The organism is Stieleria varia (assembly GCF_038443385.1).
Taxonomy (GTDB): domain Bacteria; phylum Planctomycetota; class Planctomycetia; order Pirellulales; family Pirellulaceae; genus Stieleria; species Stieleria varia.
On sequence record NZ_CP151726.1, the window covers coordinates 4,440,396 to 4,498,066 of the forward strand.

The following is a 57,671-nucleotide window of genomic DNA, read 5'->3' on the forward strand; positions in this document are numbered from 1 at the left end:
TGCACCGACAACCATCTTACAACGGATCGCATCGGCTTGATCACCAACGCAGCACACATGCCACGAGCAATCCGATTGGCAAAACAGCTTGGACTGTCATTTGTTCCACTGCCTTGTGCCAGCCATGACGGCCTGGGGGATTGGGCGGCGATCAACCTGATCCCCTCCTACGTGGGCGTCAACGCGAACTCGAATGCCTGCTACGAGTTGATCGCCCGGTTGGCTGGGCAGTGAGTCAGTTAATGAGTCATTTGCCCAATCCATCGAGTCAGAATCCAGCAACGATTCGCCAACGACTCTGGATGTTGTGTGCTGTCGCGGTGGTATTATTGGTTTACGCCTCGCTCGTGCCTCTTCAGTTCCGTTCCATTCCATGGGACGAGGCATTGACAAGATTTCGCCAAACGCCCTGGCTGAACTTGAACGTCTATCAGCGTGCCGACTGGATTGCTAACGCCTTGGTAGTCATGCCGATTGGCTTCTTCGCGGCCGGTGCCCTCTTTTTCGACGCCCGCATCCGAATGGGTTCGATGCTCCTGATGCTGGGCGTCTTGGTGGGCGTGGGATTTCTAGTGATTGCCATCGAGTTTTTACAAATTTGGTTTCCGCCACGAACCGTCTCGCAAAACGACATTTTCGCTGGCTGGATGGGAGCAATCGCAGGACCCATCGCGTGGCCAATTCTTGGTGGACCTCTTCTTGCCACTGGATCGCGTATCGGCCGTGCACGCGTCACGCCGAACAACGCGTCGATCATTTCACAATGGATACTCGTCGGTTATGTCGTTGTCCTGGCGTTGTACTCCATGTTGCCATTCGACCTGATGCTGACGCGGTCGGAATGGCAGCTCAAATGGGACGCGGGAAAGCTTGTGATTTTGCCAGGAGCGGAGCTGCTTCGCCTGGACTCATGGCGAGCGTCAATCGGTACTGGACTGGGGTTGACAATGTCGGCCGTTCGCATCATTCCGGTTGGGTTCCTGCTCTTTTTCTGCCGCAACAACAGCCTCACTCGCTGGGGGCTGCTCGCCATACCGCTCTTGATTGAGGTCTTTCAGGCGCCGGTGTTTACGCGATTCAGCTCCATGACCGAAGTCGTCTTGGGTTGGGGAGGAGGACTTTTGGGGCTGGTTGCCGCTGGGCAACTGGGCATCCTGTTCCGGCTCAATCAACACCAGTGGCTCAGGGCGCTGATCGCTCTGGTGCTGGCTGCCGGAATCGCCGCCGGATTCTTGCTTCGGTTCGACCAGTTCGCGAACCGGGCCGAAGTTCAATCTCGGCTGGGGGAAATGTTTTCCCCGCCATTGGTTCGATACTACTGGGGGACAGAGTTTGGAGCTGGTTCCAATTTACTGGGCAAGCTCTTGGCCTTCGGGCTCCTGGGAGCGGCGGCAGCAAATGCTATCTCCGGATGTGAGGGAGCGACCACTAGGAGAGTTTGCTCTGTGACGGGCATTTTCGCGATCATTCTTCTCGGAATTGCTATCGAATCCGCTCAGTTGTTTCTGAAACCACTTGTACCAGATGCGTCAGACGTGCTGATCTACCTCGCGGGTGCTTGGCTGGGCTACAAGATGTGGGGGACGGGGCAATTGCTGCTCGCCCCCTGTCTTTCGGGCCTTGGGGCCAGTTGTAGACACATCGCTGAGTGAGAATTCACGCTAGTGCATCGACCAGTGAGGATTGGTTGGCCGGGTGGTGAGATGTTTCTGATTTTTCTGGGATTTGCCGAAAATGTCGATGGATTCAGCCACCTAGGGTTGCAATTGCATTCCTGAGAGGTGAAACTAGCGTCATGGTACACATCTCCCCCCCACTCCGAAAATCTCTCCAAGTCGCATTTGCGGCTTTGCTGTTGACGTTTGGACTGTGCTCAACCGCAGACGCTGCGTTTGAACTGGGGATTCATCAGCAGACGGCAAGTGCTGCATCGGTGGAAATGGGCAGTGACAGCCTTCCTCAACAACCCGTAGCCGAACAAGGATCAGATGACCTTCGGTCGATACAGGCATCAGAATTTGGTACCAGTGCTCCGTCAGGCGTTTGTTCAGATAATCTGATACTCACCCCCTTAGAGGTGGTTTGGCTGCACAAGTTTGAGGAAAAGGTGAAGCCAATTAGGATCCCAAAATATCTTGAAATGGTTCCTCGACGTTGCGCTTGATCGCTGACGTTTATTTCGGAAACAGAAAACCATTTTTTACAAAGTCTCTACACATGACAAACTTTAGAATCCTTTTTGTATTGCTCGTCGCGGCCGTTGCCGCGCCTGTGAATGCAGCATCTTTGTTGCCAACACTCGGTCGCGTTCTCGATGGTGGCGAATTCGATGCTCAGATCGATTTCGTTCGAACCGGTGTATCAGGCACCGCTACATTGGCCAATGCGGGGATTACGACAGCAGGCGACGACTTGATCGGTATTCTCTCTTTTGCCTCAGTCGGCAGTAACATCCCCTCGTCGACCGGCCCGCTTGGATCTGGTGGCTACGTAGCTGTTTTGTTTTCGGCTGACGTGAAAACGGCCACAAATTTCGGACCGTCCACATCGGGTTTTCTGCAGGCCGAGGGTAACCTTGGAACGCTGCTTTCGAACGTTGCGGGAGTAGGACCAACTGGAGCATTTGCTGCGTTGCTTACGAGTACTTCGGTTGACTTTGCGACTGCAGGTCTGGCTGGTATTAACTCATCTGCGGTAACTCTTGAAGCTTTGCTCGACATTACATCGCCAAGTGGAGAAATCGGCTATGGAGCCTTGCAAAACGGCTCAGACTTAGATTTTTTCTTCCAGGCAGCACTTACAGCCCAGCCAGCTAGCTTGCCAACTGGCCTCGGTTTCTTTGATGTCGCTGGCGGAAACGATTTGGTTTTTGGAAACAACAACAGCGTCGGCAATATTGCAGCAATCAATGGAGTCACCACCGCTGGAACCAAGTCGCTGGGCGGCTCGATTTTGGCTCAGTTGAACCCCGTGCCAGAGCCTAGCTCGATGCTTGCTGTTTTGGGTTGCTTGGCTGGGGTTGGGTTTGTTCGTCGTCGACGTTCGGAATCCGCTGCTGCTTAGTTGATCTTCTTGATTGACTCTTAGAACACTTTGGCGAGGCAGGTTGTTTGACCTGCCTCGCTTTTTTTGTTGATCATCCCCCACTCACAGAGACGGCTAATTTATTCCTGTTACGATTTCACCGTGAACCGATGGCGCTTCCCACGGGACTCAAAGGGTTGGGGCAGTAGCATTTGGCCCGCGGCTAGCGCCTTGCGGCTCACTAGATCAGTAGTCTCTCACACACTCCCTGTTTCGTTGGCTTGATTTCGGTGAACAATCTTTCTGTTGATGTTCGTGAACTGGATGGCCAATCGCCTACTCAGGTCTCCGGCGAATGTGACTTCCCGAAGCTGGCCGCTCATCATCCTGCTTGGGCTCCTGCCATCTGTCGGGGACTGTCGCATACAGGGTTCGTGATCACCGTTCGTGATGCCAGTGATGTCGTTGGGGTGCTGACGGTGGTGTTGGTCAAGGGGCCGATCTTTGGACGGTTTTTGGTTTCGTTACCGTACATCAATACCGGTGGAGTTTGGGCGCGAGATGAGCAGGTGGCGTCTCTGTTGGTCGATCGTGCTTGTGATCTGGCGGATAAATTGGATGTGAAGTACCTGGAGCTGCGGCACGAGGTGCCGGTGGAACATCCTCGGTTGAATTTTCGCAAGACCGAGAAGGTGCACATGCGGTTGCCACTGCCGGCCACCGACGAGGAACTCGACGCGTCGTTCAAGTCCAAGCTTCGAAGCCAAGTTCGCAAGGCGGATCAGTTTGATCACTCGGTTGCCTGGGGCGGCAAGGAGTTGCTCAATGAGTTCTATCACGTCTTTGCCATCAACATGCGAGATTTGGGCACCCCGGTTTTTTCTCGTCGATTGTTCGCCAGTGTGTTGGATGGTTTTGAGGGGGATGCCGAGCTGTGCGTCGTTCGCGGAGATGGACAGCCGCAGGCTGCGGCTTTGCTGGTGCACGCCGGCGGTGTGACCGAGGTCCCCAGCGCCAGTTGCTTGCGGTCGCAAAACCACACCGGTGCCAACATGTGGATGTATCGACATCTGCTCAGGCGTGCGATCGAGCGTGGGAGCACCCAGTTTGACTTCGGACGCAGCAGCGTCGGCAGCGGGACGTACAAGTTCAAGGCACAATGGGGCGCGGAGCCGGATCCGGCCGTTTGGCAGTACTATGTCCGCAAAGGATCGGTCGAAGCGATGCGACCCGACAACGCGGGGAATCAGAGGTTGATCAAGATCTGGCAGAAGCTGCCTGTTTGGTTGACGCGTTTGATGGGGCCGACAATCGTTCGCGGGATCCCATGATGGAGTTTGTACGTCAGCCTTTCCAGGCTGACATTTGATTGGGGTAGGTCAGGCTAGAAAGCCTGACGTACTTGGGGTAGGTCAGGCTGGAAAGCCTGACGTACTTGGGGGGGGAATTCTGGCGAATCCCATTACTGGACTCATTGTGATGACGGATGATGAAATGGCTTGCCGATGGTAGACTGCGTGATTCACTCCCGGGGGCATCATCGTGAATCTTGGTTATGATGCATTCTTCCACTTCGTTATCATCCGGGTTCGACTGACGTTCGCAGAAGATCGATTGCCAATAATTGCCCCGTGACACGACGAAAAAAACGAACGAGCACGACGACAACCGCCATTTTGTGGGATGCGCCTCGATGGTCGATCGTGGTCCAAAAGGACGGGCTGGAAAGCCGATTCGAGTTGACTCAGCCCTACGCGCGTGTGGGGTCACATCCGGGATGCGAGGTCACGCTGGAGAATACCCGTTTGCCCGACGTGGCGTATCTACTGTGCGCCTACGGACGACATGTCGAAGCTTGGCCGGTCGCTCCGATCTCGTTCCCCGAGTGGGGAAAGTTGCGACCAGGTGAGCCACTTCATTTGGGCGGCTACAGTGTCAGCGTGGACTTTGACCCGGAGTCTGGCATGCGAAAAACGTCCGCAGAACGCGTTTTCCCACAGCTGCAGATGGCGACCCAGCGAAAACGCGTGACGCTGAATCTGCATCGACCGGTCACGGTCATTGGTGCGGATCACCCAAGCGTGCTGAGACTTCGCGATGTTGGCATGCAAGTCTGCCACGGTGCCTTGATCGCCGACTCTCAGTCACTTTGGTATCTGCCGCTCTGCCCGGTGACACATCCATCCGCATCGGGCGAAACCATCGCGCAGCCGATCGCGTCCGGCCAGTATGCAAGTTTGGGGGACGTCTACATCGGTCTGGATGATGACGTGACCGTGCCATTTCCTGCGACTCGTTCCGCTTCATCCGAGCGTGATTCCGACGAAGATTCCGTGGACTTGGTCGAGCCGGTGAAGACGCCTGAAATGCTCGCGACGAAAGCCGATCTGGCGAGCAAAACCACTTCGTCGGACCATCTCGTGGATGGCGTGTCAACCGACACGGTGGTCACATCCCACCGACATCGTCGCCAAGCGGACTCGGGCACCGCGGTACCGATGAAAAGCGGTACGTCGCCATCACCACGCCCCGGCATGGACTTCGAAGCGGACGTGTTCGTGACCGATGTGACGCGACGAATGGTTCAAATCAAACGCAAGCAGACGACGAAGTATTGGTTGATCATGGGTGCCGCGTTTTGTCTGAGCGCGGCGATCGCAGTCGTCGTCATTCTCAAGATCTGGAGCACGATCCAAGCGACGCTGGACCCCGGGGTGCTGATCGGACGGTGAAACACGTAGCCGTGTCTCTCCGAGACACGAAATGCATGGCAAACGGATTTCGCATGGAACAACCGTTTGCATTGGCGGGCGAAACGGTTCCGCCGGCTTTCGACGTGGAACGTCGCTCGATCTTCCAGATCGATAGCGTGCGATGCATTCCGACCGGCTATCGTCCGAGACTTACTGCCACAATTTGTTCAACACCGTTGGCGTTGATGGATCGTGCTGATTGCGGTCCCCGGGGTGCGCTGCGCGACCCCGGGCTTTGTTGTTGAACGCCTTCGGCGTGATATGTAAATCAACGCCGTTTGAGTTGATCGATGGTTCCTTGGGCTCACGCCCAAGGCTTTAGGCCGGATTATTCACTCGACTCCCCACGGTCTTCGCAATAAGTTTGCACGAAACGGTCTACGCGGATTGGCACGAAAACAGTCTGCCCAGATCAGCCGCCACACGATAGAGAGCGTCCGGTTCTCACACCTGTAATCGGGAACCGGACGCTATCGCGTGCCGGCTGATGAATCATCCGGAATTCCTCCTGCGCCTTCGGCTGCGGGTCAAACACGTAGCCGTGTCTCTCCGAGACACGAAATGCATGGCAAACGGATTTCGCATGGAACAACCGTTTGCATTGGTGGGCGAAACAGTTCCGCCGGCTTTCGACGTGGAACGTCGCTCGATCTTCCAGATCGTTGGCGTGCGATGCATTCCGACCGGCGGTCGTCCGAGACTTACTGCCACAATTTGTTCAACACCGTTGGCGTTGATGGATCGTGCTGATTGCGGTCCCCGGGGTGCGCTGCGCGACCCCGGGCTTTGTTGTTGAACGCCTTCGGCGTGATTTGCAAATCAACGCCGTTTGAGTTGGTCGACGTTTCCCTGGGCTCACGCCCAAGGCTTTAGGCCGGATTATTCACTCGACTCCCCACGGTCTTCGCAATACGTTTGCACGAAACGGTCTACGCGGATTGGCACGAAAACAGTCTGCGCAGATCAGCCGCCACGCGATAGCGTCCGGTTCTCACGCCTGTAAGCGGGAACCGGACGCTATCGCGTGCCGGCTGATGAATCATCCGGAATTCCTCCTGCGCCTTCGGCTGCGGGTCAAACACGTAGCCGTGTCTCTCCGAGACACGAAATGCATGGCAAACGGATTTCGCATGGAACAACCGTTTGCATTGGCGGGCGAAACGGTTCCGCCGGCTTTCGACGTGGAACGTCGCTCGATCTTCCAGATCGTTGGCGTGCGATGAATTCATACCGGCGGTCGTCCGAGACTTACTGCCACAATTTGTTCAACACCGTTGGCGTTGATGGATCGTGCTGATTGCGGTCCCCGGGGTGCGCTGCGCGACCCCGGGCTTTGTTGTTGAACGCCTTCGGCGTGATTTGCAAATCAACGCCGTTTGAGTTGATCGATGGTTCCTTGGGCTCACGCCCAAGGCTTTAGGCCGGATTATTCACTCGACTCCCTACAGTCTTCGCAATAAGTTTGCACGAAACGGTTTACGCGGATTCGCACGAAAACAGTCTGCGCAGATCAGCCGGCACGCGATAGCGTCCGGTTCTGACGCCTGTAATCGGGAACCGGACGCTATCGCGTGCCGGCTGATGAATCATCCGGGCTAGGCAGTCGTCGCTTCGGGACTGTCGATTCCTCCTGCGCCTTTGGCTGCGGGTCAAACGGTGGGGGACGTATTCCTCCTGCGCCTTTGGCTGCGGGTCAAACGGTGGGGGACGTACTTGGGGGGTAGGTCAGGCTGGAAAGCCTGGCGTACTTGGCGGTAGGTCAGCCTGGAAAGGCTGACCTACGTTAGGGGTTGCCGAGTGTTGTTTGGATGGCGTTTTGCAGGGCTTTGTTGTCGAGCTTGGGGATGGCTGATGCGATGACGGACCGTGTTGTGTTGGGGAGGAATGCCGTGAAAGTGCGGTCCTTTTCTGACGGTACGCCTAGGGCATAGCTGCCGATCAACTCTCCTTGTCCATTGAACGTGTATCCGATCGGCGCGGGTGTGGTGGGGCATTCGATTTCCAAACAATTCGGCCCGTTGATCGCACCGTATCGATTTTGTCCAACAGACACGACGACTTGCGATTGCCAAAATGTTTTAGGTGTGTGGTATCGCAGCGGGGGTAGATGGGGCTCGACGTTGCAGGAACCCGTCAATACCCGATCCCCGGCCGAGATTTCTTTCTCCGTCGGCGCCAAACGGACCACCGGCAACTTTGGCAATCCTTTCACGAGGTAAATCGCTGTCTTGCAATCCACTTTGCCGCCACTCTCCACCACTTCGACCGGTCCCGAACTGAGCACGTCAAAGGGATAGTGGGTCCGTTTGCCTGTGTCATCGCGGCTGGCGATCAAGCACGCGTAGCCATCGTCCATGTATTGGGCGATGGAATCAGGTCCCATCACCAGCGTTTCATCCGCGTGTTGAGCGACAACGACCCCCGTCAACACATAGACGCCTCCCTGCTGGCTGCCGATGTTGTCTTTCCCAGGATTGATGTAGCAATCAAAACGCACCAGCGAGGACGGATCGGTTCCGCTGCAATGCGGAGTGAGCCAATCAGCGGCCGTGTCGACGAACGCCGCCAAACGAGACTCGGTCAATAGTCCTGTTCGTGTACCAACCACCTGCCGGTCTTTCATCAATACAAAATGCGTTGCCGGCGGCGCGATGATTCGCGACCAAGCCGATTGTTCAAGCTCTATCAACGAAACATTGGCCGACTCCGCAACCGCTTGTGCGACCGGCAGCATTCGCTTGCTGTTTTCTGATCCGTCATTGAACATCACCATCGCGGTACCGGTCTCCGGAACCTCGTCCAGAAAGTCACTCCAGTTGCGAGTCGGTTGCGGCGGAGCCAATTGGATTGGTGATGATGGTCCGTCAAAGCTCGGCGATGAGGCTTGAGGCATATCCATCGGGTACGGTGATGGCGGATAGGCGGCCGATGGACCAGCAGGCGGCAATACCGGTGCGGGTGGTGAGGAACTTGATGTGGGGTTCAGGCTAGGACCCGCGGCAAATTTCATCAGGTCTGATTCCGACGCAAAGAGACTGATTTTCCAGCGTCCATTTTCGACTTTGAGTTTAATCGTATCGGTGGCACAAACCGTCAGGTGGATCGGGCGGGCTTTCTGAGTCGCGACCGCTTCGGTGCCAACAATCTTGATCGACCAATCGGAGTCCACGTTTAACTTGGGCGTACTCTCATCTTCCATCGCACTGGCTGCCGACAACATGACGGAACTGAATTGCCGCGTGTCGGTCAACATGCCACTGGATTTTCGCAGCAGTGTCATGTACTCCTCTGCGGAGAATTTCGGGGGTTGCAACGGCTGACCATCCGGTCGAGTTGCTCCGAGTGTGACCAGGAATGGCGGTGTCATGCTGCTCAAGGTACTCATGGCAGCGACGGCTTCGGGTGGCGGATTGGGACGCATGAACCGGTTCATCGTTTCCACAATCGATCGAATTTGTTGGCTGTCATCCATTGGTTGTTGGGTGGCTTCCATCAGCCCTAACATCGTTCTCATCATGGACATGGATTGCATCATCATGCCGGCAAACAACTCGGCACCGTCATCGGTCAGCAATTGCACGTAGGCCTCGTAGTCTTTGGCCTGTAACACTCGCTCCCATTCACTAATGAGCGTCTCAGGAGTACGAAAGGGTTTCGGGACATCCAGAATCGACTTGATCCGAATAGCAACGATTTGTTCGCCAAGTCCCCGTCTTGCTTGGACCCGCCGCCGGCTCTTCGCGATCTTCGTTTCCGCTTCGGCAAGTTGGGCCAACTGCAGTTGGGTCTGTAGCTCAAAGGCGGCCTTTACGGTTTCGGAGAGTTTTCCGACCAAACGTTCCATTTCCGCGAGATCCACCGTGTCATCAGAATGGCACAACAGGATTTGGACGCTGAGCTTGTTCGTTTTTTCTTCAAGCTCCGCGATTTGTTTCTGCAGTTCCGCGATGCTGTTATGATTGGATTCGATGTTGGTCGCGTGCTCGGCCGGTGATTGGGCGTGGCACAGTTGAGCGAACAGGCCGCAACAAAGGGCCATCATGATGACTCGTTTCATTCGTTTGACTCCGTGATGGCATCGATTTCTTGTGACAATTGTTGGACGGCAGAGCTGATCTCTGCGGGAGAAAGGTCGGATTCGCTGGGCCAGTTCCAGTTCAGCAGTGACTCACGTTCTGCATCCGTCAGCGCTTCAAGCTGTTCCAGAGGGACCGTGGCTGACTCGATTGTCGGGCTGGACTCGCGTGTGATGGAGAGCGGATTGAGCTTGGAATCGGTGGATGCCGTGTTGTCGGAAGTAGCGTTCAATGCTTCGTTGCCGAGTTTCCAATAGTGTTGCAACTCCGGCGGCAGGGATTCGCCATCGTGACTTGTCCCGTAGCGCGAAATCACCCGATAGTGAAACCACTGTCCTTTCTGCCAGATCTCAACGACGACAGGCGGATTGCTTTTGTGCCAACCGAGCACCGACGGAAAGGCTTTGGAGCGTCCTCCGGCAGTCATTGGCCAGGCATCGTCCCCGTTTCCGTCACCGCGTTGGGTCGACAGGGCATGCAGGTTGGCCCGGGATCGACCGTCGACGAGCTCATCCAAACGCACCCAAAACTCGTTGTCGAGCTGAAGCTGGATCTCGGGGAACGGACGAATCGTTGCTTTCAAGTGACCATCGTCGGTCACTGAATAGTCCGTGTGTTCACGTTCCGCGTCGATGTACTTTCGCCAAGTTTCGGTCAGCAAGTCATCCACTCGCGAGAGAGTGAAACTGTCGGTGTGGATGCGAAGTGTTTTTGCAAACCAGTCTGTCAAGCGAACCGTCTCGTCGGCTTCCCACACGAGATACTGATTCTTGTTCGCCACCGTGGTCGCCGCCGCTTGGGCGTGCTCGTCGTGACTGTGTTCACTTTCGCTGTGTTCACTAAGAATGGGGCCACCTTGAGCGGGATCATTGGCGACGCCGGGAATTTGACGAACGTTGGCGGTTCCATCAGGCGTGTCGTCGGGTTCAACCACAATGATCGTCTTGCCGGATTCGATGTAGATCGTGATCGCTGCCCAAGTGCAGATCCCGAATGTCGCTAGGCCGATGGCAGTCAGCCCGATGAAGAATGAACTCCGTGGACGACGCTGTTCGCCATCAGCACTGGTTGCCGGCTGATCTGCCCGTGCGTCATCACTCCACTCGGGCTGTGGCACCGCATTGGGCTGTTGCAAGTGCGCGTGCCAGCGTTGCAGCAACTCCGCGACTTCGCCGGCCGTTTGAAATCGATCGTTTGGTGATTTCGCCAACAGCTTCGTCACAATCTGATCCAGCCATTGCGGCACGTCCGCGTTCACCGCGCGAATGCTGCGCGGTTGATCGTTGACGATCCGGTTCAACACGCCCATCGTCGTTTCGGCGCGAAACGGAGAGCGTCCCGCGAGCATGAAGTAGATCAGGCTGCCCAAACTGAACAGATCACTGCGATGGTCGATCGGGTCTCCGTGAGCTTGCTCGGGCGACATGTATTGCGGTGTCCCCGCGATCACGCCGCTGCGGGTCATCGACGCGTCATCGATGGCTCGTGCCAAACCAAAGTCGGTGATCTGAACGCGCTCGACGCCGTTTTCCAACAGCACGTTGGCGGGTTTGATGTCTCGGTGCACGAGGCCTTGCTCGTGTGCGGCCGAAAGTCCGTCAGCGACTTGAGCAGCGATCCGAACGGTTTCGATGACAGTCAGCGGCCCGGATTCCCGCACACGCACTTCCACGCTTTGTCCCTCCACCACCGGCATCACCAAATACGGCATGCCGTCGTGTTCATCGACGGTTTGGATCGGCACCACATGTGGGTGAACGACCGCCGCGGCGCTCTTTGCCTCTCGTGAGAATCGTTTTCGGGCCGCAGCGCTGCAGGCGAGTTCTGGCGCGAGCACTTTGATCGCGGAATGGCGATTGAGCGAAGTGTCGTAGCCTCGCATGACGATGCCCATGCCGCCGCGACCGAGCAGCTGCATGATCTCATAGCGTGCGAATCGGCCGAGTGAATCGGGGTGCTCCGACGGCTGCAGAAATCGATCGGGCAAATACATACGCGATGGCTGCTCGTCTCCTGCATCGATCCCATCCGCTTCGACGCCGCCAACAATTGCATCGTTCGCGACGTCGTACTCGCCCGTCAACATCTCTGAGACTTCGTCCCAAGTCATCCCGCTGGTGGACAGGGCTTCCAACCGTGATTGGCAAGTTTCGCAGAACTCGACATGTTGGGTCACAGCGGCTTCGTCATCGCCGAGTCCGTCAAAGAGAAGTCGGCTGAGCGTTGTATCGTCGCAGTGTTTTCGTGCGATCATCTCATTCCCCTTCGTTCATGGTTTGTACTTCGCCGCGAATCCTTGCCAACACGCGGCATCTCGCCATCCGGATTGCTCCGGGCGTTCTGGCGAGTTGCTCGGCGACATCGCTGATCGATTGGCCATCAACGCTGGTTCGCCAGAACGCTTGCCATGTCTCCTCGTTGAACTGTGATTTGAGTTTGCGAGCGGCTTGCTGGAACCGGCCACGTCGATACTCCAGTTGGAACAGGGTGGCCGTGTGGCTCTCGTCGCTGGGGTGCTGCATCAGCATCTGCTGGACTTTGCTATCACCGCTGCCGATCGGCCCGTGCTTTCGCGAGTGCGGGCCGCGGGTCAGGTGATTCACCACCAGATTACGGGTGATGGTGAACAGCCAGCCGCGAAAGGAGCCGTCGGCATCGGGGTCAAAAGAGTCGATGGCTCCGTTGACGACGGCGAGCACCTGCTGCGCGAGATCTTCGGCATCTGCATGCTGGAGGCCTTTACCGCGAGCGACGCGGTAGACCAGCGGCCTGTACAAGCCATCGAACTCGGCCCATGCGTCCGACGCAGAGGGATCGTTCAAGCTGGCCAGCAGCGACAATCGTGTTTCTGGACCTTGCAAAATGTTTCTCCTACCAACAACACACAGCTCAACGCTGTTTGTCACAGACATTCTTGCATAAAACAGCAAACCCGTTGTTTTGTGTCGCATTTGATCCGCAGTCGCTCAACGTACCTGAGCGAATGACGCTACCCAACGCCGCAACGCGTTTTCGACCGTGATGGCGATTGAATGACCGTCGGATGCGCACTTTTGCTCGTCTGAGTGTTGTGTGTCGGCCAAGAGTGGGGCGCATAGTGGTGTTCGTTTTCGACTCTGAGAGTCGAACGACAATGTCGCTCGACTTTCCAAGTCGAAAGCGTGCGCTGGTAAACGTATTGCCAATGTGAAACGTTTTCTTGTGCAGACCGGCCCCCTCCCTCGCATTCGCCTAAACGGCTAAGCTCGACCTCCCCCAAGTTCCTTGGTGGAGGTGTCATGCGTGGCACCTCCACCGGCGCAGGAGACTGCTGATTTAGTCGTGTTGCATTGTGTCTGTGAGCCGATGGCGCTAGCCACGGGCTTCGAAGGGTTCCGTCAACACCATTAGGCCCGCGGCTAGCCCGGATTATTCATCAGCCGGCACGCGATAGCGTCTGGTTCCCGAGTATAGGCGTGAGAACCGGACGCTATCGCGTGGCGGCTCATATGCGCAGACTGTTTTCGTACCAATACGCGCAAACCGTTTTGTGCAAACGCATTGCGAAAACCGCAGTGAGTTGGGTGAATAATCCGGGCTAGCGCCTTGCGGCTCACTAAATCAGCAGTCTCCGCAGCTGAGGGAGGTCGGATCGAGCGAAGCAAGATCCGGGAGGGGGCAGTTCGAGGAGCAAACCGTGTGGGTGCGTTCAACCGGCGCGCGAGCCCCCGAACGCTCGTTCCCACGCTCACGCCTGGGAACGCACTGCCATGGAGGCTCTGCCTCGCGAAAATCAGCGTGGCGTAGAAATTGTTAGCAGATCGGCAGGCAGGAGCCTGCTAGTCATTGGGTTCCCAGGCAGGAGCCTGGGAACCAGTGCTGGCGATCAGCGAGAAGTGTCATTTTTCAACTACTAAAAAACTGCACGACCTCTTCCTTGGGGGAGGTGACACTTGGAACAAAAACATTGACAAAAATAACAGTGTCGATGCCAACCTTTTGACAGCCCAGGCTATCGACGAACGTTTAGCGTGACGTGCTGACGCCTTTCGGGCCGCTTTCGCGATAGGTCGGGAAATCGATGTAGCCCTGAGCGCCGCGTGAGTACCAAACGCGTTGCGGCGCAACATCATTCAGCTCCCAGCCATTCGCGAATCGTTCGACTAAATCGGGATTGCTGAGGTAAGGTCTGCCAAAAGCAACGAAGTCTGCTAGACCGTCTTTGATCACCTTTTCTGCTTGCTCTCGATCATATCCACAGTTGGCCATCAAACGTCCACGGTAGACTCCCCGGATGTCAGACAGCGTGATCGGCTCTCCGAGCTCGTGGAAGCCAAACGCGAGACCATCCAAGACATCGAGCCAAGCAAGCGGCACCTTGTTCAGCTGTTCGGCTGCGTACAAGAACGTTTCGCGAAAGTCAGGCGAGCCCATATCGTTGAATGAACCGTTGGGCGAAATGCGGACACCGATACGAGAGGCATCAAATACCTTTTGGCACGCATCGAGGATTTCTCGCAGCAATCGGAAGCGATTCTCAACACTGCCGCCATACTGGTCGGTTCGATGATTGGTTTTGGACTGCAGAAATTCATCCAGCAGGTACCCATTGGCAGAGTGGATCTCGACTCCGTCGAACCCGGCGAATTTTGCTCGCTCTGCCGCCTTTCGATAATCCTCGACCAACCGTGGAATTTCATCGGTTTTCAATGCACGCGGGATCTCGTGTGGTTTCTTGTGGCCCGACGGCGTATGGATGGCGTCGCCTTCGTGACGAATCGGCGATGGAGCAACGGGCAATGATCCATTGTGAAAATCACTGTGAGAAGCGCGTCCCGTGTGCCAAAGTTGCAAGAAGATTGGTGTTCCTTCTTTTTCATGCACGGCGTGGACGACTTGTTTCCAAGCGTCACCTTGTTGATCCGTCCATATTCCTGGTGCATGATTCCACCCGACGGCTTCTTGGGAGACAAAGGTTCCCTCGGTGATGATGACGCCTGCCGAAGCACGTTGTGCGTAGTACTGAGCCATCATCGAGTTTGCCGTCATGGTCGCACCCGCACGCCCGCGGGTCATGGGCGACATCACCACGCGGTTCTTTGCGGTCAGACCGCCCCATTGAAATTCAGAGAGTAAGTGGGGTGCAGGTTGCTTCATGCTTTTCTTCTTTGTAGTCAAGACGTCAAAGTGGAGTGGAGACGTTGGGGTGGAAACTCATCTGGTTTGGCATTCGGTTGATCGACGACGATGCCCTCAGCGTCGGTTGCCGAGGTGAATAAGTTTCTTATTGACAAACTCCAAAATTCCCAAGTGCGACAACTCCCGACCGTAGCCCGAATTTTTGATTCCTCCGAATGGAAGCTCCGCTTGCGATTTCGTCGGTTGGTTGATGAACATCATTCCAGTCTCAACTTGCTCTGCGACTCGTCGACCGCGTTCAATGTCGCTCGTGAAAACACTGCCACCAAGGCCGTAAGACGAGTTGTTCGCCAGCTTGATCGCCGCAGCTTCGTCGTCCACAACGTAGACAGTAGCGACAGGTCCGAACAGTTCTTGGTCAAACGTCGGATTGTCAGGTGTGACGTCGGTCAGAATGGTCGGGTTAAAGAATGCACCGTCACGATCAGGTCGATCGCCACCCAGCAATACAGCCGCACCTGCATTGATTGATGCCTGAACCTGCTCCATCAGATCGACTGCCGCCTTTTCGGATGAAAGTGGAGCCAGCGTCGTTTCTTCATCCATCGGATCACCCATCTTCAAAGCCGCCATCTGCTTTTTCAATCCTGCAATGAACTGCTCCGCCACTTCTTTGACGACGATAAACCGTTTGGACGCCACACATGATTGCCCGGCGTTCACGACACGTCCTTTCACGGCATGTTCGATGGTCTGATCGAGATCCGCATCGTCCAGCACGATAAAGGGATCATTTCCACCGAGTTCCAAAACGCTCCGCTTGAGGTTCTTTCCTGCAAGTGAAGCGACTGCTGCTCCTGCGGGTTCACTGCCTGTCAAGGAAACACCCTGAACACGCTTGTCCGAAATGATGGACTCAACGAAGTCGGTCGGTATGAACAAATTGTTGTAGACGCCACGGGGTAAACCGCATTCAGTGAAAAGCTCTTCGATGACAGCTGCACACTGAGGAACGTTACTCGCGTGCTTTACCATCACCGTGTTTCCAGCCATGATGTTGGGAGCAGCGAAACGAACCACTTGATAAAAGGGGAAGTTCCACGGCATGACACCGAGCAAGACACCGATGGGCTCGTAATGAAGATACGCATCGATCTTCTCCACATCCATTGATTGATCCGCAAGGAATCCTTCAGCGCCGTTCGCGTAGAAGTCGGCGATGTTCGCACAGTACTCGATCTCGTACTTGCTTTCCGAGATCCTTTTTCCCATGTCGAGAGTGATGGTGCGGGCGTACTCATCTGCATCCGCTCTCAACAGGTCAGCAAACTTCAAGAGACATTTCTTGCGATCAGCCAACGGCGTTCGACGCCAGTGCTGAAAAGCATCATGGGCCGTTGACACAATCTTCTCGATCTCGTCCTTATCAAGAGCGTCGAATTCACGAAGGGTTTCATTATTTGACGGGTTGATGCTTGCGATTGTCATGATGGTATTGTCCTTGTCGGTTAGGTAAACGGTATTGGTCGGCGAAGTTAGTCGGCGGGCTAGACGGACTGCAGCTTCCCGACGATCTTTCTCGTTGCGATTCGTGGTAGAAATCCGACCGATGTTACCATCAATCGATTCTTCCATCCTGGAATGACAATGTCGTCATCGGCGAGATAGCCTTTGTAACCCGCCTTCGCCACTGCAGCGGCACTCATCGTGGACGAAGAGAACATGTCGAGTTTTCCCATGCCGGAATCTTCTCCAAAGCTTGATTGCGTCGGTCCGGGCTCCAAACAGGTCACGTGAAGCCCGGTGCCTGCCAGTTCCTCTCGCAAGCCTTCCGTGAACGACAATACGTACGCTTTCGACGCATAGTACACCGACATGTTCGGGCCGGCTTGATACGCTGCGATCGATCCCACATTGAGAACTCCACCGCGTTTGCGATGGATCATGTCTGGGATCAATAGTCGAGTCAACCGCGTGAGTGCGACGATGTTCAGCATCAGCATGTCGGTTTGTCGGTCGACGGATAGCTCCGCAAATCTCCCCAGTGCGCCGAAGCCGGCGTTGTTCACAAGCGTGTCCACCGCGATCGACCGCTCTTTCATGCTGCGGCAAAGCTGATCCACGTTTTCCGAGCGAGACAAGTCCGCCGGGATGACGGTCGCAGCAACACCCTGTTCGTTGCGAATCTGCTCCGCGAGTTCTTGCAGTTTGTCTTCGCTGCGGGCGACCAGCACGACGTCGTCGCCTCCTGAGGCAAAGCATTTGGCGAGTTCCCAACCGATTCCGGACGAAGAACCCGTGATCAACGTAGTTGCCATGAACATCCCAATGCATTGAAGGTTTCGACTTGCCGAATCCGTGTGATCCTGCCGAACTGGTCAGCAACGCATTTACTGCGCCATAGTTGCTCGGACGCTGTTGCCCAGCCGATTCCCCGCAACGGTTGCTCTGGATTGGTGGTTGAGCAGCCAGTAAGGTCGCGAATCAAGCAGTCGTGCAGCAGTGCGTTAGTCTGGGATTGTGGCGCTGCGGCATTTTTCGACTCGGAGAGTCGAGCGACAATTGTCGCTCGACTTTCCAAGTCGATAGCGTGCCCTGGAGAACGTATTGCCAGTCTCAAAAGTTTTCGCGCGCAGACCGGCCCCCCTACATTGTTTAACGACAAGCCGCAGGCGTAATCGCCACCACCAACCGGATTGCACAGCAGAGTCAATCGCCGCTTCCGCCTTCGCCTTCGGCTACGGGTCAAACAGTTCTGGAACACGTATGGTTCGTGTTTGAACGTATGGTGGTGTTCGTTTTCGACTCGGAGAGTCGAGCGACAATGTCGCTCGACTTTCCAAGTCGATAGCGTGCCCTGGAGAACGTATTGCCAGTCTCAAAAGTTTTCTCGCGCAGACCGGCCCCCCTACATTGTTTAACGACAAGCGGCAGGCGTAATCGCCACCACCAACCGGATTGCACAGCAGAGTCAATCGCCGCTTCCGCCTTCGCCTTCGGCTACGGGTCAAACAGTTCTGGAACACGTATGGTTCGTGTTTGAACGTATGGTGGTGTTCGTTTTCGACTCGGAGAGTCGAGCGACAATGTCGCTCGACTTTCCAAGTCGATAGCGTGCCCTGGTAAACGTATTACCAGTCTCAAAAGTTTTCTCGCGCAGACCGGCCCCCCACCCTCGCATTCGCTTAGACGGCTAAGCTCGACCTCCCCCAAGTTCCTTGAGGGAGGTGACGGTGCCTGTTTAGGCTATGCGGGACGCGCTCTATCGCGCTGCGGCTGGTGAATCATCCCTTCAATTCGGCTGCATTGATTCTCGATACTCCGAAGGTGTTCTGCCAGTTTCTCTCTTGAAGGCAGCCGTCATGTACTCGTCGTACTCAAATCCTGTTCGCTCGGCAATCTCATGGATCGTCAACTCCGTCTCCGACAACAATTCTTTGATTCGATTCATTCGAACCTTTTGGATCTCTTCGTGCGGTGTATGTCCGACTTGCTTCTTGAATCGATGTTCCAACGCGCGGCGAGAAATCGAAACCTGGTTCAACACGTCTGTCACGCGAATGTTCGATGTCGCGTGGCGTCGTATGTAGTGAAGTGCCGTTGCCACCTCTGTGTCATCGATCGCCAAAGTGTCGGTTGATTCACGGATTTCGATGCCCAGTGGCTGCGTGATCAATGGCGTCTCGGTGGCAACCCATTCACCCGACATCATGCGATCCAGCAAGTCTGCGGCTTCGTATCCGGTCCTCTTGGTGTCGGGGATGACGCTGGAAAGTCTCGGCTCGGATAGTTCGCAGATCAGGCGGTCGTTATCGACCCCCAAAACGGCGACCTCCGTCGGCACCGCGATGTTTAACTGACGGCATGCGTCCAGGACCTGCTGCGCTTTGAAGTCGTAGCACCCCATGATGGCGACCGGCCTCGGCAGCTTCGATAGCCAGGACATGATGCGTCGATTTTCGGTGGCCAGATCGTAAGCGTCGTCATAGCGTGCGATCGAGTCGAGTTCAAAAACGCGGCAGCGGTTGGCTTCCGCGATCTTGCGAAAATGGTCTCGACGTTTCGCAGACCATTGGAAACCGGCGTCCCCACAATAGGCGAGATTGGTGAATCCGCGTTCGACGAAATGATCCACCGCCAGTTTTGCGATCGCACGGTCCTCGGTATCCGCCCATGGAACCCCGGTGACGTGCCTAGCAGCGCTGAGGTCGACAATCGGCACGCCGAACTTTTTGAGTTGGCGGCCGATCGCGTCTGTCTCGATCCGCGCGATGATTCCGTCTCCACCCCAGGTTTTTAGCCATGTCGGTGGCGGCGCGCCGCGTTCCTGCTCCGTCAAATGGACAGACCAATTCGCTCGCTCCTTGGTGTATGCAATCACGCCTTCCAACAGCCCACGACTGTAGCCATTGGAGGTTTCGATCAACAGGGCGACGGACTTGCGAGACATGTTCAGCGAGATCAATTCGTGCGTGTGATATTTCTACATCATTGTGCGCGATCTCTACTGGATAATCGAGGTTTCTCACAGAAAATGCTGCTCAATAACTCCGTTTCACTGACGCTCAGGCCGCCCGGCAAGAGCCTCATCGACTCACCATGAACAGGCTGGCGGTTTTCCTCCCTGCCAGAAACCCAATGACCGCGTTTCCAGAAGTCACCAAGGTTCAGTACGAAGGTCCTCAGTCGGACAACCCATTAGCGTTTCGCTGGTACAACCCTGAAGAGATGGTTGCTGGCAAGACGATGAAGGATCACTTGCGTTTTGCGGTGACCTATTGGCATACGTTTCGCGGAACGGGCGCCGACCCGTTCGGAGGCGGCACCATGGTTCGCCCTTGGGATGACGGCAGCGAATCGGTCGAAAATGCCTGCCAGCGAGCTCGCGCAGCCTTTGAGTTCTTTGAGAAACTCGATGTCCCCTACTACGCCTTTCACGATCGTGACGTGGCCCCCGAAGGTGCAACGCTGTCGGAGTCCAATGCGAATCTGGATGCGGTGGCTGAAGTCCTCAAGGCGGAGCAGCAGCGCACGGGGGTCAAGCTGTTGTGGGGCACTGCGAACATGTTCAGCAACCCACGTTTCATGCACGGCGCCGCAACGACTTGCAACGTAGAAGTCTACGCGTACGCGGCGGCACAGGTGAAAAAAGCGTTGGAAGTCACGATGGCGCTCGGTGGAGAAAACTACGTTTTCTGGGGCGGTCGCGAAGGCTATCAGTGTCTCTACAACACTGACATGAAACGAGAACTGGATCACCTGGGACGCTTCTTTCACATGGCGGTCGATTACGCGAAAGAAATCGGATTCACGGGGCAGTTTCTGATCGAGCCCAAGCCCAAAGAGCCCACCAAGCACCAGTATGACTCGGACGCGGCCGCGTGCTTGAATTTCTTGCGGACCTACGACTTGACCGACCACTTCAAGTTGAACATCGAAACCAACCATGCAACGCTGGCTGGGCACGAGATGATGCACGAGCTGGAGTACGCGGGAATGCAGGGAGCCCTCGGTTCGATCGATGCCAACACGGGTGACTTGCTGTTGGGGTGGGATACCGACCAATTCGCTACGAACTACTATCTGACGACACAAACCATGTTGGTGCTGTTGAAGTATGGATTGGGTTCCGGAGGCGTGAACTTTGACGCCAAAGTCCGCCGAGAAAGCTTCGAACCGATCGATCTGTTTCACGCCCACATCGGCAGCATGGACGCATTTGCCCGTGGCCTGAAAGTCGCTGCAAAGATCATCGAAGACAGAGCTATCGACAAGATCGTTGCGCAGCGCTACAGCAGTTGGGACAGCGACCTGGGCAAGAAGATCGAATCGGGAAACACGTCCTTTGCTGAGTTGGAGTCCTTGATGCTGGACAAAGGCGAAGCGGCTGCGAACACCAGCGGGCGACAGGAAATGTTAGAAAACATCGTCAATCGCTACTTGGACATCGCGTAACGTACGTCCCTGTCGTCAACGGGTCTGTCCTCAATGGGCCTGTCCTCAACGGGTCTGTCCGCAACGGGTCTGTCCGCAACGGTCGGGCGTAATCTGCCATGGGTGTGATCGAGTCTGTGTTTCCTGCTCGGCAAAGGACAAACAGGCGATTCACCCCGTGCGTTTATTCGATCAATCCTCGGTAAGGCAGTGGGCCCAACTGGCCGTTGTCGTAGGTCACCGGCGTGACCACTGTGCCCGATGCTGGCATCGACAGCGTTGTCAGGTCCACAGCCTTGGCTGCCGTCTGCGGCATGGTGAACAAGTTCGGGTCGCTGCTGAGCAATTGATTGATGGCGTAGCTGCCGACTTCGATTCGCATTGAGAGCGGCGGACCGGCGGCGGGCGTCAATGTCAGCTCAACCGTGTGTGGCAGCACGCACTGTTCGTTTTCATAGTATCTGGGCTGGGACGCTTGACTGGATGCCACCAGCGTGCCCATCGGTCCATAGAGAAACTGATCGGTCACGTAGCCCGCGTTTGCATCGATCATCAGAACACGTTGATAGTTTCCTGACGGCGATGCGACGAGACTGCGCAGCTCCAGCTTTCCGTCGGCGCGCATCGTGGGTCCCGAAACGACGGTGTTGGGATCGATTTGAATCAAACCCAACGCATCCATGATCCAAGTGGGATCGACCGGCAGAATCGCTCGATTGAGTTGCTGGCGATAGGCATCGTGTCCCGCGTAGTAGAGCACTTTGCTCATGCCTTCGGGCACTTCGAACCAAAACACTTGGTCGTTGCTGCCCATGTCCATTCCCGCACCGAGGACGACGGGCAAGTTGGCTCGCATGCGGAAGCGTCGATCTCGCTCCAAGGCCAGCGTTCCGCTGAGTTTGGGGATGCTGGGCATCGACAGCACGTCCACCACGACGGTGTTGCTGGACAACTGGCGAATCGATGCGGTTCGGTTGACCGCCGCCGCGACTTCCGCGATCCCCGGAGTTGCGTTCAGCACGGTCGGTGGTGGCGGATAACTCGGGGCGACTTGACGCTGGGCGCAACCCAGCGCCGTTGTCAAAGCTACCAGGGCGATGATGATCCACGTTGGTGTCCGCATCCGTGCGTCACTTTCTCTTTTGCTGGGTTCTCAGTTCGGTACAAAATGGGTACGAACAGGCACACTCTGATCCATGCTCATTCAGGTACAGCCAACTCACTGGCTTCGCAATACAACAGCTCGTTCAATGACTCCGTCAACGCTTCCGTTTCACTGCGTGCGATATCGCAAACCAGCACATCGATCGATGACCCATCATCGACGACTTCCACATGCATGATCTCTGGTTCGGCATTCTCCGACTCGGCATTCTCTGACTCGGGGGCGCTGCCGCTCGGCTGGGAGGTCAATGTTGCCGTGTCTGCCAAGCGGACGAAACGGCGTCGCAGCAACAAGAGAGCCAGCAAATAGCGGGTCTTCGCCTTTTCGGGAAACGATTCCATCTGACGCAACAGATCGATCAAGACTTCCCGCGGTGCAAGCACCATTTTCTTTTGATCGCTCAGCGGCATCCGGCACTTCCAGTGCCCGATCGCTCCTTCGGGAGGCCCGTCCCACGCGGCTGCTGAGTAGTCACGCCGTTCCAGGTCGTCGCCTGATTCCACGACAACGCTGTAGTACCATTCGCCATCGGCTAGCGGACGTTTCTCCACAAAGCATTGGCGGGTGCATCGACTGACTTTGAATTCACCGAGCATGAAACACGGGGTGTGAAACTGGGGCTAGCGAGCGACGATCCATTTACTGGCGCACCGGGTAGTGGGTTTCGCCAGAATTCCTTTCGGACGGGATTTCTGGCGAAATCCATCACGCCACCTATTGATGAGGCGTTCCTATACGGCAAGTTTACCAGCAAACTGACTACAAGCTTGATTCCTAACAAACACAGCCGGGTGACGGATAGATGTGTTTGCCCGATGTCGAGCGACAATAATCGAGTTGCGGACAGCTACCGATCAGTCGCGCAAATAGCTGTCGCAGACTTTGACTTCGGTCCAGTTTCCTTTCTGGCGTTCGATGAACTCCAAGTGTGGCGGCACGACTTGGTAGGCGTCGTGTGCGGCGCGGTCGGCAAAGATCACGTGAAGTGAAACGTCGAAATCATGGTTCACTGGTCGATTCAGCTCGGGATCACGGGTTCCCACGGAAAAATCGACGACGCCGTCGTGATCACGGAGATATTTTTCGCAATCGGCAACGAGGCTTTCGACCTTTTCGCTGCTATTGTCGTTGAGCCGAAAGAAAACGTGGTGGGCAAGTCTGGGCATGGTGAAGTAAGAATTCTTAGAAAGTGAAAATGGGGGGATCAACGTCAAAGGAACGTGGACGTTATTTTAGCCAACCGTTGTCTCGCATCCAGGACTCACACAACGCGGGCCAATGATCCTTGCTCTCTCCCGTGTCGCGGGCACCGAACCCGTGGCCGCCGTTGGCGAACACGTGCAGTTCCGCGGGAACCTTGTTGGCTCGCAGGGTCGTGAACAAGGTCACGCTGCTCATGCAACTGATGCGGTCGTTGCCCGCATGGGCGAAAAACATGGGAGGTGTTTCGGGGCTGACCGTCAAGTCCTCGATCAGTTTGGATTCGTCTTCTTTGTCGGCCAGCCAAGCAGGGTAGACGAGGACCGCGAAATCGGGCTTCGCAGACGCTTGGTCATGAGCATCAATTGGCTCATAGTGTCGCTGCGTGGCTGTCGCGGCTCGCGCGGACGCGTTGCCGCCAGCGGAGAAACCGAGCACGCCGATGCGTTTGGGCTGGAACCCATCGATCGCACCGCTTCTCAGCAAGCTGACGCTGCGTTGGATGTCCTGCACGGGCGGCAACCAGTTCTTTTCTTCGTTTCGCGTCGGCACGCGGTATTTGAGGACCACTGCACTGACGCCGATGCTTTGCAGCCACTGGGCGATCTCGGTTCCTTCCAGATCCCACGCCAAGATGGAGTAGCCACCGCCGGGGTTGACGATCACAGTGTTTTCGCTGCCGGGAAAGGGATACAGGTGCAACTCTGGTTTGCTGACGTTTCCCAATCGAATCACGGATTTCCCCGCAACATCTCGACCGTTGGGCCCACTCGTGTCTTGCTCGGGCTCTGTAGGTGCAGTCCAAGCAGGCATGTTGCCCGACCACACGGGAACGGTCTTGACGGCAGGGGCGGCTTCTTGTGCCAAGGCACCGTCACTGTGAAGAAGAACAACGGCGAGGATCAAAAGCCACTTGGTGCTGGAAATTGCTTTACGACGGAACGCGCTACGAGACATCACGGTGCAACTCATCTGTTTGGAGGGAGATTGTCAGGGAAGGCCACCATGATAGCCGAAGTTTCGGTAGGTCATGCTGTGCATGACGCGATCCGTGCAACGCAGCCCAGCCACGTTGGGCGTCACCAGAAGTTTTCCCCGAATCCAGGAACCGGTCGTGAAGGCGGGCGTGCCGTATTTCGTCATCGGAGCATGACCTGATGTAATATCCGCGATATTGGTCTGGGAAAGCTAGAAGATAGGGTTTGTCGTGGTGGATCTTGCAAAAGATCCCACCGCTATAGGATCTTTAACAAGATCCACTACCCTGAAGATAAGCTACAGGATCTTTAACAAGATCCACTACCCTAAAGATAAGTTGTCCCAGACCACGAGCCCGGATGATTCACGCGAGTCACTACAGTCTTCGCAACATGTTTGCGTGAAACGGCCTACGCGGATTGGCACGAAAACAGTCTGCACATATCAGCCGCCAGGCGATAGAGAGCGTCCCGCTTAGAAAGTAATCGGGAACCGGACGCTATCGCGTTCCGGCTGATGTATCAAACGGCAACGTCCTACTTTCAACTCAAACCAAGTCTCTACTATCACTTGCGTCGTAGTGACAGACGCCCATGCAATCTCCGCGTCTAGCGTCAGTGGATCAATAGCTAGCGTTCCCGGCAGGCGAGAGTTTGGGCAAACTCGCGACAGCCTATGGGTGGCGGGTGAAAATAGAAAGCATGAGGGCTGTGATGGTCGAAGTTGGAAAGAGTAGCGACTCAATCGCTTTGCCCTTTATTTCACGCAGCCCTTCTGTCGCGTTGCCCATCTTTCGCGATGCACCCCAGAGAAGTCGTCGCCCATCCTTGAACTCGCCTCCATGCGTTATTCCAGCTCGCCAGTTTGTCATCCAATGCAATCGCGAAACAGCGAGAGTGGCTGTCATTGCGGCGAAACGGCTGGTTTGCAACTGAGTGGACGCGTCAATCACCGGAAAATGGGTTGGCTGCGAATGATAGCCTTGGTGGTTTTCAGCGGCTTCGCGGGCTGTGCGAGCAAGGGTCCGATGCCGAGCTACTCGACGAGTTCTCTGCCGCCGATGTCGGAAAGCGGCCAAACGGAATCGCCTGATCGCTGGTGGACCACATTCAACGATCGTGAATTGGATAGTCAAGTCAACCGGGCATTGGGTGAGAACCTTGACTTGGCGATCGCGTTGCAGCGGTTGCGTGCGGCGCAAGCCGTCACGCGTCGCGAAGCATCCGACTTGTACCCGGACCTGAATGGATTCTTTGTCAATCAGAATTCCTTTGGTCCTGGCCCGACCGATTCGCGAATCGATTGGGGGTTGGACGCGGCCTACCAAGTAGACCTGTGGGGCCGCAATCGTACTCGAGTGGCTGCAGAGCAATTGCGTACGGAAGCGACCCGAGCGGATTATCACGCGGTGGCGCTGACGTTGTCGGCGGAGATAGCGCGGAATTGGTTTGCGTTGATCGAGGCGTCGGCTCAAATCGAACTGTTAGAAGAGCAGGTCGAAACAAACGTCAAGGGATTGAAGGCTGTTGAGCTGCGATACGCTGAGATCGGAGAGGGCGGCAGTCCCAACGTACTGCGTCAAAGGGGATTGGTGCAATCGACGCTTGAGCAGATCATTGTGGTGAAAGCTGACATGGAAGTACTGGAGCATCGTCTATCAGTGTTGACAGGTCAGCCGCCGCAGACGGCCAGTTATATCACGGGTAGCGACTTTCCAGAACTTCCACCGCTTCCCTACACGGGCTTGCCATCGGAGTTGCTGAGCCGAAGGCCGGATGTGCGGGCGGCATACCTAGCTTTGGAGGCGGCAGATCGCGACGTTGCTGTTGCGGTGCGAGATCAATATCCGCGGTTGGATCTGTCGGCTTCTTTAGTCAACTCGGCAGAGAATCCAGAGACATTGTTTCGCGACTGGTTTTTGTCGATTGGTGGGCAATTGTTGGGACCGATTCTGGACGGTGGTCAGCGGCGAGCGGAAGTCGATCGACGCAAAGCGTTGGTGTGCGAGCGTTTTGCGGCGTACCGGCAAGCGATCTTGATTGCTTTGCAGGAAGTCGAAGACGGCTTGGCCTTGGAACGCTACCAGATTGAGCGCATTGAAAAACTTGAAACCCAAGTGCAGCTGGCCCAGCTCGCATCCGAACAGCTCTTGCAGTTTTTCATCACGGGCGAAGCGACCTATCTGGACGTGTTGAGTTCCAACCAGACAGAGCAGCGTTTGCAGCGTTCGCTTCTGTCGGCCCGGCTGGACCTCATCCTAAACCGTATCCGATTGTATTTGGCTCTGGCTGGAGACTTCGACACGCGACCGGATCCAAGTCTTATTCTGCCGCCCAGTGGCCCACAGAATCTTTCCGAGATTACCATCGATGTCCCACCCCAGGAGCTTGACGCCGAGGGAGCTGGTTTGCAGGATGATACACTTGATCGGAGCGAGCCAGGAATAGACAGTCCCGAACCAGAATTGCCCTCGACTTTCAGGAGCGTGTTCAGCGAGTTCCAGTCCGGTTCCGAACAGAACATTTTCAGCCCTTGATCCTGGTGGGTAGAGGCTGCGTGATTCATCGGGGCAATCAGCATGTGGTGGGGGATGTAACTGAGTAGGTTCTCGGTTCGATGCGCACCCTTCGAGAAAGAATTTGACATCCATGACTGATAGCGGGACCGAAAGGCCACGTCGACGCTGGTTGAGCGTCGTTTTGAACGCGATCATTTGCCTTTCAATTCTCGGCGGTTCCGTCGCTGGCGTATGGCTCATCTACAGGACGGGGCCGACTGCAAAGCAGATTGAAACCAAACGGAGGTCCGCCGCATTGGTCGAAACCATCACGGTTCGACGCGATGATTACGCTCCGCAGTTGTCGGTCTTGGGAACCGTGCAGCCGGCACAGGACATTGTGCTCAGTCCGCGAGTTCGAGGCGAAATCATCAAGATATCCCCTTCGTTCGTTCCAGGCGGAATGGTCCGAGAGGGCGAGATGCTGTTGCAGATTGATCCGGCTGATTTTGAGAATACCGTGTCTGTTCGTCAGAGCGAGTTGGAACAGGTCGAAGCCGACTGGGAGATCGAAGTCGGTCGTCGCAAGCTTGCCGAGCAAGAGCTGGAGTTGTTGGGAGACTCCATCAGCGGTATCAACCGTGCTCTCGTTTTGCGAGAGCCGCAGTCGGCATCGCTCAAGAGCCAATTGAGTGCGGCGAAGGCAGCTTTGGAGCGAGCGAAGTTGGATTTGGAACGAACAAAGTTGATCGCCCCCTTTGACGCCCAGGTCCTCAGGCAAGCGGTCAACGTGGGGTCGCAAGTCGGACCGGGCGATGATCTTGGGCAACTTGTGGGTATCGATGAATACTGGGTGCTTGCCGCCGTTCCCCTGCGGAGTTTGAGGTGGATCAAATTTCCCACGGACGATCAATCCGGTTCCGTCGTGACTTTGCACCACACAAATGCTTGGGCGCCCGACGTCACGCGCACTGGCTACGTTGCTCGGATGATCGGTGCCGTGGATCAGCAAACACGTTTGGCGCGTGTGCTGGTCACAGTCGATGATCCACTCGGCAAGAAATCCAACTCGCCACCGCTCATTCTGGACACGCTCATTGAGGCTCGCATCGAGGGCACCGAGATTCCCGATGTTGTGCGATTGAATCGAGAGCACGTCCACGATGGCGATACATTATGGGCTATGAAGGATGAGAAGTTAGAGATCCGCGTAGCCGATATTGTTTTTCAGGATCCTCAGTTCGCTTATATCCGCAGCGGTCTTGAAGATGGCGATCAAGTTGTCACCACAACGCTGGCGACCGTTGCCGAAGGGGTTCGATTGCGCAAGATCGATAGCCCGGACGAGGTGGAGACACCTGACGAAGTGAACGAGGGCTCGCCTGAAGAGCAGGCAGAGCCGCAGACGCCGGCTAAGTCCCGCCTGAGCTGGACCAGTGATCAAGATGCCCGTGGAGATCGGGTGATTACGGCGCAGTCCGCGGAGAATGGCAAGTGAGCAAGCCGCCGGAAGAACAGAATTCTCAGCACGACTTGAATGTTCAAGAGGCAGGAGAATCTCAATCGGAGCAGACAGCACAGCAGCAGGCCGAAACTCCGCCGACGTTCGGGCCCATTGCCTGGATGGCTCGCAACACCATCGCGGCCAACTTGTTGATGTTCATTCTGCTCGGTGGAGGCCTGTGGTCTGCTGCAGCGATTCAAAAGGAGGTCTTTCCCGAATCACAGCTTGATATCGTCGAAGTGAGTGTGGGTTACCCGGGTGCTTCGCCAGAGGAAGTCGAGCAGGGCATATTGCGGCCAATCGAAGGCGCCGTGCGCAGTGTTGACGGTATCCAGCGCCTCGATAGTGCAGCCCGCGAGTCGAGTGGTACCGTGACGATCGAACTGGTGGCCGGTCAGAATCGCATGAAGGCGTTCCAGGATATTGACCAGGCCGTCAGCCGCATTCGCACGTTTCCAGAGCAGATTGAACAGCCCGAAGTGCGTTTGCAGTCCGAGCAACGCGAAGTCATGCGTGTGGTGATCTACGGTGACATCGACGTGTGGGCATTACGCAAGCTGGCTGAACAGTTGCGAGATACGTTGCTGTCGACTGAAGAGATCACGCAGGTCGAATTGCGACGGGTGCCACAGTATGTCACGCACATCGAGATCCCGCGTCAACAACTACGCGAATACGGGCTGACGCTACCGGATGTGGCCGACATCATTCGGACCGCCAGTCAAGACGTTGCGGCGGGTTCAGTGCAAACCAGTGCCGGTGAAATTCTGTTGCGGGTCAAGGCTCGCAAACAGTGGGCGGATGAGTTTGCCAAGATTGAAATTGTGTCTGGACGTGAAGGGCCGAGTGTGACGTTGGGTGACTTGGCCACGATTTGCGACGGATTCGAGGAAGTCGGATTTCATTCCCAGTTCAGCCAAACTCCCTCGGTCGAGCTGGACATCTTTCGGGTCGGTTCCCAGTCGCCGATCGACATAGCAGCGGTCGTCGAAAAGACCATGAGTGAATTTGAGAGCGTGATGCCGCCCGGAGTGGATTGGCGGATTGACCGCAACAATGCGGAAGAGTTTCGGCGGCGCCTGAATTTGGTTTTGGAAAACGCCGGCATGGCCGTCGTGATCGTGTTGGTCATCCTGGCGATATTCTTGGAATTCCGGTTGGCGTTCTGGGTGATGATGGGAATGGTCGTCTCATTTGTCGCGGGCATTCTGTTCTTGCCTCTGTTCGGCGTCAGCATCAACATGATCTCGCTATTCGGCTTTCTCGTCGTCTTGGGGATCGTGGTCGATGATGCGGTCGTGGTGGGAGAAAATGTCTATGAGAAACGCCAAACCGATGCCAATCATGAGGATGCCTCGATTGCGGGTACGCGAGAAGTCGCATCACCGGTCGTCTTTAGCGTGCTGACCAACATTGTCGCGTTTGTGCCTCTGTTGTTCATTCCCGGGGAGACCGGAAAGTTTTGGGGGCCGCTGCCGGTGGTCGTGATCATTGTGCTGACCCTGTCTCTGTTCGAATCCCTGTTCATTCTGCCTGCCCACTTGGCTCATGCACGCGAGGTGGTGCACCGTCGCGGACTGTGGGCGTTGCCGCACCGAGCACAACAAGGTTTTGGTCGCGGTTTCAGTCGCTTGGTCGACATTCTGTATCGACCGATTTTGTTGTTCTGCCTGAAGTATCGCTACGTCGTTGCAAGTGTCGCGCTGGCCCTGTTTTTGCTGGTCGGAGGCTACGCGACAAGTGCGCATATGGGCATGATTCTGATGCCGGAGGTCTCCGCAGATGAGATCGAGGCAGGCGTGAGAATGCCGGTCGGGACAACACAGGATCAGTCCGCGGAGATTGCCCGAGTGGTGACCGAAGCCAGTTTGCGAATGTTCGACGAACACAATTTGTATGAAGTCGCCGAGGGGATCAAAACCAATGTTCGTGGTCAGGACTTCATCGATGTTGAAATCGTGATGAAGCCACCGGATCAACGTGATATGACGGCAAATGAAGTCATCGAATTGTGGCGAGAATCGATCGGCGACTTACCGGGCGTGGATCAAGTCACGTTTGAAGCCGAACGCGGTCCGGGCGGTGGTGGGCGACGCGACATTAGCGTCGCACTGAGTCACTCCAACATTGAGGTGCTGGATAAAGCGGCCCGTGATTTTGTCGCACGTGTGGAACAATACGCGAACGTCCGCGATGTTAGTGACAACTACAACAAAGGCAAATCGCAGTACGATTTTCGGTTGCTGCCGGAGGGACGCGCCTTGGGCTTGACTGACGAAGGCCTGGGGCAGCAACTGCGCGGAGCATTCTTCGGCTCGCTCGCTCTCCGGTTGCTGCGCGGCACCAATGAAGTGGAAGTGCGAGTGAAATTGCCCAAAGATCAACGCGAAGATATCCATCACTTAGAGGACTTGGTCATTCGCACGCCCAGCGGAGCTGAAGTGCCGTTGATGGATGTTGCAGAGTTAAAGAAAAACGTGGCTTTTTCACGCATCAATCGGCGTGATGGTCGTCGCGCAATCAGTGTGTCGATGGACGTCGAACCCAAACGAGCCATTACACAAGTCATCTCTGCGATGGAAAAGGATGCCTTACCTGCGCTACGTCGCGATTACCCAGGGATCACTTGGACGTTTGACGGGAGTAATGCGGAGATGCGTCGGGCAACGTCCGCCCTGTGGGGATATTTTGGGCTGGCCCTGGCGGTGATTTACTCTCTGCTGGCCATCGCCTTTCGTGGCTACGTGCAACCATTGATTGTTTTGGTCGCGATACCCTTTGGCATTGTTGGTGCGGTACTGGGACACATTTGGCTCGGCTACGACATTTCGCTGGTAAGTCTGATGGGCGTGATTGCGTTGTCTGGCGTGGTGATCAACGACTCACTCATCATGATCGACTACGCCAACCGCCGCCGGCAAAACGATGTCGACTGCAACGCGTTCGACGCGATCTCGCAAGCGGGTGTTCGACGTTTCCGGCCGATTCTGCTCACCACGTTGACCACTTTTGGCGGGCTGGTGCCTTTGATTTTCGAAAGATCTCTGCAAGCACAGTACATCATTCCGATGGCCATTTCCCTCGGCTTTGGCATCGTGTTCTCGACGGCTATCATTTTGGTGCTGATTCCGTGTCTCTATCTGATACTGGAAGACCTCATAGCAGTCTTTACGCCCAAGTCTGATTGATGGCAGGGGGCAGTCAGCGGGCGAGACGGTGGGTGTACCCTATTCGTCATGCGGAGCATGACCTACGTATTTCGGATGGCGTTTGCCGATTCGGTGAGGTCGATGCCGACGGGGCACCAGGTGATGCAGCGGCCGCAGCCGGTGCAGCCGGAGGTGCCGAATTGGTCGTGCCATGTCGCCAGCTTATGCGTCAACCACTGGCGATAGCGACTGCGGATGTCCGGTCTCGCCGTCTCACTCGACATTCGGCTCATCGCGATGTCGAAACACGAGTCCCACTTGCGAACCCGCTGCACGTTCGTCTCGTGCAAATCGCTGACTTCCTCCACACTGGAACAGAAACACGTCGGACACACCATCGTGCAGTTGGTACACGATAGGCATTTCTCCGCAACGCTTTGCCATGCCGGATGATCCAACGCACCCATCAAAGTTTCTCGGATGCCATCGGCGTCGAAGTGCTTGGTGATCGATGCTGCCGTCGTTTCGGTTTGCAAGTTGGCTTGACGCAAGATGTCGTCGCTGGCAAGAGTCGTGGGCAACTCGGCGAGGATTGCTGCTCCCTGCTCCGAACCTGCTTCGATCACGTATCCGGTCTCCAGCTCCGTCATGACGAGGTCAAAGCCGCCGGTGCATTGCGGTCCGGTTCCCATCGAACTGCAGAAGCATGTCGATGAACTTTTGGAGCAGTTCACAGCGATGATCAAAGCGAGCTGGCGGATCTGATGATACATCGGGTCCACGTATTGTCCTTGATCGAATACTCGATCTTGGATCGCGATCGCCGCGAGGTCGCAGGCGCGGACACCCAAGAAAGCGTATTGCGGCGGCTCAAACTCGGCTTGCTGAAAATGCCAACCGTCATCGTCCAAGCTTGCGCCGCCGATCGATGCCGTGGGGGGAAAGAGATAGCGTTTCCAGGAATCAGGTCCGACGTTGAAATGAAATCGACGCGGTGGGGGTGATGCGTCCTGGGAATCCGCGGTCGATTGTTCAGCGGTGTAGGTGATTTGGTACACGGCCGGCGATTGGTTGTCCGTCCATCCGGCCGGCAACTCCTCCACCTGATCGATGCGACGCAAAACGATTGCGTTCTGTTGGATCGTCGGGCCGATGACGTCATAGCCTTTTCTGCGCAGCAGGTCGATCAGAGATTGCAACGCACCGGTGTGGAGAAAACGTGCTTGCTGGGACGATGTGTGCGTCGGCACTACCATTTCAGAGAACTCGCTTGCGTTGTCTGCAATCTGCAGCATTCGTCATGCTGTCGTTGCGTGATTCGCTGATTGTAGCGTATCGGCGGCGAGTGAGCGCGATTGTGAGTTGGGCAACGCTGGGCTGTTCAAAATTTGACGTTGACATTGTTTTCTCAGTCCATGATTTCGTTCCATGCATCGCAATCAAAGTGAGCCTCAGGCGCTAGCCGTGGGCCGGCACCACAATCCGCCTCAGGCCCACGGCTAGCGCCTGAGGCTCACTGGGGTCACCAGCTGCGCCGGCAGTAGGGACAAAAACTCGCGCAAACTCAAAAAGACACAACACCAAACTTTGAGCAGTTCAGTCCATGATTTCGTTCCATGCATCGCAATCAAAGTGAGCCTCAGGCGCTAGCCGTGGGCCGGCACCACAATCCGCCACAGGCCCACGGCTAGCGCCTGAGGCTCACTGGGGTCACCAGCTGCGCCGGCAGTAGGGACAAAGACTCGCGCAAACTCAAAAAGACACAACACCAAACTTTGAGCAGTCCAGTCCATGATTTCGTTCCGTGCATCGCAATCAAAGTGAGCCTCAGGCGCTAGCCGTGGGCCGGCACCACAAACAGCCTCAGGCCCACGGCTAGCGCCTGAGGCTCACTGGGGGGCAAACAGCCTCAGGCCCACGGCTAGCGCCTGAGGCTCACTGGGGGGCAAACAGCCTCAGGCCCACGGCTAGCGCCTGAGGCTCACTGGGGGGCAAACAGCCTCAGAGGCCCACGGCTAGCGCCTGAGGCTCACTGGGGAGCAAACAGCCTCAGAGGCCCACGGCTAGCGCCTGAGGCTCACTGGGGGGCCCAGCTGCGTCGGCAGTAGGGACATAGACTGGATTATTCATAACCCGACGCGTAAGCGAGGGATACTCGGTAAATCCCGCGCTTACGCGTCGGGTTATGAAAAACAATCTGCATTTCCCAACGATGTCACAACTCATTGGCAAGAATCTGTTTGCGCTTAAATCAATCATCCGCATGAATCATCCGCGCCTAGCCCGGATGATGAACGCAGACTGTTTTCGTGGCAGGTCGCGCTATCGACTTAGGCAGTCGAAGGACGGGTTGCTGAACGTATTGCGGATTACGAGTGTCAGTCTTGAGAAAGTGTCAGCCTAGAAAGGCTGACGTACGGGTTGCTGACGTACGGGTTGCTGATGTACGGGTGGTTACCGGAGGCGGTCGAGGGCGTTTTTTAGGCCGCCGATGTAGACGTTGTTGTCACCGACGTCTGCCACGACCTTTTTGAGGACTTCTTGGGCCAGCGTGTCGGCTTTCGCCACCATGTCACGTGCTTCGCTCTGTTGTTGAGCGAACCATTCCCGCAGTGCTTTGGTTTGCTCGTTGTGTACCGATTCCACTTTGTCGACCACTGCTCGTCGCGTCGCCGCGATTTGATCGTTGACCGCATCGTTGGCTGCACGGTTCAGGACACCGCCCAAGTTGGTGTGCATCTTCAGTTCCATGTCCGACCATGTTCCTCCGAAGCCGGCTTCGATGGTCACTTGATCGATCTCAGCCAAAGAGCGTTGGATGGACTTGGTCGCGGCCAAGTTCGCGTATTTGGAGTCGACCGTCATGTCGACGTGGACATCGGTTTGTTTGCTCTGCATGCGTCCGGCGACGTTCTCGCCTTCGATCTTGAGTTGAACCCAAAGGTCGCGTTTGCCGCCGTCGATGGTGATTGCTGCGTCACCGTTGCCGCCCAGTTTCATCGTGCGGGCGTCGGCCGCCGGCCAGTGAAGCGTCACCAAGTCGACATCGCCGCCGTTGCGTCGGTCTCGCATGTAGCTGACTTCCAGCAACTCGGGGCCATCGAGCACCAGTTGTGCGGTCAGTGGGTCGTCCGACCATTGTGGCGTCGGCGTGATGTCCTTGATCGTTCCTTTGACTTGGTACGGGTTTCCGTCGACTCGCATCAAACCTGAGACGGAGCATTCGCGGATCAACAGACTTGGTTTTCGGTTGGCGCCCAGGAAATCAAAGTCCTCGCCGCGAATCCGTTCTGTTTCGGGAGCAACGACGGTGTAGTTGGCGATGCTGCGTCCGTTCTCATAGATTTCGCGGACGCGGTTGATTTGATCTTTGACCGCATTGGTGACGAGATCGACGCCGAAGTTTTTGGAATCCGAAAGGTTTCCAGGCACGTACTCATCGACTTTCGCCAAATCGATCCGCTTGGCTTCGTCCAGCGACGCAAAATCCAACTGCAACTGTTCGGGCAGCATATCGATCTGCTGTCGGACAACGACCAACTCGCGTCGTGCCTCTTCCATCTTTGCGATCGTGCGTTGGACTTCCAAGTAGTCACGCAGCGGATTGTCGATGCCTTTGGCTTGATCGCTGATCTCGCGAATTTGTTCCTTCAAGCGTTTCGCGCGTGCGACGGATTGAGCGTAATGGTTTTCCCATCGCGTGCGGATCTCACGGCTACGTTTGACGGTTTCCAGATCTTTGCCGATCGATTCTGCTTGATCGCTCACGTCGTCGCCCAGTCCTCTCAGGAGCTGCGACAGCATCCCGGGGCCAGCAGGCACATCGCTCGCGGACTCGGGTTCTTCCGTGTCGAATTGGCCACTCGTTTCACGTTTCGCGCCGACTTGCAGTCCGGTGATGCGTCCGGTGCGTGCGACCCAACGGCGACGCAGCAGTGCGTTTCCGTCGATTTCCAGTTCGACTGATTCGGCGCGGACGATGTCCTGCATTTCTTTGCCGTCGCGTGGATCGGCAAGCCGCAGATCGGTGTAGGTCACCGACGGCGGAAACAGGCCGATACGCGTGTTTTCGATGCTCACCTTGGCACCGGTTGCGCTCTGCAGTGACTGGACGGTGGCGAAGTGGGCAACGGGCCCCAGGCCAAGTGCCAGCAAGGTCAGCACGGCTACGACGATCACAACACGTGTGATGAGAAATCTCCAGCGAATCATCCTGCGGCTTTCCTTTGCTGGGAGTTGCGCAATTGGCGAAGCAAGTAGTTGAGGGCTTCGTCCATGGGCTGTACAGGCTGTACGGCTTGTGCGGGGGTATCTGAATGGGTTGTCTTGGTTGCATCCGCGTCGTTGTTGTTTTCATTCACGCGGATGATGTCGATACGGGTATCGACGGAGACCATTTTTTCGTCGTCGTCAGCGGATGTCGCGCCGTCGCTATGCAGAATGTCGAACGGGATCGCAGCGAGAGCGGAGTCTTGTGCGGCGAGATCTGAGACGCGGCTGGTTGCGTTGCTGCTGCCTGGTTCACGAGAGGCGAATCGCGGCGGTAGTGCTTCCGCGTGTGCTTGATGGACCAATCGCACCGAGTGTCTGGACGGGTCGGTTTCCGCCGACGGATCGCCGGTGTTATCAAGTGGTTCAAAGGGGATCGGCGCCAGGGCGGACGTAGCGATCGCGGGTTGAGGACTTGTGGTTTCGGAGTCGTGGCCCGCTTGTTTTTTCTTGCCCCCGGTCGCTTTCGTATTCGACCTTTCGGCCGTTGTCTTGGCCGCAGCGATGGCTTCCTCAGATTTCGGGTCCAACTCTTTCGGTTTAAAGAACTTGAACACCGGCAGGGTCAGCAGAAACACGGGCAGGGTCCCGGTCACGCCGATCAGGAAGCTGCCCATCACGATCGTGTTGTTCAGATCGGTCCACGGGACGAAGGGCATCATCCACGCCTTGGTCATCAGCGGTTGAACGTTCTGGTTGGACAAGACGAACTGACCGACGATGTGCGAGTACGGATCCAGCTTCGTCGCCACCAGAGTGATGCCGATACCGACGAGCGTCGCCATCGCATGGTTGATGTTGCAGCAGAGCGCAAAGAACACCAGGACGACCGCGAGTAGATTTCCGTGAGGAATGATGCCGCACAGAAAACCCAAGGCGACTGCGCCGGCAAGTTGATGGGGATACTTTCGCCCGGCAACCGCCTTGCGAAAGTTCTTTAGCATCTTGAGCGTAAAAACGATCATCTTGGTGCGCCTCCATGCGCACGAATTCACAACGGATCAACCTTCCTCAGGGTTATCGGCACATTGGGCCTGGATCATCCAATACAACCCGCACAAATTCACACGCTAGAGCAGTTGGCGGGGAAGCTGGTTTGCTAGCGATTGGCGTGCCCCGTCAACTGATGTGAAGACCACCGTATGGCTGGGGTGATTAAAATTTGGCGTGGACATCAATTTCCATTGGCCGGTTTTGTTCCTCCCTTTGGAAGATACGCCTTCGGCTGGGCTGCTCAAAGTTTGGGGTTGACATTGTTTTTTCAGTCCATGTTTTCGTTCCATGCATCGCAATCAAAGTGAGCCTCAGGCGCTGCCGTGGGCCGGCACCACAATCCGCCTCAGGCCCACGGCTAGCCCAGATTATTCACGCGACTTAATACGGTCATCGCAATACGGTTGCACGAAACGACTTGCGCGGATTGGCACGAAAACAGTCTGCGCATGTCAGCCGCCACGCGATAGCGTCCGGTTCTCACGCCTGTAATCGGGAACCGGACGCTATCACGTGCCGGCTGATGAATCATCCGGGTTAGCCCGGATGATTCATAAACCGACGCGTAAGCGAGGAATACTCGGTAAATCCCTCGCTTTCGCGTCGGGTTATGAAAAGCAATCTGCATTTCCCAGCGGTGACGTAACTCGTTGTCGAGAATCTGCTTGCGCTGAAATCAATCATCCGCATGAATAATCCGGACTAGCGAGTGAGACGCCAAATTCACTCGCTTGCGCTTCGTGCTGGTATTTGGGGCTGTCGTCTCCAAAAACCGCCCGTTCCTGGCGTTTTCAGCCGAATTTGCGGGGGAAACTCCGCGTGACTTCGAGGTTCTGCTCGTTTCTCGGCCGGTTTCGCCGGATTTTGACATGGGCAGATACGTCCTCGCTAATCGAATATACTGGCGTCCGTTGATACTGGCGGCCGGTGTAATCTGCCCAAGCCGTACAGGCGTTGTCAACGGCCAACAAACGGGTTCCTGCGTCGGTCTCTTATCGTGTCTTCTCTACTCTGCATTGAATTTGGGCGACCATGGGTTCCAAGCGAAACCACTCGATTCATCGTCTGTTCTCATCCGTGTCCTCAAGCGAGTCGAAGCGACGCAGCAGGTCGCAAAATCGAAACCGACGTCGTCGGCTTGCTGCTTCGTTTGAGTCCCTGGAAGCGAGGAACTTGCTGACGTTTGCGATCGATCTGTTTGCGGACATCAATCAGTTCGGGCAGTCGTCGTTTGCGAGCGACATGGTCGAGTTGAATGGTGACATCTATTTTGCGGCGGACGATGGGATCTCGGGGACTGAGTTGTGGAGAAGCGATGGAACGGCCGAAGGCACGGTTCGCATCGTCGACATTCTGCCTGGGCTGGATGGGTCCGCTCCGTCGGAGTTGACCGTTGTCGGCAACGAAGTGTTCTTTACCGCGTTGGACGAACTGGACGAAGTCGACCTGTGGAAAACGGACGGGACAGAGTCGGGGACGGTCAAGGTTTACGATGCAAACGAAGACGGGACGTACTTTCTGGAGAATTTGACCGAGTCGGGTGGAAAGCTTTTCTTCACCGCGTATCAAGAAGCAACGTCGTATGAACTGTGGGTCAGCGATGGGACGGCCGCCGGCACGGTCTTGGTCAAGGACATCAATTCCGATGCATACGCATTCGAGGGACCGCGTGAGTTGACCGATGTCAATGGTGTGCTGTTCTTCACCAGCTACGACAACTCTGGGGACAACCGCGAGCTTTGGAAAAGCGACGGGACGTTTGCCGGTACGGTGATGGTCAAGGAGATTGGGATCGATCTCGGCGATCCGCTTGATCCATTGGACGATGATCCGACGCTCGGCAGTGATCCCAATCAGTTGACCAACATCAACGGCGTGCTTTATTTCTCAGCCGACAATGGCCAGAACGGTCAAGAGTTGTTCCGAAGCGGAGGTGATGCGGCCAGCACGGTGATGGTCGCCGACTTGAATCCACTTGGCGACTCCTATCCACACGAGTTGACCGCATTCAACGGAAAGGTTTTCTTCGTCGCAGATGATGGAGTGACAGGGAACCAGTTGTTTTCGAGCGATGGCAACACCATTGAGTTGGTCGCCAACACGGCGGGTGGAAGTAGCGAGTCGAATCCATCGGGGTTGACCGTTGTCGGGTCCGAGTTGTTCTTTGCCGCGGAAGGATTAGTGCCGGCCAAGTCATTGACGGCCGTTGCGCCCGCGCTCACATCGTCAAACTCTCGCGTTGGCAGTTCCCGCGCGGGCATCGTGAATTCGGTTGCGCTGCCGAACTCCGGCGTCCTGCTGGCGGCAACCAGTTCCGCTGCGTTCACGACCACGACTCAGCAAGGCACCAATGACGGGCCTGGATGGGTGTCCGCGACCGCGACGGTTGGGACACAAGATCCGGTCAATGGAGACGTCCAATTGACGACGATCGGAAAGAACGATCTCTACATCCAGGACATCGATCCGGGGGATTTGTCCGTTGACGCGTGGGAGTGGACGCTCAGTGATCCGGGCGGATTGCACGATATCAGTTTCACCGGGTTTGCATCGGGCAACGAGTTTAACGACGCGGCGGACGGGATTTTGTTCGAGTTGTTTGTCAACGGATCGGCGACTCGCAGCGGGTTCACGGAAGTATTTGGTGATGAACTGGACAACTGGTTCGGAACCCGCGATTCAGGCAACATCGACCTGTTCTTTACCGGCGGGGCGTCGATCACGACCGCGACGGTGCGGATGACGCTTAGGCGAGACGGGGGTGCGGAAGTCTTTGCCGCGAATTCGAACGAAGCCATCTTGGTCAACGCGATGTTGACGGCGGATCTTCATTCAGCGACACCCACGTTGGTTCCGTCGGGACCCGAGTTGCACAAAACGAATGGGACCGCGTTGGGGACCGTGATGGTCAAAGACATCGCGGCGGATGTCGGTTCGTTTCCATCGCAACTGACTGAGTCCGGCGGACTGCTGTATTTCTCCGCCGACGATGTGATCACCGGTGGCCGTGAACTGTGGGTCAGCGACGGGACGTTGGTGGGTACGAATATGGTTTTGGATTCTCGGCCTGGCGTGGATGATCAGGGGGCACCACTCGACGGAGATCCTGAGCAACTGATCGACATCGCGGGAACCTTGTTCTTTACGACCGAAGACCAATGGCGGGATCGTGAGCTGTGGTCCAACAGCGGCGGCACATTTGATTTGGTCAAAGACATCAACCCGACAACCGCTAGTGCAAACGTGAACAGTTTGATCCCTGTGGGGAACTTGATCTACTTTGCCGCCAATGACGGGATACACGGCGAAGCACTTTGGGTGGCCGACACGGTCGCGGAGACGGTGCAAATGGTCGCCGATGTCACGGACTCGCCCATGGACAACATCAGCGGGTTGATGGAGTTCAACGGAAAGATCGTGTTCTTTAATGACTCCGCCGGAATGAACGGCGGAGTGTACATCGCCAGCGTGGCGGATCCGGCGCAGCGGATCTCGACTGCGACGCCGATCGAATTCAATGCACGGGGTGACTTGTTCGCGGAGTCCAACGGTTTCATTTATTTCGTCGCTGATCATGCGACGGCGGGTGAAGAAATCTGGCGAACCGACGGGGTGGCTGACGCCGTGATGCAGGTGGACGTGTACTCCGGTGCGACAAGCAGCAGCCCGCGTGAGCTGATTGATTTTAACAACCGCTTGTATTTCACCTCCGATGATCCGTTGACGGGTGTCGAGGTTCGCAGCACCGATGGCACGTTCGTCAGTTCCTTTGACGTCAATGGACAATCTGGGATGGGAGGACCGCCAAGCAATTCGTCCGACCCGACCGAGTTGACCGTCAGTGGCGGCGTTCTGTATTTCACTGCAGATGACGGCCTGGAGGGGCGAGAGTTGTGGCGGGTGAATAGCCCGTCGTTCTTTTCTAAAGTGGCAGACTTGCGAGCCGGTTCGGGCTCCAATCCGTCGGGGCTGACGGATGTCGGTGGCACGTTGTATTTCGCTGCGGACAATGGAACAGACGGCGTCGAGCCTTATTCGACCACCGGATCGACGGCGTCAACGGCGCAAGTCAGGAATATCGCATCGGGCGTGGCGAGTTCCAATCCATCGGGATTCTTTGGGTTTGGCGGCAACGTGTATTTCGCGGCTGACAATGGAGTGGACGGGACGGAATTATGGGCAACAGATGCAACACCCGCGGGAGCCAACCAAGTCGCCGATGTTCAAATGGGGGCAATCGGCAGCAATCCTGAACCGATGATCGCGACCGCACAGCGACTGTTGTTTGCCGCTAACGGGAATGCAGGTTTCGATCGAGAGATTTGGGCAACGGACGGAACGGCTGCCAAGACGATCTTGGTCGAAGATCTGAACCCGGGTGTGTACGCCGGCAGCACCCCGGTGGAGACAATAGAGGTCAACGGGCAAGTATTCTTCGTTGCCGACAACGGTCTCAGCGGACGGGAGCTGTTTCGATTGACCGAGCAAGCACCGGTGGCGACCACGATCGCGGTTTCGGCGGTTGATGGCGTCTTTCCGGTCGTCGGTGCGACGCAGCGTTCGCAGGTAGACAAAGTGTCGTTGGTGTTCGATTCCGTAGTGGATATCGATCCCGCGTCGATCAGTTTGCGGAACCGCAATACGGATACTGTTGTGACGTCAGTGCAAGTCAACCAGTCAGTTCAAGACGGGCAAACGATTTTGGAACTGACATTTGGCGCAGGTCCCTCCGTGAATCAACGCGACGTGCTCGGTACAACGGGGCTGAAAAATTCGCTTGCGGACGGCAACTATGAGTTGATCATTCTGGCCACCGGAGTTTCGTCGATCGAAAGCGGTCGACAGATGGCGGTCGACTTGGTCCACGGTGATTCGGATGACGATTGGTTCTATCGGCACTTCGGTGATTTTGACGGTGATCGCGACACCGACATCCAGGACTACACACGATTCCTGTCGACGTTCCGACAGACTTCAATGGGACCGAACTACATCGCCGTGTTTGATTTCGAAGGCGACGGGGACACCGACATCCAGGACTTCACGCAACTGCTGGGTCGCTTCCGAATTCGCCGGAATTTCATCTGAGCGGGGGTAACCGCAATGCGTCACGGCGGTTCTGGGGAATGTTTTTTTACACTTCTCGCTGATCGCCACCCCACTGAACGCTCGTTTCCAGGCTCACGTCTGGGAACGCACTGCCATGGAGGCTCTGCCTGGCGAAAATCAGCGTGGCCTGGAAATTGTCAGCAGATCGGCAGGCAGGAGCCTGCTAAACATTGGGTTCCCAGGCAGGAGCCTGGGAACCAGTGGTGCCTGTGGTGGCGATCAGCGAGAAGTGTCTGTTTTCGGATAGATCACGTGTCGCTAACCGTGTGCTATCTTTCGATAGAGCGTTTTGTGTCCACCTGGTTGGCTTGATCTGTCATGTTTCTGTTTCCATCGGTTACCGATCTGCAATCTGCGACCGCCGAGATTCGTCGGTGGCGTTGTGGGCGGATTGTCATGCAAGCGGGCAAGTTGGTTCGGGTTCAGCGACAACTTTGGTGCGGCAGCGTCTCGATGGCTCAAGTCTGGTGGCAGTCGCGTCATGGTCGACCCGACGATGACATTTGCTGGTTGGATTATCACCAGCCTCGTGGCATGCCCGGCTTTCTGACGCTCGATTACATTCGTTCGGGATCGTCCGCCGGATACAAAACCTTTCTCGGTGCCTGTCATGTGCTGGACGAGATCGCGCGTATCCGGGGCGCGCAAGCGATCGTGGCGCACGTCTCAACGGCGGCCATTTCCGATCGTTTGCTGGAGCGGCTTGGCTGGGAGCGCCATTTGGAGCATTGGTCCGGTCGGCATTGGATCCGACGCTTCTACGACGGCTACCCCGAATCCTGTTTGCAACGCTATCTGGCAACCTGATTTGGTTCTTTAAGGAACGGCGATCCATTGACTGACGCACTTGGTTGTGGAATTCGCCAGAATTCCTTTCACACCGAGATTCTCACACAGGAACTCTGACGAATCCCACTACGATGTGTCGTTGTGATCGTATGGCGTTGGCGGTTGGAATTCTGGCGAATCCCATTACGGGTTGGCGGCGATCGTATGGATGATCCTTTCGTGCCGCTGGCCGGATGCGGGGCGATTGTCTACAGTCAGGCATCACTCATTTTGTCGTTGTTGGATGCTGACTGCCTGTGCCTGATCTGATACTCGTTCCGACGCCGATGGAGCTGCAGCGTTTGCGTGAACGTTCGACGCTGCAGGCGACGCAATGGGTTGTTGAACTTTGCGGCTGGGGGCCGGTTGCCGCAGCTGCGCACTGCATGCAGCATCTGCAGACTCATCGCCCGATGCGAGTTGTATTGGCCGGGATCGCTGGGACCTATGATGCAGAGTGTTTGGCGATCGGACAGGCTAGCTGGTGCTCCGTCGTTCACTTGGACGGCGTGGGAGCCGGTTTGGGGCAGCGGCATCGCTCCGCAGTTGAGTTGGGATGGCCACCGTCCTTGGCGAACTTGAGTGATGACCACGCGATTGAATTGACGGTGCCGGGGAGCGAATCGGATCGGGCTTATGGATTGCTGACCGTGTGTAGTGCCAGCGGTGATCCGACGGAAGTTGCCATGCGACGAGAACGATTTCCCAGTGCGTTGCTGGAGGACATGGAAGGCTACGCGGTCGCCGTTGCTTGCGGGATTTCTGGCGTTCCCCTTTCTATTTTACGGGGAGTGTCGAACGTTGCCGGTGAGCGTGATCACACGCATTGGCAGATCGATGCGGCGATGGACTCGGTTGCACGAGAGATTCAAGCGTTCTTGTCAGGGAGTTTCGAATGAAATCAACGATCCGACTAGGCATTTCGACCTGCCCCAACGACACCTTTACCTTTCACGCGTTGATGCATCGTTTGGTGGACTGGCGTGGCTTGGATTTTCAGGTCGAGCTGCTGGACATCCAACAGCTCAACGATCGGTTGTTCGCAGATGCGTTTGATGTTGCCAAATGCAGTTTTCATGCCGCATTGTTGTTGGCTGATCGAACCATCGTGCTGCCGAGCGGTTCGGCGTTGGGCTACGGTGTCGGTCCGCTGTTGTTGTCCGCCGACGTTGGGGCGGTTCCAGAACGCTCCGAGCAACTGACGCTGTGTCCCGGGCAGCACACGACCGCTGCGATGTTGTTTCGATTGTTTTACCCGGCGACAACTTCGATCCGCCACGTGGTTTTCAGCGACATCATGCCTCGGTTGCAGGATCACGAAGCTGATTTTGGGGTCTGCATTCACGAGGGCCGCTTCACGTGGCAGGATCAAGGACTTGGGATGGTCGCCGACTTGGGGACACGTTGGGAGTCGGAACACAACTGTCCGTTGCCCTTGGGAGGACTGGTTGCGTCACGCCGTCTGGACGATGAGACCATTGCTGGGGTGTCACGAGTCATCCTAGATTCGCTGCAGTACTCGCTTTCGGATCCGGCTGCTGCGTTGCCCACGATGCGGCAGTATGCACAGGAGTTCAACGACGATGTCTTGCGGCAACACGTTGACTTGTACGTCAACGACTGGACTGTCGACTTGGGAAAGGTCGGGCGCGGTGCACTGGAAACGCTTTCGGCTGCGGCAAAGTCCGTCGGGCTGGTTGGAGATGAAGCGGCGGGGATAGAAGTTTTCGAGATGTGAAATAGAGTGGCGACGGGAATTCTGGCGAATCCCGTTACGAATAGAACTGAGAACAAGTCCAGAAGGGCTGTGCATAGAACATGTCTTACGATCTCGATGAATTGCTACGAGTTGCCAAAGAAGCCGCGGTGTCGGGCGGTGACGTGCTGATGCGTTACTGGCGTGACGGAGTCCAAATGCGCAACAAATCAGACTCTGGTGGCAAGGCGTATGATTTGGTCAGCGACGCTGACATTGAAAGCGAGCATGCGGTGGCGGCGACGCTGCGTGCCGCTTTTCCAAGTCATGAGTTGATGGGCGAAGAGAACTTGGTCGCCGACGCGGACGCGGAGCATTTGTGGATCATCGACCCTTTGGATGGGACCAACAACTACGCGCATCGCGTCCCGCACTTTGCCGTCTCCATCGCCTACTACCATCTCGGCCGGCCGGTCGTCGGGGTCGTATTGAACCCGGTGCGACAGGAGTGTTACACGGCGGTTCGCGGCGGCGGTGCTTTCTTGGACGGGCGGCCGATCGTGGTCAGTGAGATCGACACGTTGTCGGGGGCACTGATCGGTTGCGGTTTTTACTACGATCGCGGCGAGATGATGCGACGGACGTTGCGGGCCATCGAAGCGTTGTTTGAGCAGCAGATTCACGGCATCCGGCGGATGGGGACGGCTTCGTTGGATCTGTGCCAAGTCGCCTCGGGGATGTTCGGCGGTTTCTTGGAGTACAAGCTCTCGCCGTGGGATTTTGCCGCCGGGCGGTTGATTTTGGAGGAAGCTGGGGGACGGATTAGCGATGCCGACGGCGGGGAATTGCCGCTACAGTCGACCAGCGTGGTCGCCAGCAACGGACGATTGCATGATGCGATTCTGGAGATCAGCAGCAAGCAGAACTGATCTTAGGTCGGTCACTCCTGGCCGACATCGGTCATCCGGACAGGCGAGAGTTTTCGTCCTGGGGCCATTGGGTGACCTTTCCGGCCGTGTCAGCGACCGTATTTTTGCTGGTTTTGGCTGTGTTAACTGGGCTTGGTTTGCCGTTTCAGCTTGGCGAAAGGGTTCGTTGCTGCCATAATGCGTGTTCGGCCCCCAACGAGCGTGGATCCTGTGTGAATTTTGGATCTCGACCATCGGGCTTTCCCCTCAATGTCTCGGAGATTCACGGGACGTTGATTCACACCCACCGTATTTTCGTATCGTTCCTGTGATGAGGGGCGATGCCTTTCCGATCTGGAGCAAACCTTTTCGTGAGAAATATTTTCCTGGCGCCACTCAGGTTGGCGATCGGCTGGGGGCTTTCGCCACGGCTGCTTGGTCTCATCGGCATCACGATGCTCGTGTTGCTACGGATTTCAATCGGCTGGCATTTCCACAGCGAGGGTGCGGCGAAGTACCGTCAAGGAGACTGGGACGCTGCGCCATTCTTTTCGAATGCCAAAGGCCCGCTGGCGGACCATTTCCGCAGCAAGGTATGGGACTACCAAGGAAAGTTTCGGCGTGACGCATCCTTGACCCAGTGGTGGTTCGGCCAGTTCGTCGATGAAGCTGCCTACTATTACAGTTTCACCGATCAGCAAAAGCAGGCCGCCGCCGATGCGTTGACGCACGCGATGGAAAATCACGAGCTGATCCTTGATGACTACGCCGACGACTTGGAGGAGTACGAATTGGGTCTGAAGCGTTTGGAGTCGTACAAGGACAAGCCGGAGCGTTCGGGCGTGGAGAGCCTTTCTGAACAAGTCGAAACGGTTCGGAAAGAGAACGATGCGAAGCTGAAGCCAGCTTTGAGGGAGTTTGATCAGCTGTGGAGTAGCTTTGAAGCACAGATCAATGGAATTGGTTTGCAGCCCTATCAGCCCCATGAACGCCCCGCACCTGTTCCGATGGGCAAACCGCTTGGTGACGAAGGAATGGATACGAGCGTGATCAACAAGATCGTGCCGTACTTTGATTTGACGATCGGCTGGTGCTTGATCCTTGGCTTCTTTACCCCGGTTGCCGCGTTAGCAGCAGCGTTTTTTCTCGGTTCAGTGTTCATGAGCCAGTACCCGCCGGCGACGGGACCGACGTCGAGTTACTACCAACTGGTCGAATGCATGGCCTGTTTGGTGCTGGCCGGTACCGGCGCAGGACGATTCGCAGGATTGGACTTTTTCCTGCAGTTGATCATCCGACGCTCGGAAGCCAAAGGCGATAAGAAACCGGCAGCCTGATCGCTGTCCACTGATAACCATCCGCGACCGCTTTGACGAGCGGCCCGCCACATCCCAACAAAAACACCCTTTCCAATTAGGACATAGCCATGGTCGATAAACTTTCCAGCGACGAACGCGAAGTCGGCAAGAGCAACTATTACGAAGCCATCGGTAGCTATTACGATATCAACCGCCGCGATTTCTTGCGTGGAATCGTCGGTGCGGGAGCCATTTCCGGTGCCGGGTTGGGCGCCGCCTATTTCGGCTACGGAGCGGTCGATGATCCGGTGCGGATCGCAGTGATCGGCACGGGCGACGAAGGCAACGTGTTGATCGGGGGTTGCAATCCAAAGTACGTCAAGGTGGAGGCGATCTGTGACATCCGACCCTTCAGCCAACACCGGGCTTTCCACGGTGACTGCAGTAGCCCGTCGGCATTGGTTCGTCGTCCCGGTTTGATCAGCGTTGCTGGTTACAAAGACGAAGCGGAAGCGCGTCGTAACGTGACGGTGTACGACGGCACCACGACCGGCGGCATCATGGAATGCTTGGACCACAAAGGAATCGAAGCAGTCATCATCGCGCTGCCGCTGTGGTTGCACGCACCGGTTGCCGCCCAAGCGATGAAACGTGGGTTGCACGTGTTGACGGAAAAGCTGATGGCGCACAACGTCGCACAGTGCAAAGTCATGTCGCGAATGGCCGCATCGATGAAGGACAAGGACGGTAATCCGCTGCACTTAGCCACCGGTCACCAGCGTCACTACAACGTCAAGTACGACAATGCGGTGAATTTGATCAAGTGGGGATTGCTGGGGCAATTGCACCACATCCGAGCCCAATGGCACCGCAGCAACTTGCCCGGAAAGGACAGCTGGTCGATGCCGATCCCCGGCGGCGAAAAAACCGCCGATGGCAAGATGTTTGACCGCATCAAGAAAGACCTGGAGTATCGGCAAAATAAGCTTAACGACAAGGACAACCCGCCGTCCGCCGCAGACATCGAGCGACTGGAAGCCGAGATCGCGCAGTGGGCTGCGTGGGACGCGGACAAGAACATCGATCCAAAGAAGTTCGGTTACGAAGACTTCACGATCCAAGACAAGATCTTTACCGCCGAAGAAGAGCTGCATCGATGGCGTCTGTTTGACCGAACCGGTGCGGGTCTGATGGCCGAATTGGGCAGCCACCAACTCGACGCCGTCAGCATTTTCCTCAGCTCGCTGCGAGACGACGGCAAGAAAGTGCACCCGCTGGCCGTTCACGCCGTCGGGGGACGCCACATCATGCCGCTGGATCGAGAGTGCGGCGACCACGTCTACTGCACCTTCGAATTCCCTGGTCCGGAGTACCCGGAATCCTTCGACGTCGGTTACGACGACCGCGTCAACGGCTATCCCAGCGGCGCGGTTCCAGGATACGAGTCGGACCCGAACAAGAAGGTGGTCGTGACTTACTCGTCGATCAACGGCAACGGGTTCGGCGGTTGGGGCGAAGTCGTCATGGGTACCAAGGGCACGCTGATCTTGGACAAGGAAACCGACGTTCTGCTGTATCGCGACAGCGACACGAGCAGCAAAGTCGGCGTCAAGGCCTCCGGCGGCGGGTATGCGTTGGACACCAGCGCCAGTGGCGATTTTGCAGCACCGGTTGCTCAAGCCGCATCGTCCGGTCCCGTCAGCCGCGGTTATCGCGAAGAGATCGAGCACTGGGCGTACTGCATTCGTAACCCGGCTCCAGAAAACCGTCCTCGCTGCTATCCCGCCGTCGCCATGGGCGACGCGGTGATCGCGTTGGGTGCCAATGTTGCACTGAAGAACGCAGCGGCTGGCAAGGGCGGATACCTGAAATATGAAGAGTCCTGGTTCGACATCGACGATGATGCGACACCGGACGGCAGCACCATCCAAGCGGAAACCGAATACATGGACAAACCCGTCGCCTGATCGGGCGAGGTTTGAGAGCGATCAGCCACGAAACGGCGGCGTCACAAGACGCCGCCGTTTTTTCGTTCCTTGCCCACCTCCAACGCTGGAATAACCCGGACGCGATTCGTGAGTGATTCTCTGAAACTTTCCCATTGCTTCCTGGGTAAAGACAATAATGGGAGATTGTGAGCGAATGGCTGGCTAAAGAGGTTTCGTCCAACATCGCCAGCGCCGCTTTGAAGGCCATAGAACACATTTTGCTAAACACTCGCGCAGCGTGAGCGGCAAGTGGATGGCAGGCTGTTCAAGTTTTGAGGTGTGCAGTAACTGTTCCTTGCTTCCGCCGGGCTTGCCCCGGATCGGAGCAACAACTGTCGGCTACGTGCAAGTGCAATGGGTAGCCGCCACTTGTTTCCTCCGCCGAGACAAGCTCAACGGAAGGAGCTTTGCGGATATTTGTCGACACAAGACCAAGTTTTGTCCAACCCCAAGGGGACCCAAATGATGCAGAGTTCAGTTTTCTCGACGACAGGGAATGGCTTGTCGTGGTCGCAGAAATGGATCCCCGCCACGATCGCGTTCTGCGTCACAGTTTGCAGCGGTAGCGGAACAACGTATTCCGCTGAACCAACAGCGGCACATTTGTTGCCCAAAGGCACGGTCGTCTATGCAGAACTCTCCGACCCGAAGCAGTTGATTGCGACGATCTGGGATCATCCGCTTCGCACGCGGATCCAGGAGTTGCCACCGATTGAGCAACTGCTGGTCTCGGAGGACTTTGCTAAGTTCACCTTTGGTCGTGAGTTGATTGAAAGTCACTTTGCCATGTCGTGGCGTGAACTGCTGGAGACCGCTGCGGCGCAAGGAGTCGCAGCGGCGTTTGATCCTGAGAGTCAGGGAGTTGCCTTGATCGTTCGTGGTCGTGACGCCGATTCGATGTCGATGCTGATGGACAAGGCGGTGTTGTTGGCTCAAATGGGAGCGAACGGCAAGGACTTGCAGAAAGCCGAGTATCGAGACGTCAAAGCGTATCGGCTCAATGAGTTACGATTCGCCGTTCACAGTGACACTTTCATCCTCACCAACCAGTCGGAACTCGGCAAAACGATCCTCGACAACTTGATCGATGGGGCCAAGGAATCATTGCTCGATAACCCGCGTTTTCAATCCGCGTTGGCCACTCGAGATGATCAGACGAGCGGATGGGCGTTTGCGGATGTTGAAGTCATTCGCGAGTCCGGCGTTGCAGACAATGTCTACGAGGATCAGATCAACAATCCGGTGCTGGAGTTGCTTGTTGGTGGGATTCAAAGCACTTTACAGCACACTCCGCTGGCAGCATTTTCGATGTTGGTTGAATCCAATGGCGTGCAAGCGCGGCTGGCGATGCCTCTGGAGAATGAGTGGATTCCGGAGCAGCGCGAGTATTACTTTGGCGCGGACGGCAAAGGGCACGGGCCGAATTTGGTGTCGGTTCCCGGCACCGTGATGACGCTCAGCACGCACCGTGATTTTGCACAGATGTGGCTGCGGGCAGGGGACTTGTTTGACGATCGCGTCAACGACGAATTCGCCAAGGCCGACGCGACCCTGACGACGATTTTTGCAGGTCGAGATTTCGGCGAAGACATTCTGGGGGCGATCAATCCGGAAGTCGGACTCGTCGTCGCCCGCCAGGATTTTGGAGATCGCTTGCCGCGTCCTGCGATCAAAATCCCGGAGTTCGCGTTGGTCGCGACGTTGCGGGAACCGGAAATCATGACGAGAGATTTGCGACGGACATTTCAGACGCTGATCGGATTCTTCAATGTTGTGGGCGCGATGAACGGGCAGACACAATTGGAATTGGGGATGGAGGATCTCGGTGAAGGAGCCCAGTTGGTGACGTCGCAGTACGTTCCCGAACCCGGTGACGAGAACTCCGATGCGGCGAAGATCCTGTTCAACTTTTCGCCCACAGTCGGATTCAACGGCGAGCGTTTCGTCCTGGCCAGTACGATGGGACTCGCCCGGCGACTGACGACAGCGGCAACTCCAGATCCCGCCACCTTGGATGCCAATTCAGCGATGACCGTTTCGGCCAGCGGTCTGCAGTCGGCACTGCAAGACAACCGCGAACAGTTGATCGCACAGAACATGCTAGAGGAAGGAAACGGTCGCGATGAAGCCGAAGCTGCGATCGATTTGCTGTTGACCGTTGTCGGCTTTTTGGAATCGTCTTCGTTGCAACTGAAAGCCGACGATGCTGAACTGGCTGTCGAGTTTGACTTGAAAGTGGGAGCAGAATGAGATGAACATCGACCCCGATTGGGCTTGGTCGCTTTTCCAGCCAAGTCCGTCACAGCCTTGGGATCATCGTACCGCAGCGCACTTGTTCCGTCGCGCCGGATTCAATGCCAATTCTCAGGAATTGAACGCTGCGGTCGGCGACGGCTTTGCGATTTCATTAGACCGAGTCATGGGTGCGGGCGTCGAACCGGACGATTTTCGCAATCAGATCGATCCGCTGGTTCGTGCGGGGCTTGCTAGTGGTAGTGTGCCTCAATTGGCCGCCCAATGGGTGTATCGTATGTTGGCAACTCCGGCGACGTTGCTGGAAAAGACAACCCTGTTCTGGCATGGTCACTTCGCCACAGGGGCAGACAAGGTCGACGATGCGGAGTTGATGCAAACACAGAATGATCTGTTGCGGCAACATGCGTTGGGGGATTTTTCGGAGCTGCTGTTGGAGATCTCGCGTGATCCGGCCATGCTGATCTATCTTGACTCGGTCAGCAACCGTAAGTCACACCCGAACGAAAACTACGCGCGAGAGATCATGGAGTTGTTCTGTCTCGGGGAAGGCAATTACACCGAGAGCGATATCCGCGAGTTGGCCAGATGTTTCACGGGATGGGAGATCAAACGCAAACGGTATCGATTCAACCGTTATCAACACGATTCGGAATCAAAAACGATTCTCGGTCAGACGGGAGAGTTTGGTGGTGAAGACGGCGTGCGGATCGTTGTTTCGCAAGACGCAGCACCTCGGTTCATCGTCACCAAGTTGATCCGTTTTTTTGTCGCCGACGAATTGCCCATTGACGATGCTTTGATTGCACCGCTGGCCAGGGAGATGCGTGACAACGGCATGCAAATCGGGCCGACCGTTCGCAGAATCTTGGGCAGTCAGTTGTTCTACTCGTCGCATGCGATCGCCAGAAAGGTACGCTCGCCGGTGGAGTTGGCGGTCGGTTTCTTGCGGGCGTTGGACGGCTCGACCGACAACTATCGCGTCGCAACGGGAATCGCTGAACTGGGGCAATCACTCTACTATCCGCCCAGCGTCAAGGGCTGGGACGGCGGTCGAACATGGATCAATAGTTCGACACTACTCGGTCGATCGAACCTGATCCGCGAAATCCTCGATAGCGGAAAGACGCGGTTCGGCAAGACGACATTGTCCGAGTACTTGGACGGCCACGGCGTTGGAACGATGGCACGGTTGGTTGATTTCATCGAGCCGCTGTTGTTTGCGGTTCCGATATCGCCCAACGCCCGCGAGCGTGTGCTGGCGTTACAGAATGCGGGCAGTAAAGGCTCGGCAATGGCCGATGCGATCCACCTGTTATGTACTTTACCGGAGTTTCAGTTGGCATGAACCATTCATTCAAACGTCGCCGGTTTATCAAGGATGCTTTGGCGGGCAGCATCGCTGCGACATCGCTCTGGGCGATCGACTCGGTTGCTCCTGACGTTTTGTGCCAAGCAGCGATGGCGGCTCGCTCGGATCACAATGTCTTGGTCGTCGTCGAGATGGCCGGTGGCAATGACGGGCTGAACACAATCGTTCCCCACTCGCACGACGAATACAAGAAATCGCGTCCGAAGCTGGCGATTGCGAAAGCAGACGTGTTATCGATCGATGGCGAATTGGGGATGCACCCATCGATGACCGGTTTTGCTCAATTGCTGGAACGGGGTGCGTTTGCGGTGGTTCAGGGTGTTGGGTACCCCGATCCCAACCGATCCCACTTTGAATCGATGGACATCTGGCATTCCTGTCGTCGAAAGACAGAGAGTCGCGAGAACGGATGGCTGGGTCGGTACCTTGAATCCGCGCGGGACGCAGCGGGTGGCGACCCGCCGGCGATTCATTTTGGTAGCGAGAAGCAGCCGTTTGCACTGATGTCACGCGACGTGCGAGTCCCGTCCATTCAGTCGTTGGCGCAGTTTCGCTTGAGAGGCAATGACAGCGTCGACTTGCCGGAAACGCTGGAGTCGTTGTCTCAGGCCGACGCGGCAGATCCCTCCGATTTGCTTGGGTTCATCCAAACCAGCACGTCGTCAGCGATCGCGGCGAGCAAACGCATGGAGTCGTCGCGCGGCGGCTCCAAGACAGCCGAGACGTTTCCCCAAACGGGACTGGGTCAAAAATTGGGGACGGTTGCGGAATTGATCGCCAGTGGTATCCAGTCACATGTTTACTACGTTCGCATCGACGGTTTTGATACACATGCCAACCAGCCCGATGCTCATACGGCTTTGTTACGTGAAGTCAGTGATGCGGTCACGGCGTTTACCAACGAGATGATTGCACAGGGCAACGGTGAGCGTGTGTTGACGATGTGTTTCAGCGAGTTTGGTCGCCGAGTTGCAGAGAATGCGAGCGACGGAACGGATCATGGAACGGCAGGTCCGATTTTCTTCGCCGGTCAGCGAGTTCGCAGCGGAACGATTGGCCATTTGCCAAGTTTGACTGATTTGGACAACGGCGATCTCAAGTTCCACACGGATTTTCGTCAGGTCTATGCAACCGTCTTGCGGCAATGGCTGCAATGCGATCCCCAACCGATCTTGGGCGGCAAATACGCCAAAATCGAATTGTTCAGCTAGTGCATCGACGTGAAGCGTGGAGTGGTTTGCGGTACGCAGGCTGGGCTGATCAAATTTGGGGTTGTGTCTTTTTGGGTTTGCGCAAGTTTATGTCCCTACTGCCGCGCAACTGGTGGGCCCCAGTGAGCCTCAGACACTAGCCGTGGGCCTGAGGCTGCCCCGCGCAACTGGTGGGCCCCAGTGAGCCTCAGGCGCTAGCCGTGGGCCTGAGGCGGATTGTGGTGCCGGCCCACGGCTAGCGCCTGAGGCTCACTTTGATTGCGATGCATGGACCAAAAACATGGACTGAGAAAACCGAAATGACCGCGGTCCTAAACTTTCTGTAACGACAGAACACGCTCTCGATGCAAGCCGTCGAGAGACCGTCGTTATCCTTCCCGACGCAGGCGATTTCGACGGTTGATGATCCAGCCCAATCCGCACATTCCCAGCAGAGCGGGTGTGATGCTCAGCAGGTGTCCAAAGCGGAACCCGGGCGTCTTTCCGTGTGCAGCAGCGACGGGTGCGATGACGTCTTTGTTCTCCATGGTGCCACGCATTTCGATGCGGTGCAGCAATAGGTTTCCATCGACCAGCCCCGCGGCTTTTTCAACTTCGCAGAAACGTCGTGCGATATCCTTTGATCGCACGAACCCTGTGGCGGAATCCTTGACGCGGTGGTTCACGTATTTGCCGACGACTTTGTCGAATTCAGCATTTTGCAGATACAACGTGTGATCAAAGTGCTCGCGGCGGTGGACTTCGCCATCGTGGATATGCACCGTGGGAAAGAAGATTTCGTTCTTCATCCGCGTCTCAAACTCAAACGCCATCGGATGCGGTTTGCCTTTGAGATCCTTCAGTTGAAAGACGGCGAAACCGTAGTCCGCGTACTGGGGAATCTTGTCCCACGAGGACTTGGGGATAACGAATCTCGGATCGAGCCTGCCAAAGTCGTTCATCGTTGGAACAAACGATGCGACAAAATCGCCGACATCGTGAACGACCAGCGGAGAGTCAATCGCCGAGGCAGCCGCTGAGAGAGGCACGCCGTAACCCCTGCTCGGCGGTTTGATCACGGGGAAAGCTCGGTCCATGTCGTCAAAAAGAGAATCGTATTCTTTGAGCGAAATGAACTGCAGGGAGTCTTCGCGTGCCGGAGTCGCCACCGGCAGCGGTAGGATCATCGCGTTCTCTTTCTCGGTTTCAAACTTCATCTGGTAGGCCAGCAACTGAGTCCCGTTTCCCGAAAGCCTGGCGAACAGATTGGTGTCCGTGACTGATTTGACTGGTCCGGCAAAGCAACACATTATTAGACTCCTGCGGCGAGTGGGTGGACGACTTAATGGTACCACGGATGCCGAGGCGATTTCTTAGGCCGCTGGGGATGTTTTTTGTCGGGAAGATAACGGCGAAGGCCCCGGCGGTCAGTAACGCATCATCATCAAGTGGCGTAGTGGATTTCGCCTGAAATCTCATGCGAATGGAATTCTGGAGAATCCCATTACGATGTGGGCTAGTAAATGTGTCGTTATTCTGTAGCCGTCGTGGTTCACGGCGTGTTGAGCTGCATTTGGAGTACCGTGGAGTCCCTTTCGACGCAGAGCTCACACTCGGGACTGGCGGCGGGCAGCAGGATGGATTCGCCGGTAAGGATGACGTGGGTTTCGTCGCCACAGGTCAACGTCGCATTACCGCGGGGAACGGTCAGGATATGGAACTGATCGTCGCCGCCAAGTGATTGCGATCCGGTTTCCAACGACTGCAAAAGGAACTTGTCGCAGCGGACCAAGTCCTGCCAACCGTCTCGTGCTCGATCACTGCGTGTTGCTGAAACCGGACCGCTGGAGTAGTCGGAGACGTCCAGTGATTCACGGATATGCAGGGGACGGGGTTTGCCATCGGTACCCATTCGATTCCAGTCGAACAGTCGGAACGTGGTGTCACTGGATTGCTGGATTTCAGCGACCAGCAATCCGGCTCCCAACGCGTGGACGGTGCCCGCCGGGATAAAAATGCAGTCGCCCGGCTGGGGATGAAAGGAGTGCAGGACCGACTCGGTTTCTCCGGCTTGGATCGCATCCGCCAGGGCTTGTCGATCGACACCGGGTTTCAGCCCGGCATAGACAAGGCTATCCGGCAGGGATGCCACGATGTACCAGGCCTCCGTCTTTCCTTTGTCGGGCACCGGCATGGTCGCTCCGTAATCGTCGTCCGGATGGACTTGGACCGACAGAACTCGATTGCAGTCGAGGTACTTCAGCAGCAGTGGAAACGCTAGGCCGGGTGAACGGTCGTTCGGACCACCGTTTCGGGTGCCCAGCAACCACGCGGCGTGCGATTGGGCCAAATCGCTCAAGGACGCACCGGCGAGTTGGCCATGACTGACGACACTTTGGTCCACGCCGTGGTCGACGATTTCCCAGCTTTCGGCGTAATCGGACGCCGTCCCGATCGGCTTGTTGAGCGAGGTCCCCAGCCGCCTGCCGCCCCAAATGGTCTGCTTGAAAAGCGGGTGAAAACGTAGGACGTTTTGGGTGGGGGTTGGCATCGTACCGGTTTTTCTGGTGACAGCCGGCTGAGCGGCGCGTTTCTAACAACAGGGTGAATTCGAAAATGATCGTGTTTGTTACACTAGTGGCAGTCTATCACACAGTTTCCTTCCCTTTGACACCCGTACGGTGAATCACGTGGCTCGCCCCAAAGACGACTTGTTTGACAGTTCGACCATGACGTTCGGCGAACACCTTGAGGAACTCAGGTTCTGCTTGGTGCGAGCGATCATCGCGTTGGGGATTGGGCTCGCGATCGGATTGTTCTTTGCCAACGATGTTGTGCGTTTCGTTGCCACGCCGCTCAAGAGTGCGATTCAGGAATTCAATGCCTCCAAGGACTTGGCGTTGTTGGGCTACGAAGATACGACCACGGACGAGTACAAGACCATGCACCGGTTCTTGAAAACGAACGGCTTGATATGGCAGGTCGTTTTTGATGTTCCTGATGAGCTGCAGAACTTGACGATGGATTCGTTGGAGGCTGCCAGCAAGGAGAAAAGCGATGTCGACGTGCGAGTAGAAGCCAGCCAGATGGCGGACATTTTGAAAGCGCTGCCCGACCCCAGCGAGTTGAAACCTCGCGTGCAGATGGTGCGAGACACCAAGGGTCTGAGTAGCTTCAAAATGGAAGAGACCTTCATGATCTGGGTCAAAGCCGGATTGATCGTCGGCGCCGTGATCGCTTCGCCCGCGATCTTTTACTATCTGTGGACGTTTGTTGCCGCGGGTCTGCATTCCCACGAACGACGCTATGTCTACATTTACCTGCCCGTCAGCGTGACGCTGTTTGTTTCCGGCGTGATCCTGGCGTTCTTTCTCGTGTTGCACTACGTGTTGAATTTCTTGCTGACATTTAACGGCGGGATGGACGTGACGATCGAGCCGCGACTGACGTACTACATTAATTTTGTGTTGTTGTTGCCATTGGGGTTTGGCATCGCGTTCCAACTGCCGCTGGTGATGCTGTTCTTGAACCGAATCGGTTTGATTGAAACTCAGTCGTACATCGCCAGTTGGCGCGTCGCGATCCTGGTCATCTTTGTGATGTCGATGTTGCTGACGCCAGCGGACGTAACCAGCATGTTCGCTTTGGCGGTCCCGCTGATGGTGCTTTATTTCGTCGGTATCGGAATGTGCCAGTTCATTCCTCGCGGACCTGGTCTGGGCAGCGCCGCGTACGACCCTGCATGACCCGTACGTCAGCCACCCGTTCGTCAGCCTTTCTAGGCTGACATCCCCCTCAACGATTCCCCGAAAACGGTTCGCATCCTTCATACGCCCTGGACTGTTCAAATTGTTGTATTGACTCGATGTCTTGGCGTTATTCGTCGAGCCGTTTCTTGTCTCCCCTAGGGAGCTCTTTTGATTTAGCGGTGCGATCCGGTTGGTGGTGGCGATGACGCCTGCGGCTAGTCGTTAAACGACGCGCACGGTCACCTCCCCCAAGGAACTTGGGGGAGGTCGAGCAGAGCCGTTCAGGCGAATGCGAGGGAGGGGGCATTGCGGAAGTAAGCGTTTGGAATTGGTAGAACGTTTTCTGGGGCGCGCTATCGACTTGGAAAGTCGAGCGGCGATTGTCGTTCGACTCTCCGAGTCGAAAACGAACACCATCATGCGCTCAAACACAAACCATACGGCCTCCACAACCGTTTGACCCGTAGCCGAAGGCGTAGGGGGATGTGGCAATTGATTTAGCGGTGCGATCCGGTTGGTGGTGGCGATGACGCCTGCGGCTAGTCGTTAAACGACGCGCACGGTCACCTCCCCCAAGGAACTTGGGGGAGGTCGAGCAGAGCCGTTCAGGCAAATGCGAG

Annotated in this window: 36 protein-coding genes (1 of these 36 only partly in view); 20 read left to right on the forward strand and 16 right to left on the reverse strand. The window is 56.3% G+C overall.

Annotated elements, in window-relative coordinates; translation table 11 throughout:
• The 5 genes from Pla52nx_RS14930 to Pla52nx_RS14950 all read left to right on the forward strand — a co-directional run.
• On the forward strand, window positions 1–234 hold the end of the coding sequence (locus Pla52nx_RS14930) for a YdcF family protein (protein ID WP_197454844.1). Its footprint begins 609 nt before the window's first position; only the last 234 of its 843 coding nucleotides appear in the window; the start codon falls outside the window, past its left edge; it ends in the stop codon at window positions 232–234.
• Between the two features lie 8 nt (window positions 235–242).
• Window positions 243–1,652, forward strand: a complete 1,410-nt coding sequence (locus Pla52nx_RS14935) for a VanZ family protein (RefSeq protein ID WP_146521733.1) — start codon at window positions 243–245, stop codon at window positions 1,650–1,652.
• A gap of 508 nt (window positions 1,653–2,160) precedes the next feature.
• A complete protein-coding gene (locus tag Pla52nx_RS14940; RefSeq protein ID WP_146521734.1) occupies window positions 2,161–3,063 on the forward strand; it encodes a PEP-CTERM sorting domain-containing protein in 903 nt (300 codons plus the stop codon).
• Window positions 3,064–3,314: 251 nt separating this feature from the next.
• The gene (locus tag Pla52nx_RS14945; RefSeq protein ID WP_231742204.1) at window positions 3,315–4,355 is read left to right on the forward strand and encodes a FemAB family XrtA/PEP-CTERM system-associated protein; all 1,041 of its coding nucleotides are present in this window, start codon (window positions 3,315–3,317) and stop codon (window positions 4,353–4,355) included.
• A gap of 300 nt (window positions 4,356–4,655) precedes the next feature.
• Entirely contained in the window at window positions 4,656–5,756 is a 1,101-nt protein-coding gene (locus Pla52nx_RS14950) for a hypothetical protein (protein WP_146521735.1), read from the forward strand.
• Window positions 5,757–7,560: 1,804 nt separating this feature from the next.
• Here Pla52nx_RS14950 and Pla52nx_RS14955 read toward each other — a convergent pair.
• The 7 genes from Pla52nx_RS14955 to Pla52nx_RS14985 all read right to left on the reverse strand — a co-directional run bounded on the left by Pla52nx_RS14955 (window position 7,561) and on the right by Pla52nx_RS14985 (window position 19,421).
• Window positions 7,561–9,834 carry a hypothetical protein gene (locus tag Pla52nx_RS14955; protein ID WP_146521736.1) on the reverse strand — a complete coding sequence of 758 codons (2,274 nt, stop codon included), beginning with the start codon at window positions 9,832–9,834 and terminating at the stop codon, window positions 7,561–7,563.
• Complete coding sequence (locus tag Pla52nx_RS14960; RefSeq protein ID WP_146521737.1) at window positions 9,831–12,107, reverse strand: serine/threonine-protein kinase; 2,277 nt, start codon at window positions 12,105–12,107, stop codon at window positions 9,831–9,833. The genes Pla52nx_RS14955 and Pla52nx_RS14960 overlap by 4 nt, the downstream gene beginning before the upstream one ends.
• Before the next feature lies 1 nt (window position 12,108).
• Window positions 12,109–12,714, reverse strand: a complete 606-nt coding sequence (locus Pla52nx_RS14965) for a sigma-70 family RNA polymerase sigma factor (RefSeq protein WP_231742206.1) — start codon at window positions 12,712–12,714, stop codon at window positions 12,109–12,111.
• 1,144 nt (window positions 12,715–13,858) lie between these two features.
• Window positions 13,859–14,989 (reverse strand): alkene reductase, encoded by a 1,131-nt coding sequence (locus Pla52nx_RS14970; RefSeq protein ID WP_146521738.1) that lies wholly within the window; start codon window positions 14,987–14,989, stop codon window positions 13,859–13,861.
• A 96-nt stretch (window positions 14,990–15,085) separates the two neighbouring features.
• On the reverse strand, window positions 15,086–16,459 hold the full coding sequence (locus tag Pla52nx_RS14975) for an NAD-dependent succinate-semialdehyde dehydrogenase (RefSeq protein WP_146521739.1): 1,374 nt from the start codon (window positions 16,457–16,459) through the stop codon (window positions 15,086–15,088).
• Window positions 16,460–16,518: 59 nt separating this feature from the next.
• A complete protein-coding gene (locus Pla52nx_RS14980; protein ID WP_146521740.1) occupies window positions 16,519–17,289 on the reverse strand; it encodes an SDR family NAD(P)-dependent oxidoreductase in 771 nt (256 codons plus the stop codon).
• A gap of 974 nt (window positions 17,290–18,263) precedes the next feature.
• Window positions 18,264–19,421 carry a XylR family transcriptional regulator gene (locus Pla52nx_RS14985; RefSeq protein WP_146521741.1) on the reverse strand — a complete coding sequence of 386 codons (1,158 nt, stop codon included), beginning with the start codon at window positions 19,419–19,421 and terminating at the stop codon, window positions 18,264–18,266.
• A gap of 188 nt (window positions 19,422–19,609) precedes the next feature.
• On the opposite strand from Pla52nx_RS14985, the gene xylA reads away from it, so the two are divergent.
• Window positions 19,610–20,926 carry a xylose isomerase gene (gene xylA / locus Pla52nx_RS14990; RefSeq protein WP_146521742.1) on the forward strand — a complete coding sequence of 439 codons (1,317 nt, stop codon included), beginning with the start codon at window positions 19,610–19,612 and terminating at the stop codon, window positions 20,924–20,926.
• Between the two features lie 163 nt (window positions 20,927–21,089).
• Here the strand turns inward: xylA and Pla52nx_RS14995 are convergent, their stop codons facing one another.
• The 4 genes from Pla52nx_RS14995 to Pla52nx_RS15010 form a co-directional block, all read right to left on the reverse strand.
• Entirely contained in the window at window positions 21,090–22,028 is a 939-nt protein-coding gene (locus Pla52nx_RS14995) for a hypothetical protein (RefSeq protein WP_146521743.1), read from the reverse strand.
• 77 nt (window positions 22,029–22,105) lie between these two features.
• Window positions 22,106–22,666 (reverse strand): hypothetical protein, encoded by a 561-nt coding sequence (locus Pla52nx_RS15000; RefSeq protein WP_146521744.1) that lies wholly within the window; start codon window positions 22,664–22,666, stop codon window positions 22,106–22,108.
• A 258-nt stretch (window positions 22,667–22,924) separates the two neighbouring features.
• Complete coding sequence (locus Pla52nx_RS15005; protein WP_146521745.1) at window positions 22,925–23,236, reverse strand: Dabb family protein; 312 nt, start codon at window positions 23,234–23,236, stop codon at window positions 22,925–22,927.
• A gap of 61 nt (window positions 23,237–23,297) precedes the next feature.
• Window positions 23,298–24,227 (reverse strand): alpha/beta hydrolase, encoded by a 930-nt coding sequence (locus Pla52nx_RS15010; protein ID WP_231742208.1) that lies wholly within the window; start codon window positions 24,225–24,227, stop codon window positions 23,298–23,300.
• Between the two features lie 895 nt (window positions 24,228–25,122).
• Here Pla52nx_RS15010 and Pla52nx_RS15015 point away from each other — a divergent pair.
• From Pla52nx_RS15015 to Pla52nx_RS15025, 3 genes are all read left to right on the forward strand, one after another.
• Window positions 25,123–26,784, forward strand: a complete 1,662-nt coding sequence (locus tag Pla52nx_RS15015) for a TolC family protein (protein WP_231742210.1) — start codon at window positions 25,123–25,125, stop codon at window positions 26,782–26,784.
• 112 nt (window positions 26,785–26,896) lie between these two features.
• Window positions 26,897–28,243: an efflux RND transporter periplasmic adaptor subunit gene (locus Pla52nx_RS15020; protein WP_146521747.1), complete on the forward strand. Its 1,347-nt coding sequence runs from the start codon at window positions 26,897–26,899 to the stop codon at window positions 28,241–28,243.
• A gap of 125 nt (window positions 28,244–28,368) precedes the next feature.
• Window positions 28,369–31,437: an efflux RND transporter permease subunit gene (locus Pla52nx_RS15025; RefSeq protein ID WP_146521834.1), complete on the forward strand. Its 3,069-nt coding sequence runs from the start codon at window positions 28,369–28,371 to the stop codon at window positions 31,435–31,437.
• A gap of 62 nt (window positions 31,438–31,499) precedes the next feature.
• Here the strand turns inward: Pla52nx_RS15025 and Pla52nx_RS15030 are convergent, their stop codons facing one another.
• The 3 genes from Pla52nx_RS15030 to Pla52nx_RS15040 all read right to left on the reverse strand — a co-directional run bounded on the left by Pla52nx_RS15030 (window position 31,500) and on the right by Pla52nx_RS15040 (window position 36,632).
• On the reverse strand, window positions 31,500–32,693 hold the full coding sequence (locus Pla52nx_RS15030; RefSeq protein WP_231742214.1) for a 4Fe-4S dicluster domain-containing protein: 1,194 nt from the start codon (window positions 32,691–32,693) through the stop codon (window positions 31,500–31,502).
• A 1,159-nt stretch (window positions 32,694–33,852) separates the two neighbouring features.
• On the reverse strand, window positions 33,853–35,610 hold the full coding sequence (locus tag Pla52nx_RS15035; RefSeq protein WP_146521748.1) for a TIGR03545 family protein: 1,758 nt from the start codon (window positions 35,608–35,610) through the stop codon (window positions 33,853–33,855).
• Entirely contained in the window at window positions 35,607–36,632 is a 1,026-nt protein-coding gene (locus tag Pla52nx_RS15040) for a TIGR03546 family protein (RefSeq protein WP_146521749.1), read from the reverse strand. The genes Pla52nx_RS15035 and Pla52nx_RS15040 overlap by 4 nt, the downstream gene beginning before the upstream one ends.
• Before the next feature lie 1,105 nt (window positions 36,633–37,737).
• Here Pla52nx_RS15040 and Pla52nx_RS15045 point away from each other — a divergent pair.
• From Pla52nx_RS15045 to Pla52nx_RS15090, 10 genes are all read left to right on the forward strand, one after another.
• Window positions 37,738–41,748, forward strand: a complete 4,011-nt coding sequence (locus tag Pla52nx_RS15045; RefSeq protein WP_342190409.1) for an ELWxxDGT repeat protein — start codon at window positions 37,738–37,740, stop codon at window positions 41,746–41,748.
• A 339-nt stretch (window positions 41,749–42,087) separates the two neighbouring features.
• Window positions 42,088–42,576, forward strand: coding sequence for a hypothetical protein (locus Pla52nx_RS15050; RefSeq protein ID WP_146521751.1), 489 nt, complete (start codon window positions 42,088–42,090; stop codon window positions 42,574–42,576).
• Between the two features lie 278 nt (window positions 42,577–42,854).
• On the forward strand, window positions 42,855–43,496 hold the full coding sequence (gene mqnB, locus Pla52nx_RS15055; protein ID WP_146521752.1) for a futalosine hydrolase: 642 nt from the start codon (window positions 42,855–42,857) through the stop codon (window positions 43,494–43,496).
• Window positions 43,493–44,335, forward strand: coding sequence for a 1,4-dihydroxy-6-naphthoate synthase (locus Pla52nx_RS15060; RefSeq protein WP_146521753.1), 843 nt, complete (start codon window positions 43,493–43,495; stop codon window positions 44,333–44,335). The genes mqnB and Pla52nx_RS15060 overlap by 4 nt, the downstream gene beginning before the upstream one ends.
• Before the next feature lie 80 nt (window positions 44,336–44,415).
• The gene (locus tag Pla52nx_RS15065) at window positions 44,416–45,222 is read left to right on the forward strand and encodes an inositol monophosphatase family protein (protein WP_146521754.1); all 807 of its coding nucleotides are present in this window, start codon (window positions 44,416–44,418) and stop codon (window positions 45,220–45,222) included.
• Between the two features lie 350 nt (window positions 45,223–45,572).
• Complete coding sequence (locus Pla52nx_RS15070; RefSeq protein ID WP_231742216.1) at window positions 45,573–46,538, forward strand: DoxX family protein; 966 nt, start codon at window positions 45,573–45,575, stop codon at window positions 46,536–46,538.
• Between the two features lie 89 nt (window positions 46,539–46,627).
• Entirely contained in the window at window positions 46,628–48,466 is a 1,839-nt protein-coding gene (locus Pla52nx_RS15075; RefSeq protein ID WP_146521756.1) for a Gfo/Idh/MocA family protein, read from the forward strand.
• A 483-nt stretch (window positions 48,467–48,949) separates the two neighbouring features.
• The gene (locus Pla52nx_RS15080) at window positions 48,950–50,737 is read left to right on the forward strand and encodes a hypothetical protein (RefSeq protein ID WP_146521757.1); all 1,788 of its coding nucleotides are present in this window, start codon (window positions 48,950–48,952) and stop codon (window positions 50,735–50,737) included.
• A gap of 1 nt (window position 50,738) precedes the next feature.
• Window positions 50,739–52,088: a DUF1800 domain-containing protein gene (locus Pla52nx_RS15085; protein WP_146521758.1), complete on the forward strand. Its 1,350-nt coding sequence runs from the start codon at window positions 50,739–50,741 to the stop codon at window positions 52,086–52,088.
• The gene (locus tag Pla52nx_RS15090) at window positions 52,085–53,323 is read left to right on the forward strand and encodes a DUF1501 domain-containing protein (RefSeq protein WP_197454846.1); all 1,239 of its coding nucleotides are present in this window, start codon (window positions 52,085–52,087) and stop codon (window positions 53,321–53,323) included. The genes Pla52nx_RS15085 and Pla52nx_RS15090 overlap by 4 nt, the downstream gene beginning before the upstream one ends.
• A 368-nt stretch (window positions 53,324–53,691) precedes the next feature.
• On the opposite strand, the gene Pla52nx_RS15095 is transcribed toward Pla52nx_RS15090, so the two are convergent.
• Both Pla52nx_RS15095 and Pla52nx_RS15100 read right to left on the reverse strand, forming a co-directional pair.
• Window positions 53,692–54,612, reverse strand: coding sequence for a hypothetical protein (locus tag Pla52nx_RS15095; RefSeq protein WP_146521760.1), 921 nt, complete (start codon window positions 54,610–54,612; stop codon window positions 53,692–53,694).
• A gap of 242 nt (window positions 54,613–54,854) precedes the next feature.
• Window positions 54,855–55,853 carry a type I phosphomannose isomerase catalytic subunit gene (locus tag Pla52nx_RS15100; protein WP_146521761.1) on the reverse strand — a complete coding sequence of 333 codons (999 nt, stop codon included), beginning with the start codon at window positions 55,851–55,853 and terminating at the stop codon, window positions 54,855–54,857.
• A 178-nt stretch (window positions 55,854–56,031) separates the two neighbouring features.
• On the opposite strand from Pla52nx_RS15100, the gene tatC reads away from it, so the two are divergent.
• Window positions 56,032–57,048 carry a twin-arginine translocase subunit TatC gene (tatC, locus tag Pla52nx_RS15105; protein ID WP_390620401.1) on the forward strand — a complete coding sequence of 339 codons (1,017 nt, stop codon included), beginning with the start codon at window positions 56,032–56,034 and terminating at the stop codon, window positions 57,046–57,048.
• Window positions 57,049–57,671: the final 623 nt, after the last annotated feature.

Coding starts and splice junctions, on each gene's coding strand:
- Pla52nx_RS15000 (WP_146521744.1), bottom strand. CDS start 22,666: ATGCTCGGTGAATTCAAAGTCAGTCGATGCACCCGCCAATGCTTTGTG.
- Pla52nx_RS15085 (WP_146521758.1), top strand. CDS start 50,739: ATGAACATCGACCCCGATTGGGCTTGGTCGCTTTTCCAGCCAAGTCCG.
- Pla52nx_RS15030 (WP_231742214.1), bottom strand. CDS start 32,693: ATGCTGCAGATTGCAGACAACGCAAGCGAGTTCTCTGAAATGGTAGTG.
- Pla52nx_RS15025 (WP_146521834.1), top strand. CDS start 28,369: ATGGCTCGCAACACCATCGCGGCCAACTTGTTGATGTTCATTCTGCTC.
- Pla52nx_RS14935 (WP_146521733.1), top strand. CDS start 243: ATGAGTCATTTGCCCAATCCATCGAGTCAGAATCCAGCAACGATTCGC.
- Pla52nx_RS15005 (WP_146521745.1), bottom strand. CDS start 23,236: ATGCCCAGACTTGCCCACCACGTTTTCTTTCGGCTCAACGACAATAGC.
- xylA (WP_146521742.1), top strand. CDS start 19,610: ATGACCGCGTTTCCAGAAGTCACCAAGGTTCAGTACGAAGGTCCTCAG.
- Pla52nx_RS14960 (WP_146521737.1), bottom strand. CDS start 12,107: ATGATCGCACGAAAACACTGCGACGATACAACGCTCAGCCGACTTCTC.
- Pla52nx_RS15035 (WP_146521748.1), bottom strand. CDS start 35,610: ATGATTCGCTGGAGATTTCTCATCACACGTGTTGTGATCGTCGTAGCC.
- Pla52nx_RS15040 (WP_146521749.1), bottom strand. CDS start 36,632: ATGATCGTTTTTACGCTCAAGATGCTAAAGAACTTTCGCAAGGCGGTT.
- Pla52nx_RS14955 (WP_146521736.1), bottom strand. CDS start 9,834: ATGAAACGAGTCATCATGATGGCCCTTTGTTGCGGCCTGTTCGCTCAA.
- Pla52nx_RS15020 (WP_146521747.1), top strand. CDS start 26,897: ATGACTGATAGCGGGACCGAAAGGCCACGTCGACGCTGGTTGAGCGTC.
- Pla52nx_RS15090 (WP_197454846.1), top strand. CDS start 52,085: ATGAACCATTCATTCAAACGTCGCCGGTTTATCAAGGATGCTTTGGCG.
- Pla52nx_RS15050 (WP_146521751.1), top strand. CDS start 42,088: ATGTTTCTGTTTCCATCGGTTACCGATCTGCAATCTGCGACCGCCGAG.
- Pla52nx_RS15010 (WP_231742208.1), bottom strand. CDS start 24,227: ATGTCTCGTAGCGCGTTCCGTCGTAAAGCAATTTCCAGCACCAAGTGG.
- Pla52nx_RS14985 (WP_146521741.1), bottom strand. CDS start 19,421: ATGTCTCGCAAGTCCGTCGCCCTGTTGATCGAAACCTCCAATGGCTAC.
- Pla52nx_RS15080 (WP_146521757.1), top strand. CDS start 48,950: ATGATGCAGAGTTCAGTTTTCTCGACGACAGGGAATGGCTTGTCGTGG.
- Pla52nx_RS14980 (WP_146521740.1), bottom strand. CDS start 17,289: ATGGCAACTACGTTGATCACGGGTTCTTCGTCCGGAATCGGTTGGGAA.
- Pla52nx_RS14995 (WP_146521743.1), bottom strand. CDS start 22,028: ATGCGGACACCAACGTGGATCATCATCGCCCTGGTAGCTTTGACAACG.
- Pla52nx_RS14970 (WP_146521738.1), bottom strand. CDS start 14,989: ATGAAGCAACCTGCACCCCACTTACTCTCTGAATTTCAATGGGGCGGT.
- Pla52nx_RS14975 (WP_146521739.1), bottom strand. CDS start 16,459: ATGACAATCGCAAGCATCAACCCGTCAAATAATGAAACCCTTCGTGAA.
- Pla52nx_RS15100 (WP_146521761.1), bottom strand. CDS start 55,853: ATGCCAACCCCCACCCAAAACGTCCTACGTTTTCACCCGCTTTTCAAG.
- Pla52nx_RS15060 (WP_146521753.1), top strand. CDS start 43,493: ATGAAATCAACGATCCGACTAGGCATTTCGACCTGCCCCAACGACACC.
- Pla52nx_RS15075 (WP_146521756.1), top strand. CDS start 46,628: ATGGTCGATAAACTTTCCAGCGACGAACGCGAAGTCGGCAAGAGCAAC.
- tatC (WP_390620401.1), top strand. CDS start 56,032: ATGACGTTCGGCGAACACCTTGAGGAACTCAGGTTCTGCTTGGTGCGA.
- Pla52nx_RS15095 (WP_146521760.1), bottom strand. CDS start 54,612: ATGTGTTGCTTTGCCGGACCAGTCAAATCAGTCACGGACACCAATCTG.
- Pla52nx_RS15015 (WP_231742210.1), top strand. CDS start 25,123: ATGCAATCGCGAAACAGCGAGAGTGGCTGTCATTGCGGCGAAACGGCT.
- Pla52nx_RS15065 (WP_146521754.1), top strand. CDS start 44,416: ATGTCTTACGATCTCGATGAATTGCTACGAGTTGCCAAAGAAGCCGCG.